At 60.9% G+C, this 57,671-nt stretch carries 52 protein-coding genes and 1 tRNA gene (2 of these 53 running past the window's edge); 39 read left to right on the forward strand and 14 right to left on the reverse strand.

What is annotated here, in order from left to right:
* The 4 genes from BM338_RS16655 to BM338_RS16670 form a co-directional block, all read left to right on the forward strand.
* On the forward strand, positions 1-2,036 hold the 3' portion of the coding sequence (locus tag BM338_RS16655; protein ID WP_090452798.1) for a TonB-dependent receptor. It extends 235 nt beyond the left edge of the window; 2,036 of the gene's 2,271 nt are visible here — the last part of the coding sequence; the start codon falls outside the window, past its left edge; it ends in the stop codon at positions 2,034-2,036.
* Between the two features lie 116 nt (positions 2,037-2,152).
* Complete coding sequence (locus BM338_RS16660; protein WP_090453486.1) at positions 2,153-2,890, forward strand: lysoplasmalogenase; 738 nt, start codon at positions 2,153-2,155, stop codon at positions 2,888-2,890.
* A 2-nt stretch (positions 2,891-2,892) separates the two neighbouring features.
* Positions 2,893-4,164 carry a sterol desaturase family protein gene (locus BM338_RS16665; RefSeq protein ID WP_090452800.1) on the forward strand — a complete coding sequence of 424 codons (1,272 nt, stop codon included), beginning with the start codon at positions 2,893-2,895 and terminating at the stop codon, positions 4,162-4,164.
* 143 nt (positions 4,165-4,307) lie between these two features.
* Positions 4,308-5,744: an amino acid permease gene (locus BM338_RS16670; RefSeq protein ID WP_090453488.1), complete on the forward strand. Its 1,437-nt coding sequence runs from the start codon at positions 4,308-4,310 to the stop codon at positions 5,742-5,744.
* A gap of 480 nt (positions 5,745-6,224) precedes the next feature.
* On the opposite strand, the gene BM338_RS16675 is transcribed toward BM338_RS16670, so the two are convergent.
* Positions 6,225-6,815 (reverse strand): outer membrane beta-barrel protein, encoded by a 591-nt coding sequence (locus BM338_RS16675; RefSeq protein WP_177229392.1) that lies wholly within the window; start codon positions 6,813-6,815, stop codon positions 6,225-6,227.
* A gap of 323 nt (positions 6,816-7,138) precedes the next feature.
* Between BM338_RS16675 and BM338_RS16680 the strand changes: the two genes are divergently transcribed.
* The 3 genes from BM338_RS16680 to BM338_RS16690 all read left to right on the forward strand — a co-directional run bounded on the left by BM338_RS16680 (position 7,139) and on the right by BM338_RS16690 (position 9,724).
* Positions 7,139-9,037, forward strand: coding sequence for a M61 family metallopeptidase (locus tag BM338_RS16680; RefSeq protein WP_090452804.1), 1,899 nt, complete (start codon positions 7,139-7,141; stop codon positions 9,035-9,037).
* Positions 9,038-9,228: 191 nt separating this feature from the next.
* Positions 9,229-9,305, forward strand: a tRNA-Arg gene (locus tag BM338_RS16685).
* Between the two features lie 65 nt (positions 9,306-9,370).
* Positions 9,371-9,724, forward strand: coding sequence for a hypothetical protein (locus BM338_RS16690; RefSeq protein ID WP_090452806.1), 354 nt, complete (start codon positions 9,371-9,373; stop codon positions 9,722-9,724).
* A 54-nt stretch (positions 9,725-9,778) separates the two neighbouring features.
* Here BM338_RS16690 and tsaA read toward each other — a convergent pair whose 3' ends face one another.
* From tsaA to BM338_RS16720, 6 genes are all read right to left on the reverse strand, one after another.
* Entirely contained in the window at positions 9,779-10,192 is a 414-nt protein-coding gene (gene tsaA, locus BM338_RS16695) for a tRNA (N6-threonylcarbamoyladenosine(37)-N6)-methyltransferase TrmO (RefSeq protein ID WP_090452808.1), read from the reverse strand.
* A gap of 50 nt (positions 10,193-10,242) precedes the next feature.
* On the reverse strand, positions 10,243-12,039 hold the full coding sequence (locus tag BM338_RS16700) for a GGDEF domain-containing protein (protein ID WP_177229394.1): 1,797 nt from the start codon (positions 12,037-12,039) through the stop codon (positions 10,243-10,245).
* 25 nt (positions 12,040-12,064) lie between these two features.
* Positions 12,065-12,376 (reverse strand): hypothetical protein, encoded by a 312-nt coding sequence (locus tag BM338_RS16705; RefSeq protein ID WP_090452812.1) that lies wholly within the window; start codon positions 12,374-12,376, stop codon positions 12,065-12,067.
* A 373-nt stretch (positions 12,377-12,749) separates the two neighbouring features.
* Positions 12,750-12,965, reverse strand: coding sequence for a hypothetical protein (locus BM338_RS16710; RefSeq protein ID WP_090452814.1), 216 nt, complete (start codon positions 12,963-12,965; stop codon positions 12,750-12,752).
* A 152-nt stretch (positions 12,966-13,117) separates the two neighbouring features.
* Positions 13,118-13,933 (reverse strand): SAM-dependent methyltransferase, encoded by an 816-nt coding sequence (locus tag BM338_RS16715; protein ID WP_090452816.1) that lies wholly within the window; start codon positions 13,931-13,933, stop codon positions 13,118-13,120.
* Positions 13,934-14,078: 145 nt separating this feature from the next.
* Complete coding sequence (locus tag BM338_RS16720) at positions 14,079-15,173, reverse strand: hypothetical protein (RefSeq protein ID WP_255367344.1); 1,095 nt, start codon at positions 15,171-15,173, stop codon at positions 14,079-14,081.
* 1,073 nt (positions 15,174-16,246) lie between these two features.
* Between BM338_RS16720 and BM338_RS16725 the strand changes: the two genes are divergently transcribed.
* The 18 genes from BM338_RS16725 to BM338_RS16820 all read left to right on the forward strand — a co-directional run bounded on the left by BM338_RS16725 (position 16,247) and on the right by BM338_RS16820 (position 35,718).
* Complete coding sequence (locus BM338_RS16725) at positions 16,247-16,867, forward strand: XrtA/PEP-CTERM system exopolysaccharide export protein (RefSeq protein WP_090452820.1); 621 nt, start codon at positions 16,247-16,249, stop codon at positions 16,865-16,867.
* Positions 16,868-16,900: 33 nt separating this feature from the next.
* Positions 16,901-18,439 carry an XrtA system polysaccharide chain length determinant gene (locus BM338_RS16730; protein WP_090452822.1) on the forward strand — a complete coding sequence of 513 codons (1,539 nt, stop codon included), beginning with the start codon at positions 16,901-16,903 and terminating at the stop codon, positions 18,437-18,439.
* A gap of 3 nt (positions 18,440-18,442) precedes the next feature.
* Complete coding sequence (locus tag BM338_RS16735) at positions 18,443-19,228, forward strand: P-loop NTPase family protein (RefSeq protein WP_090452824.1); 786 nt, start codon at positions 18,443-18,445, stop codon at positions 19,226-19,228.
* A 2-nt stretch (positions 19,229-19,230) separates the two neighbouring features.
* Entirely contained in the window at positions 19,231-20,574 is a 1,344-nt protein-coding gene (locus BM338_RS16740; RefSeq protein WP_090452826.1) for an outer membrane beta-barrel protein, read from the forward strand.
* A complete protein-coding gene (locus BM338_RS16745; RefSeq protein WP_090452828.1) occupies positions 20,571-21,353 on the forward strand; it encodes an alpha/beta fold hydrolase in 783 nt (260 codons plus the stop codon). The genes BM338_RS16740 and BM338_RS16745 overlap by 4 nt, the downstream gene beginning before the upstream one ends.
* Positions 21,353-22,210, forward strand: a complete 858-nt coding sequence (locus BM338_RS16750; protein WP_090452830.1) for an alpha/beta hydrolase family protein — start codon at positions 21,353-21,355, stop codon at positions 22,208-22,210. The genes BM338_RS16745 and BM338_RS16750 overlap by 1 nt, the downstream gene beginning before the upstream one ends.
* On the forward strand, positions 22,207-23,199 hold the full coding sequence (gene galE / locus BM338_RS16755; RefSeq protein WP_090452832.1) for a UDP-glucose 4-epimerase GalE: 993 nt from the start codon (positions 22,207-22,209) through the stop codon (positions 23,197-23,199). The genes BM338_RS16750 and galE overlap by 4 nt, the downstream gene beginning before the upstream one ends.
* A gap of 306 nt (positions 23,200-23,505) precedes the next feature.
* Positions 23,506-25,176: a hypothetical protein gene (locus tag BM338_RS16760; RefSeq protein ID WP_255367345.1), complete on the forward strand. Its 1,671-nt coding sequence runs from the start codon at positions 23,506-23,508 to the stop codon at positions 25,174-25,176.
* On the forward strand, positions 25,173-26,720 hold the full coding sequence (locus BM338_RS16765) for an oligosaccharide flippase family protein (protein ID WP_177229396.1): 1,548 nt from the start codon (positions 25,173-25,175) through the stop codon (positions 26,718-26,720). Before BM338_RS16760 ends, BM338_RS16765 begins: the two co-directional genes overlap by 4 nt.
* The gene (locus BM338_RS16770; RefSeq protein WP_090452837.1) at positions 26,717-27,844 is read left to right on the forward strand and encodes a GNAT family N-acetyltransferase; all 1,128 of its coding nucleotides are present in this window, start codon (positions 26,717-26,719) and stop codon (positions 27,842-27,844) included. The genes BM338_RS16765 and BM338_RS16770 overlap by 4 nt, the downstream gene beginning before the upstream one ends.
* Before the next feature lie 309 nt (positions 27,845-28,153).
* Positions 28,154-28,897 carry a hypothetical protein gene (locus BM338_RS16775; RefSeq protein WP_090452839.1) on the forward strand — a complete coding sequence of 248 codons (744 nt, stop codon included), beginning with the start codon at positions 28,154-28,156 and terminating at the stop codon, positions 28,895-28,897.
* 30 nt (positions 28,898-28,927) lie between these two features.
* A complete protein-coding gene (locus tag BM338_RS16780) occupies positions 28,928-30,100 on the forward strand; it encodes a TrbL/VirB6 family protein (RefSeq protein WP_177229397.1) in 1,173 nt (390 codons plus the stop codon).
* 1,124 nt (positions 30,101-31,224) lie between these two features.
* Positions 31,225-31,683 carry a hypothetical protein gene (locus BM338_RS16795; protein WP_090452849.1) on the forward strand — a complete coding sequence of 153 codons (459 nt, stop codon included), beginning with the start codon at positions 31,225-31,227 and terminating at the stop codon, positions 31,681-31,683.
* Positions 31,680-32,279 carry a hypothetical protein gene (locus tag BM338_RS16800; RefSeq protein ID WP_090452851.1) on the forward strand — a complete coding sequence of 200 codons (600 nt, stop codon included), beginning with the start codon at positions 31,680-31,682 and terminating at the stop codon, positions 32,277-32,279. The genes BM338_RS16795 and BM338_RS16800 overlap by 4 nt, the downstream gene beginning before the upstream one ends.
* The gene (locus tag BM338_RS16805) at positions 32,276-33,904 is read left to right on the forward strand and encodes an XVIPCD domain-containing protein (RefSeq protein WP_090452854.1); all 1,629 of its coding nucleotides are present in this window, start codon (positions 32,276-32,278) and stop codon (positions 33,902-33,904) included. Before BM338_RS16800 ends, BM338_RS16805 begins: the two co-directional genes overlap by 4 nt.
* 330 nt (positions 33,905-34,234) lie before the next feature.
* Positions 34,235-34,684: a hypothetical protein gene (locus BM338_RS16810; RefSeq protein WP_090452857.1), complete on the forward strand. Its 450-nt coding sequence runs from the start codon at positions 34,235-34,237 to the stop codon at positions 34,682-34,684.
* A 154-nt stretch (positions 34,685-34,838) separates the two neighbouring features.
* On the forward strand, positions 34,839-35,273 hold the full coding sequence (locus BM338_RS16815) for a DUF6326 family protein (RefSeq protein ID WP_090452859.1): 435 nt from the start codon (positions 34,839-34,841) through the stop codon (positions 35,271-35,273).
* 49 nt (positions 35,274-35,322) lie between these two features.
* A complete protein-coding gene (locus BM338_RS16820; protein WP_090452861.1) occupies positions 35,323-35,718 on the forward strand; it encodes a hypothetical protein in 396 nt (131 codons plus the stop codon).
* 277 nt (positions 35,719-35,995) lie between these two features.
* Here the strand turns inward: BM338_RS16820 and BM338_RS21425 are convergent, their stop codons facing one another.
* From BM338_RS21425 to BM338_RS16835, 3 genes are all read right to left on the reverse strand, one after another.
* Entirely contained in the window at positions 35,996-37,078 is a 1,083-nt protein-coding gene (locus tag BM338_RS21425) for a hypothetical protein (protein ID WP_143109330.1), read from the reverse strand.
* A 224-nt stretch (positions 37,079-37,302) separates the two neighbouring features.
* The gene (locus BM338_RS16830; RefSeq protein WP_090452863.1) at positions 37,303-38,655 is read right to left on the reverse strand and encodes a hypothetical protein; all 1,353 of its coding nucleotides are present in this window, start codon (positions 38,653-38,655) and stop codon (positions 37,303-37,305) included.
* A gap of 335 nt (positions 38,656-38,990) precedes the next feature.
* Positions 38,991-39,359, reverse strand: a complete 369-nt coding sequence (locus BM338_RS16835) for a YciI family protein (protein ID WP_090452865.1) — start codon at positions 39,357-39,359, stop codon at positions 38,991-38,993.
* A gap of 299 nt (positions 39,360-39,658) precedes the next feature.
* Here BM338_RS16835 and BM338_RS16840 point away from each other — a divergent pair, with 299 nt between their 5' ends.
* Positions 39,659-40,510 carry a CPBP family intramembrane glutamic endopeptidase gene (locus tag BM338_RS16840; RefSeq protein ID WP_090452868.1) on the forward strand — a complete coding sequence of 284 codons (852 nt, stop codon included), beginning with the start codon at positions 39,659-39,661 and terminating at the stop codon, positions 40,508-40,510.
* Between the two features lie 307 nt (positions 40,511-40,817).
* Here BM338_RS16840 and BM338_RS16845 read toward each other — a convergent pair whose 3' ends face one another.
* On the reverse strand, positions 40,818-41,618 hold the full coding sequence (locus BM338_RS16845; protein WP_090452871.1) for a transporter: 801 nt from the start codon (positions 41,616-41,618) through the stop codon (positions 40,818-40,820).
* A gap of 459 nt (positions 41,619-42,077) precedes the next feature.
* Here BM338_RS16845 and BM338_RS16850 point away from each other — a divergent pair, with 459 nt between their 5' ends.
* The 7 genes from BM338_RS16850 (at position 42,078) to BM338_RS16890 (ending at position 47,353) form a co-directional block, all read left to right on the forward strand.
* Positions 42,078-42,890: a hypothetical protein gene (locus BM338_RS16850; RefSeq protein ID WP_090452873.1), complete on the forward strand. Its 813-nt coding sequence runs from the start codon at positions 42,078-42,080 to the stop codon at positions 42,888-42,890.
* Positions 42,891-43,616: 726 nt separating this feature from the next.
* Positions 43,617-44,018 carry a VOC family protein gene (locus BM338_RS16860; protein ID WP_090452877.1) on the forward strand — a complete coding sequence of 134 codons (402 nt, stop codon included), beginning with the start codon at positions 43,617-43,619 and terminating at the stop codon, positions 44,016-44,018.
* A 442-nt stretch (positions 44,019-44,460) separates the two neighbouring features.
* Complete coding sequence (locus BM338_RS16870; RefSeq protein ID WP_177229399.1) at positions 44,461-44,991, forward strand: DUF3455 domain-containing protein; 531 nt, start codon at positions 44,461-44,463, stop codon at positions 44,989-44,991.
* 238 nt (positions 44,992-45,229) lie between these two features.
* Positions 45,230-45,445, forward strand: a complete 216-nt coding sequence (locus tag BM338_RS16875) for a DUF3820 family protein (RefSeq protein ID WP_090452883.1) — start codon at positions 45,230-45,232, stop codon at positions 45,443-45,445.
* A 198-nt stretch (positions 45,446-45,643) separates the two neighbouring features.
* Positions 45,644-46,003, forward strand: coding sequence for a hypothetical protein (locus tag BM338_RS16880; protein ID WP_090452886.1), 360 nt, complete (start codon positions 45,644-45,646; stop codon positions 46,001-46,003).
* 41 nt (positions 46,004-46,044) lie between these two features.
* A complete protein-coding gene (locus BM338_RS16885) occupies positions 46,045-46,695 on the forward strand; it encodes a DJ-1/PfpI family protein (protein WP_090452888.1) in 651 nt (216 codons plus the stop codon).
* 88 nt (positions 46,696-46,783) lie between these two features.
* Positions 46,784-47,353 (forward strand): sugar O-acetyltransferase, encoded by a 570-nt coding sequence (locus BM338_RS16890; protein WP_090452890.1) that lies wholly within the window; start codon positions 46,784-46,786, stop codon positions 47,351-47,353.
* A gap of 132 nt (positions 47,354-47,485) precedes the next feature.
* On the opposite strand, the gene BM338_RS16895 is transcribed toward BM338_RS16890, so the two are convergent.
* Positions 47,486-48,319 carry an oxidoreductase gene (locus tag BM338_RS16895; RefSeq protein WP_090452892.1) on the reverse strand — a complete coding sequence of 278 codons (834 nt, stop codon included), beginning with the start codon at positions 48,317-48,319 and terminating at the stop codon, positions 47,486-47,488.
* 24 nt (positions 48,320-48,343) lie between these two features.
* Between BM338_RS16895 and BM338_RS16900 the strand changes: the two genes are divergently transcribed.
* On the forward strand, positions 48,344-49,381 hold the full coding sequence (locus tag BM338_RS16900; protein WP_255367346.1) for an AraC family transcriptional regulator: 1,038 nt from the start codon (positions 48,344-48,346) through the stop codon (positions 49,379-49,381).
* A 124-nt stretch (positions 49,382-49,505) separates the two neighbouring features.
* Here BM338_RS16900 and BM338_RS16905 read toward each other — a convergent pair whose 3' ends face one another.
* Positions 49,506-51,029 (reverse strand): glycosyltransferase family 39 protein, encoded by a 1,524-nt coding sequence (locus BM338_RS16905; protein ID WP_090452894.1) that lies wholly within the window; start codon positions 51,027-51,029, stop codon positions 49,506-49,508.
* Positions 51,030-51,183: 154 nt separating this feature from the next.
* Here BM338_RS16905 and BM338_RS16910 point away from each other — a divergent pair, with 154 nt between their 5' ends.
* Entirely contained in the window at positions 51,184-51,741 is a 558-nt protein-coding gene (locus BM338_RS16910; RefSeq protein WP_090452896.1) for a GNAT family N-acetyltransferase, read from the forward strand.
* 1,082 nt (positions 51,742-52,823) lie between these two features.
* Positions 52,824-53,216: a hypothetical protein gene (locus tag BM338_RS16925; protein WP_090452903.1), complete on the forward strand. Its 393-nt coding sequence runs from the start codon at positions 52,824-52,826 to the stop codon at positions 53,214-53,216.
* Between the two features lie 130 nt (positions 53,217-53,346).
* Here the strand turns inward: BM338_RS16925 and BM338_RS16930 are convergent, their stop codons facing one another.
* Entirely contained in the window at positions 53,347-54,243 is an 897-nt protein-coding gene (locus tag BM338_RS16930; RefSeq protein ID WP_090452905.1) for a LysR family transcriptional regulator, read from the reverse strand.
* A 111-nt stretch (positions 54,244-54,354) separates the two neighbouring features.
* Between BM338_RS16930 and BM338_RS16935 the strand changes: the two genes are divergently transcribed.
* The 3 genes from BM338_RS16935 to BM338_RS16945 form a co-directional block, all read left to right on the forward strand.
* The gene (locus tag BM338_RS16935; protein ID WP_090452907.1) at positions 54,355-55,230 is read left to right on the forward strand and encodes an aldo/keto reductase family oxidoreductase; all 876 of its coding nucleotides are present in this window, start codon (positions 54,355-54,357) and stop codon (positions 55,228-55,230) included.
* Positions 55,231-55,568: 338 nt separating this feature from the next.
* Complete coding sequence (locus tag BM338_RS16940) at positions 55,569-57,068, forward strand: FAD-dependent monooxygenase (protein WP_090452909.1); 1,500 nt, start codon at positions 55,569-55,571, stop codon at positions 57,066-57,068.
* 134 nt (positions 57,069-57,202) lie between these two features.
* Positions 57,203-57,671, forward strand: the beginning of a protein-coding gene (locus tag BM338_RS16945; protein ID WP_255367347.1) for an MASE1 domain-containing protein. Its footprint extends 1,196 nt past the window's final position; only the first 469 of its 1,665 coding nucleotides appear in the window; its start codon is at positions 57,203-57,205; the stop codon falls past the right edge of the window.

Consider the following 57,671-nt stretch of genomic DNA (forward strand, 5'->3'; position numbering starts at 1 on the left):
TGAAGGTGCTGGCGAGCAAGCCGGGCGTGCATTTCGAGTCGTCCGATCCGTTCGGTGCGTACGAGTGGTCCACGCGTTTCAGCCTGCGCGGTTTCAATCAGAGCCGCCTTGGCTTCACGCTCGATGGCATTCCGCTTGGCGACATGAGCTACGGCAATAACAACGGCCTGCATATCAGCCGTGCGCTGATTGCCGAGAATCTCGGCAGTGCGGAACTGGCGGAAGGCATCGGTTCGCTCGGCACGGCATCGACCAGCGACCTGGGCGGCGCGGTGCAGTTCTTTTCCTCCGATCCCACGCCGAACTACGGCTTGACCTTTGCGCAGGGCATCGGCACCGACAGCGTGCGCCGCACCTATGTGCGCCTGGATACGGGCAACAAGGACGGCTTCGCCATGTATCTGTCGGGCGCGTATTCCACCGTGGACAAGTGGAAAGGCGACGGCGCGCAGGAGCAGATGCAGTTCAACGTCAAAGCCACCTACGATTTCGGCGACAGCCGCATCGGTGCGCTGCTGACCACCTCCGACCGCGACGAGACCGACTACCAGGATCTGTCGCTGGACATGCTGCATCGTCTGGGCTGGAACTGGGACAACTACGCGCCGGACTGGAACCGCGCGGTGAATGCGGCCAAGGGTGTTTACACCGGCGGTGTCAACAATCCGGACGACGCGTACTACGCCGGTCGCGGCGTGCGCAAGGACCGTATCGCCAGTGTGTTCGGTGACTTCGCGCTGGCCGAGGGCCTGCGCCTGAAGGCCACCGGTTACTACCACTACGATCGCGGCCAGGGTCACTGGTTCACGCCGTATCAGGCTTCGTTCCCGGGCACGCCGCAGGCTACGCCGATCTCGATCCGCACCACCGAATACGGCATCGACCGCGCCGGCGCCACCGCCGCGCTGAACTGGGACATCGGTGCGCATCATCTGGAAGCGGGCGTGTGGTACGAGGACAGCAACCACAACGTGCAGCGCAACTTCTACTACATCACCGGCCCGGTGGATGACCGCAAGTTCCTCAAGAACCCGGACCTGCGCCTGTTCTACCAGCACTACGAAACCACCACGTACCAGTACTACATCCAGGACAGCATGCATCTGCTGGACGACCGCCTGGCGATCGACGTCGGCTTCAAGGCGCCGGACACCAAGGTCGAAGCGCGCAACATGCCGGGCACGATCAAGACCTACGCCACCGGCGACCTGACCGCCAAGAAGAACTTCCTGCCGCAGGTGGGCGCCAGCTACAAGCTGGGCGACGGTTTCGAAGTGTTCGCCTCGTACGCGAAGAACATCGCCGCGTTCCAGGCCGGTGTGACCGGTCCGCTAGCGACCACCCAGGTGGCGTTCGACACCTTCGGCAAGAAGCTGAAGCCGGAGCAGTCGCGCACCATCGAAGGTGGCCTGCGCAGCGTCACGGATTTCTACGAGGCCTCGCTGGCCCTGTACGACGTGAAGTTCGACAACCGCCTGCTGGTGATCTCGCAGTGCAGCGGCATCGTCGGTTGCCCCAGCGGCTATGCCAACGTCGGTTCGGCCACCAGCCGCGGCGCTGAGCTGGCCTTCAACCTCAAGCTGACCCCGGAACTGCGCTGGAACAACTCGCTGTCGTACAACCGCTCGCGCTACGACGACAACTATATGGACGGCAGCACGCTGGTGCCGACCAAGGGCAAGACCGTAGTCGACAGCCCCAAGCAGCTGTTCTTCAGCGAGCTGGCCTGGGTCCATGGCCCGTGGGATCTGCGCGTGTCGGCCAACTACACCGGCAAGCGCTACTACACCTATACCAATGACGCCTCGGTGCCGTCGTACTGGCTGTTCAACCTGGGCGCCGGCTACGACGTGGGCAAGGTCGGCGTGGTGCAGGACCTGAAGTTCGCGCTCAACGTGACCAACCTGGCCGACAAGAAGTACTTCGGCTCCATCGGCACCAACGGCTTTATCGCCAACGACCCGCAGGGCCAGTTCGCCACCCTGCAGGTGGGTGCCCCGCGTGCCGCGATGCTTACGGCAACCTTGCGTTTCTGAGCGAAAGAGGCCGCCTTTCGGGTTCTGTGAACCCGGAAGGCGGCTGTTTGCACGCCACTGCAGCCATGCGGTGGCGGCTTGGCTATGATCCGCCGGACCACCTACCGGTTGCATGCATGGCCGTCCTATCTACCGCTGTACCGTCGTACGCAACATCGCGCTGGCTCAGTTTCGCCACCCTTTGCCTTGTCCTCGGCGCCATCGCCGGCGGACTGCTGGCGGAGGACACCTCGGACTGGTTGTGGCTGCATTGGGTGTGCAAACCCCTGGCCACCGCCATGGTGTTCTGGATCGCCTGGCGCACGCCGGCTCCCATCTCTCCGCGCTATCGCCAGTGGGTGCTCGGCGGCATCGGCCTGTCGCTGGTGGGCGACGTGTTGCTGATGCTCCCGCAAGATTTGTTCGTGGAAGGCCTGGTGGCTTTCCTGTTCGCGCATCTGTGCTTTCTGGTGGCACTGAGTACCGATGCGCGTTTTGGCGTGCGCCCGCTCGCCCTGCTGGGCAGCCTTGCCTACGGCGCGCTCACGCTCTGGTCGCTGTGGCCGTCGGTGCCGGAAGCATTGCAACTGCCGGTGGTGGTCTACACCGTGGTGCTGGCCACCATGGGTGGGCAGGCCATGGGGCGCGCCTGGCAACACGCCTTGCAGCGCGATGTGCTGGCGAACCCGGCATGGCTCGCCGCCTGCGGCGCCGTGCTGTTCATGGCCAGCGACACGTTGCTGGCGTGGAATCGCTTCCGCATCAACCTGCCCTGGGCAGTGTTGTGGGTGCTGGCGGCCTACTATGGTGCGTTGTGGCTGCTGGCGCGCTCCGTCGCCAGCGCCGAACCGGATGAGTTGAGCCCGCCTCTTTGAACATGCCGAGTTCGAGCACTCAGGAAGTCATCATCACCTGGGCGACGCCCGTGTTCTTCGCCTTGATCGCGCTGGAACTGCTGGTGGCGCGCTGGCGCGGCCGCCGTGTGTATCACGCCGGCGATGCGATCAACAGCCTCGGTTTGGGCGTGATCTCGCAGATTGCGGCGGTGTTTTCCAAATTGCTGACCCTGGGCATCTACGCCTGGTGCGTGGAACATCTGGCGCTATTCGCGTTGCCCGCCGATGCGTGGTGGGTGTGGGTGAGCGCGCTGGTGCTGTACGACTTCTTCTACTACTGGCTGCACCGCGCCGGGCATGAGGTGAACATCCTGTGGGCCGCGCATGTGGTGCATCACCAGAGCGAGGACTACAACCTGAGCACCGCGTTGCGCCAGACCGGCAGTGGCGTGTTGCTCAGCTGGATATTCTACCTGCCGATGGCGCTGCTGGGTTATCCGTTGCAGGTGTTCGTGGTGGTGGCGCTGATCGATCTGCTTTATCAGTTCTGGGTGCATACCGAACTGGTGGGGCGGCTGGGCTGGTTCGATCGTGTGTTCTGCTCACCCTCCAATCATCGCGCGCATCATGCGGTGAATGATCGTTACCTCGACAGGAACTACGGCGGCATCCTGATTTTGTGGGATCGCCTGTTCGGCAGCTTTGTGGAAGAGAGCGACGACGATCCGCCGATCTACGGCACACGTGCGCCGCTGCGTAGCTGGAATCCGCTATGGGCTAACGCCGAGGTGTATTGGGCAACGCTGAAGGATGCGTGGCACGCGCGGCGCTGGCGCGACAAGTTACTGGTGTGGATCAAGCCGCCGGGCTGGCGTCCGGTCGATGTGGCGGCGCGCTTTCCCAAGCCCGCCTTCGATATCCGGCGCGAGCGCTACCACCCGCCGCTGCCTGCCGCCCTCGTTATCTATGGTGTGGTGCAGTTCGCCTTGCTGCTGGGGATGGGTGTGCATTTCCTGGATCTGGCCAAGCGGTTGCCGGCGTCGGGGTTGCTGGCATACGCGGGATTTCTGCTGTTGAGCCTGGGTGCGCTGGGTGTGTTGCTGGAAGGGCGGCGCGCTGGGTTCTGGCTTGAGCTGCTGCGCCTGTTGGTGACGGCGATAGTGGCGCTGGCGATGGGTGGCTGGTTTGCCGTGGCGCAGCCGGGGGTTGGTTTTGCGATTGCGGCGGTTTATCTGCTGAGTGGGGTCGCGCTGGTGGGGTTGGCCCGGTGGCCCATGTCGCGTACATCAAATGAGATGCCGCGGGCGCTCTAGCTCGTCATTGACCAGCTTCACAACAGCGAAGCTGGTCAATGACGGAGTAGGGAGGTCGTCAAACACCACGTCCGCGCACCCGCAGCATGGCGCCAGTGGACGCATTCGCTATGATCGCCGCTTCGTTGTCCGGGATCTTTGCGATGAGCGTTGCTAGCAAGCTGTTGCGTCACAAGTCGGTCGAACAACTCCAGGCGGATGTCGGCAAGCGCGGGGATTTCCGCCGCGTGCTGGGCTTGTGGCAGCTCACCGCGATCGGTATCGGCGGCATCATCGGCGTCGGCGTGTTCGTGCTGGCCGGTCAGCAGGCGGCTTTGAACGCCGGTCCGGCAGTGGCCCTCTCGTTCCTGATCGCCGGCATTGCCAGCGCGGCAGCAGCGTTGTGTTACGCCGAATTCGCCGGACTGATCCCGGTCACCGGCAGCGCCTACACCTACGGTTATGCGGTGCTTGGCGAGTTGCCGGCGTGGCTGATCGGTTGGGATCTGTTGCTGGAATACGCACTGATCGTGGCGGTGGTGGCGATCGGTTGGTCGGGCTATGTGCAATCCGCGCTAAGCAGCATCGGCGTCGATCTGCCGGTATGGGCCAAAGGGGCCATCGGCACTGGCGAAGGCCATGTATTCAACGTGATCGCTGCACTGGTGACGCTGGGGGTATCGGCGTTGCTGATCTTTCGCACGGAGTGGGGCGCGCGCTTCAATACGCTGGTGGTGGCGATCAAGGTCGCTGCGGTGATATTGGTGATCGGTATCGGTGCTTTTTACGTCAACCCGTCCAACTGGGTGCCGTTTATCCCAGAGCGCGTCGTCGGTGCTGATGGCGTCGGCCATTTCGGCTTTCAAGGCGTGGCCTCTGCCGCCGCGGTCGTGTTCTTCGCGGTCTTCGGCTACGACACGCTCACCACGGCTGCCGAGGAATCCAAGAATCCCCAGCGCGATTTGCCGCGAGCGGTGTTGTTGTCGCTTGGCATTTCCATGGCGATGTATCTGGCGGTGTCGCTGATCCTCACCGGCATCGCCCACTACAGCACGCTCAAGACCGACGCGCCGGTGGCTGATGCTTTCAAGGGTCTGGGCCTGCATTGGGTGGCGCTGACTGTTTCAGTGTCGGCTGTATTCGGACTGATAAGCGTGCTGTTCGCCTTCATGCTTGGCGCGACGCGCATCTGGTTCGCGCTTGCGCGCGATGGCCTGTTGCCGGGCTGGTTCGCGAAGGTGCACCCGCGCTATGGCACGCCGCACCGGCCGACCATTGTGCTGGGCGTGTTCACTTCGTTGGTGGCGGGCCTTTTGCCGATTGAGGAAGTGGCGAAGCTGGTGAATATCGGTGTGCTCTCTGCTTTCATCGTGATCTGTTCGTCGGTGATGCTGCTGCGCAAGCGCAAGCCGGATTTGCATCGCTCGTTCCGCACGCCGTTGGTGCCGTTGATTCCGCTGGTCGGTATCGGGTTTTCGATCTGGTTGTTGGCGGAGTTGCCGTTGATCACCTGGAAGGTGTTTTTGATCTGGGTGAGCTTGGGGCTGGTTGTTTACTTTGCCTATGGCATCCGCCACAGCAAGTTGGAGAAGGGCGCGTAATCACGCGCACTTTGCACCCTCTCCCTTGGGGAGAGGGTGCGGCACTTGTGATATCCCCTTCTACTTCGTCATTCCGGCGAAGGCCGGAATCCAGTGCCTTATCGCCCGGGTTTAGCGTCTGCGTGCGCGGGCTCGCCTGCCGCGGGCTTTCGAACCGCTGCCGCGGTCCGAGTCACTTTCTCTTTGCTGGCCCAAAGAGAAAGTAACCAAAGAGAAATGGCCTGAGAGCAGGCGGTGCGCTCTGTAGCTGCGCCTTTTCCAGTGTCAGACGTCGGGAAAGGTTTTTCCTTGGCCTGATCGTCTATCCGTCTCGAAGCGCCACATCTCCCTCTCCCCTCCGGGGAGAGGGTTGGGGTGAGGGGTGGGTGCTCGGGATCGCGTTGCTACTTGGTAGTGCGCAAAAAAAGAGGGCGCCGCTAGGCGCCCTCTCTGTCTTGCTTCTCACCACTCACTGCTAGCGCAGCGAGTTGCTTTCCGCTCTTAGAAGCGGTACTCGACGGAGGCCGAGTAAGCAGCCACGTTGGCGTTGGTCTGCGACTGGTTGCTGCCGCCGCGGCCGTACTTGACGTGGTAGTTGTCGTAGTTGATGGCGAGCGCGACGTTCTGGGTCACGTTGTAGCCCACACCCACGCCGCCGTACCAGCCGTTGTTCCAGCTGCGCTCGGTCGTGCGGGTGTCGCCGACGGTGACGCTGCCGACGCTGCGCGAACGCAGGTAGCCGGCGTGGCCGCTGACGAACCACGGGCCGTAGAAGTCGTACTTGGCGTTCACGCCGAGCAGGACGGCCTTCGGCTGCACGCCGATGGTGGCGTTGCCGATCTTGTCCTTGGCCTGGCCGAGCGAGGTGAAGCCGGCTTCGGCGCCGACGATGTTGTTCCAGCGCCAGCCGAAGCGGACGCTCTGGAACACGTCGCTCTTGTCGGAGATACCGCCGACGCGGTAGTTGCTCTGACCCAGGTTGCCGGTCACGAAGAAGTTGTTGAGCTGGTTGCTGCTGGCGTCATCGGCCTGGGCAGCAAACGGGGACAGGGCAGCGACGGCCAGCACGGCCGAAAGCAGAGTCTTGTTCATGGAGAACTCCATCTTCTTTTTTGTGGTTGCCCGGCGCGACGCATAGGGGGAGTCGTCGCGGCGGCCCGCGCGGGGTTCGCGGGGACCGGAAGGATAAGGGCGTTTTTACATTTCAAAACCCCTGAGGGGGTTCCGAGATAGGCGAGGTTCAGTCTTGTGAATCCTGCCTCCAGACCCGCATGACCCGCGCTACAAGGGCTAAAGCGAGGCCTTTCATGACCTCTGGCATGGGGTGCGGCATGCCGTCGCGGTCTAGCATCGGACAGTCATATGCCGTTCAACGTCCGGTCACGGACGTGCGGGTTTTGCCACAGGAGACCGTTTTGAAAGCTTCGCGCCTTGCTTCCGCCATCCTCGCCACGGGCCTCGGCCTGGGCAGTTTCGCCGCCCTTGCCGACGTTCCCGCACCGCAGGACGTTCCGTTCAACGGCACCTTGAAGATCAATGTCGACGCCACCGACCTGGCGCACCGCGTGTTCCGCGTGCACGAAGTGGTGCCGGCGCAGGCGGGTCCGCTGACCCTGCTGTATCCGCAGTGGCTGCCGGGCAACCACGCGCCGAACGGTCCGATCGACAAGCTGGCCGGCCTCAAGGTGACGGCCAACGGCAAGGCGCTGAAGTGGACGCGCGATCCGCTCAATGTGTACGCCTTCCACGTCGACGTGCCGGACGGCGCGAGCAGCGTGGAGGTGGAGTTCCAATACCTCTCGCCGCAGGACACCCGCCAGGGTCGTGTGGTGATGACGCCGGAAATGCTCAATCTGCAGTGGAACGCGGTGACCATGTACCCGGCCGGCTATTTCGCCAGCCGCATCAAGGCCGAAGCCAGCGTGAAATTCCCTGCTGGCTGGAAGTACGGCAGCGCGCTTGAGCTGGCCTCGCGCGATGGCGACACCGTGAACTTCAAGCCGCTCGACTACGACGACCTGGTTGATTCGCCGATCTACGCCGGCAAGTACTTCAAGCGTGTGGATCTCGATCCGGGCTCGAAGACTCCGGTGTTCCTCAACATCGTGGCTGACGATCCGAAGTATCTGGAGATCAAGCCCGAGCAGTTGAAGGTGCATCAGAACCTGGTGCAGCAGATGTACAAGATGTACGGCGCGCACCACTACGACCACTACGATTTCCTGTTCTCGCTCAGCGACAAGATGAGCGGCAACGGCCTGGAGCATCACCGCTCCAGCGAAAACGGCATGCCGCCGGGCTACTTCACCGAGTGGGACAAGAGCATGCTTGGCCGCGATCTGCTGCCGCATGAGTTCAACCACTCGTGGGACGGCAAGTACCGTCGCGGTGCGGATCTGGCCACACCGAACTTCAACGTGCCGATGCAGGACAGCCTGCTGTGGGTGTACGAAGGCCAGACCCAGTTCTGGGGCTATGTGATGGCCGCGCGCTCGGGTCTGTGGAAGGAAGACGAAGCGCGCGACATGCTCGCGATGGTCGCCGCCAATTACGACAAGGGCCGTCCGGGCCTGCAGCAGTGGCGCAACATCCAGGACACCACCAACGACCCGATCATCGCCCAGCGTCGTCCGCTGCCGTATCGCAACTATCAGATGAGCGAGGATTACTACTCGGGCGGCCAGATGATCTGGCTCGAGGTGGACAGTAAGCTGCGCGAGCTGTCGGGCAACAAAAAGTCCATCGACGATTTCGGCAAGGCGTTCTTCGGTATGAAGAACGGCGAATGGGACGTCAACCCCTACACCTTCGACGAAGTGGTGAAGACGCTCAATACCATCCAGCCGTTCGACTGGGCGCCGTATCTGCGTGAGCGTCTGGACGGTCACGGTCCGATCACCGGCGGCATCGAAGCCAGCGGCTGGAAGGTGGTCTACAACGACAAGCCGTCGGGTGCCGCCAAGGCTGCCGAGGCGCGTTTCGGCGGTGCCAACCTCACCTATTCGCTCGGCCTTTCGCTGGGTAAGAGCGGCGAGATCTCCGACGTGCTGTGGGATGGTCCCGCGTTCAAGGCTGGCCTGTCTCCGGGCATGAAGCTGGTGGCCGTGAACGGCAAAGAGGTCTCCAGTGATGTACTGAAGGATGCGGTCACCGCCGCGGCGAAGGACAAGAACCAGCCGATCGAATTGCTGGTGAAGAACTTCGACATCTACCAGACCCTGCGCATCGACTATCACGATGGCCTGAAGTATCCGCACCTGGAGCGCATCGCCGGCAAGCCGGATCGCCTGGCGGAACTGCTCAAGGCGCGTTGATCCACACGGGCGCCTTCTCCGCAATGGAAGGCGCCCACGTGTCCCGGCCCGCTGCATCGGCAGCGGGCTTTTCTTTTGGTGACGGCCACTTGGGTGGTCGGCGCGGCCCGTCCCATCGGCCCGCCCAAGTCCGCTATACTTCGCGTCCACCGCGCAATGGCTCACGCATTGCAGCGGTCCTGCCGCATCACGCGCCCGTAGCTCAGCCGGATAGAGTAGTGGCTTCCGAAGCCATTGGTCGGGGGTTCGAATCCCTCCGGGCGCGCCATTTCCTTTGTTCCGATGATGCTTCGAGCGGTCCGTTCGGATCGCCAATTCGCGCAAGGACGACGCATGGCTACGGAAGGCAATACCGCAATCAACCCGCCGGTCGCTTCAAGACCACATCGCTTCAAATCGTTCATGGCAGGCATGGGCCTCGGCCTGCTGGGCTGGGTGTTGTGCCTGGGAACGATATTGCTCGTCGTGATACTCCAGGAAGAAAAAGATATCGACATGGAGCGGACGGCGGATCGCTTCCTCATCGCGCTGCTGTGGTTGCCGGGCGTTTCCTGGATTCTCTGGCGGCTAGTCAAGCAGCGCACGCAGGGCCTGGGCTATGTGATTACTGGCATGCTCGCGGGGCTCGCGGTTCCCTTGCTGCTCGTCCTCGCCTTCATACTGATCTTCGGCATTCCGCACGCATAAAGAGCCTGCTCGACGCAGCAGGTGAGGTAGGCGATTCGCCCGATCGCCTGCCACTTAGCGCCGGCCGATCTCCTCGCTCAGCACAGGCTTGATGTCGACGATGGGGGTGCCGTCGAGTGCTTCCATGTGACTCACCCGCATTCTTGCGCCGTCGATGGCGATCACCGAGGTCTGATGCAGGCCGATGGGATTGGGGCGATGCGGTGCGCGTGTGCTGAAGACACCTTCGGCGGTGCGGGTCAGGTCTCCACGCGGATGCACGCTCAACACATCACGGCGTGCGCGGTCGAGCCAGGTGATGACGATGATGGTGTCGCCGGGCCGGATATTGCGAAGGCCCTCGAGTACCTCGGGTTCGAATACCAGCCAGGCCTCGGGAGCGTCCTCGTCGGGCTGGCGCGGGGCCGATCCAGGGTCGGTGAGGGGCGATTCAATAGTGCCGATAGGCTTCAGCTCGAAACGCGGCATGCGGCTCTCCTGGCTTGTTGCCGGAAAGCATAGAACACGCGATCACGCGATCAGCTGCCAGCACTCGCCCGTTGCGCTGTTCCGTGCGTAAAGCGTCCGGCTGCATCGTCCATGCGCACTGACACCACGCGATTGCGACCGTCGCTCTTCGCGCGGTAGAGCGCGTGGTCGGCGTTGATCAGCAGGTCGCGCACTTCGTAGCCGCAGCGATGGGTGGTGGCCACGCCCAGGCTGGCGGAGATCACGACGTCGCTCTCTTCGTCGATCAGCGGAGTGGCCGCTATCGCGGCGCGGATCAGCTCGGCGCGCGCCAGCGCCTGGTCGGCGCCACAGTCGTGCAACAGCACGGCGAATTCTTCGCCGCCGAGCCGGCCGAAAATATCGCGCGGGCGCAGGTGCGGTTGGCAAGCCGCCACGGCGCGCTTCAGTACCTGGTCGCCCACGGCGTGGCCGTAGGTATCGTTGACCAGTTTGAAATGATCGAGGTCGATGATGATCAGTGCCGCGTTCTGTCCGCCCTTCTGTGCCTGGCGCAGAGCGTGCTCGGCTTCCTCGAGGAAATGTTTGCGGTTGCAGATGCCAGTGAGGCTGTCCAGTCGCGACAGCCACATGAAGCGTAGCTGCGACCGCTTCAGGCGGTAGATCCACAACGCGATGAAAGCCAGCACGGTCAGCAGCAGGATGATGTAGAGCCGGCTGTTCTCCACCGCCTTGCGGTCGAGCGCCTGCTCCAGATGCAGGATCTGGTTCTGCTTGTTGAGCGCGTCGAACTGCAACTTGCTCGCCTGCACCTGCTGCTTGACCACTTGATAGGCCAATGCTTCGGCGCTGACGTTGTTCAAGTAGCCCTTGTCGGCGGCCAGGTATTTCTCGTGGTAGGCGAGGGCGGCGCGGTAGTTGCCCTGCTGATTTTCGATCTGGTAAAGCAGGTCGTAGGCGACACTCAGTGGCTCGGTGTACTCGCCCTTGATGGAACTGTCGATCGCCGCCAGCGCGAAATTGCGCGACTGCGAAGGCTCGCCTACCTGCCAGTAAGCCTGCGCCAGCAGAGCCTCGAACTGAGAGATCAGGCTCGGATACTGGTCGCGCTTGACCGCGGGATAATTGCTCTGCAGCAGGGCGATGGCGTGCGCCGTCTGGCCATGCTGCATTTCGAAGCTGGCTATATCGGCGCGAATGGCATTGGCGAACAGGATCTCGCCGGTGTTGATGCACAGCTCCACGCCTTCCTGGAACGATCTGTCCAGTGTCTGCATGCCGCCGCGGCGGAACTGTGCGTGAAGCTTGTACGAGGTCGCCTTGCACGCGCTGTCGCCGGGCGGAATATCGCCGAGCATCTGCTCGGCGTACGTGGAGGCCAGCTCGTACTGCCCCGCCGTGATCAGCAATTGCGCGGCTTCGCCCAGTCCCTGGAAACGGGCGCGCTTGTCGGTGATCTTTGGCAACTGATCGATCAGCTGGCTGAGCCGGATAAAGGCTTCTTCGTAGCGATGCCCGATGCCGAGGATGTTGATCAGCGTGGCGGTCGCGCGAAAGCGCAGGGTCGGATCGGTCGAGTTCTTGATGATGGCGTTGAGCTGCAGCCCGGCACCTTCGTAACTGCCCTCATAGGCCACCTGCCACGCATCGAGATAGCGCAGGTACCAGCGCTGTTCGGACGGCAGGTTCGCCGCGCGGCCATCCAATTGCTTCAGCAGCGCCTGAAATTCGACATGGTTGGAGGTCTTGATGCTGTCCGCCCGACGCAGTATCTCCAGCGCATCGTTGGCTTCGGGCACGGCGGCAGCCGCCGTACCCATAAGCAGGCCAACGAGCAGGACAAGTCCCGCGAAAGCCGTTCGATGCATGCCGAGGGCCATCGGTCGCCAGGCGTTACGGCGCGACGGTCGCGAGACGCGAGTTGGCCAGCCGCACGTCCTGCGAGGGAGCATCCTCCTCTTCCTTGCCGGGCTCTTCTTCCCTGCTGGGCGCTTCTTCTTCCTCGCCGGGTTCCATCTGGGTGGCGAACATGGGCTGCAGCTGGAGCAGGTCGTACAGAGCCGAGATGTCCCGGGCAAGGATGGCCGAACTCAGCGGCGCGTCGATCTGTGCATCGTCCAGCGCGAGCTCCATGTCTTCGGACGAGGCGTGGCGCAGTTGCGCGTCACGGCCCATCTTTTCCAGAAACTCAATGACGTCCGACATATTTTTCCCCTAATTGATTGGTCGTTCTCGGAACCATTCCGACAATGGCGATGCACGGTTTCCCCCTCGGAAACCGCCTGTCGCAAGTGTCCCTGTTTTATCCCAGCGATGGCGTTGGCGCATGGCTGGGCGTTCGCGGGCAGAGACCCAGGAATGCTTCATCCGCCGAACCTACTCGCCCCTTTGCAACGACTCAATCTATCGGCCGGCTGACGCCAAGGACTATGTCGAAACGGATACCGTGGCTTGCATGCTGCCTATTCTCCGAAAAAAACCGCGCCAGAAAGAAATATCACAGCGGGATGGAGCACAGCGGTTTTCCAGCGTCTGCGTGACGCGCGGATTCCGCCGCGCTCCCTTCCGGAGTTTTGTTCTACGACTCGATGGCGCCCGGCATCATCAGTGTGGCGAAAAGCGGCTCGTGGCCGAGCAGAGCGCGCAATCGCTCCGGATCGCTCGCGAGCACCGCTGAGCGCTGCTGCGGCTCGATCTGGGCATCTGCCAAGGCCGTCCCGATCGTGTCCTGCGATGCATAACGCAGTTCCGCGTCCTGGCCCATCCTTTCGAGAAAATTGATGACATCCGACATGGGATTTCCCTCCCGGGCTGGTTGTTTCGCCGAAGTATCCGGTCGTCCGCAGCGCCCGCCTTGCAGAGGCACGGCGTCGCGACCGGGATCATAGCCCCCTTTTTCCCGCCAAATCCCGCTGTGACAGAGGGAAAAGGCTTCAATAATGCAGCTCACGTGCCAACAGGATCGGCCCGGGCCAGGTCCAGCGCAGCGAGCCGAGCTCGCATCTCTGGGTCGGGTTCCATCGGCGCGGCGGGTGGAATAGCCAATGTGTCCGCTGCATCGAGCGCCAGATGCGGCATCCGGGCGAGGCTTGTGCGCTCGATCCGCGGTAGATGGATCGGCAGCGTCGCCGCCCGGTAGACAATCACCTCATGCTCCAGCGGGTAGTCGCGAGCCAGCACATCGACCAGCACCTGCAGATAAGCCGCATTGGTAGCGAAGCGGTTCTTTCCATGGTCGCCGGTGATGCCAATCTGCCACAGCACCAGCCACGCGCTGGGGTCGAGGCGGCGGCGGTAATACATCAACTGGCTCGCCTCAAAGTGCAGGCAGCCGCGCGTGCCCGGGTCGATGCCCAGGTCCGCATAAAGACAGTCTTCCGCCGAAATGCCTGGTTCCATATGCGCGCGATACCCCTCCGCGCGCGCCGTTTCGATGGCCTTGTGCGGTGCCCAGGCAAAGACGCCGGGGTGGCCGTAGAACACGCCGCACACACGCTTGCCCGCGCGCACTTCGGTGAGCATGGCCTCCACCATCTGCCGATAGGTCTGCATACGCGGTTTGCCCGTCTGATAGAACGGCTGCAGGCTGCGCACGTCCGGATGCATGCGTTGCACCCATTGCTCTACCAGGCCGTCGGAAACGGCGACAAAAACCATGTCCGCCGTTTCGATATGGCTACGCGCGAGCGGACTGATATGCGAGCCGAGCGTGATGCCGATGCCGACGCACACCAGACTGCCCGCGGAGGGTTGGGTATTCATGCGGACTCTCTCGGCCAGTCGGATGTTGTGGCCGTCGAGTATCGAACCGGCCTTGGCGTGCGGCAACCGCGCATAACGAAAACGGGGCCGCTCGCGCGGCCCCGTTCCGTTTGCACGGTTCCGGGCCGAGGCCCGGTTCCGCAGGTCAGTGCACGATCGGATGCGCGATGTCGCAACGATTGGTGTCGTTCGACCAGGTGCTCTGCATCGCGAAGCTGCCATTGCCCATCACCACATTGGCGCTGGCGCCCTGGCCGCTGCTGAGCCATGCGCATTCGTCGCCGTTCTCCTGGCCTGCGTAGGAGGAACGGGTGTGGTTGGTCCAGCCGCCGGCCGGGTTCTGGTCGGTGACGGTTTCGGCGTACTCATGGCCTTCCACGATGGAGAAGCCGTCGAGGTTGCCGGCAGTGCCGCTGTTGACGAAGTTCTGTCCGCAGCTGGTGCCCATGTCCTTCACATACGGCATGTTGGTGAAGGCGATATCGCCGTAAGGCGAACTCACACCCGCATCCTTGTTGTAGTCATGCCACGCGCAGAACTGGCCGCTGGACGTATTGAACCCGTCCGGATGCGTGCCGGTGGGCGACAGGATCACGTACTGCACATAGCGGTTCGACGCGGCCGTGGTGTTGCCGAAATGCGCCGCGGCCTTGATGGCTTCCTGGGCAAGCTGGGCGGCAGTGGCATTCGAAGGCGAGGCCACCGAGTTGTCGTACCAGATGCCAGCGAATGGGCCGTTAGTGGGGTAGCCGATATGGGTCGCGCCGCTGGTGGGGCACGCCTTGGCGCCCTTGGCCACGCTTGCGCCATCGCAGTACTGCGTCATGACGCCCGACCACAGCTCACCACCGGTGCCCAGGCCCTTGAACATCTTCTGCAGGTAAGGCACGGCGCCGAAAGCATCGCCCGAAAGCGTCATGTTGCCGTTGGCATCGGTGCCCGAGGTGCCCCACTGGCTGCCATACACCACGATGTACACCTTGGGCGTGCCGCTGGTGACGCCGATACCGTCGATGCCGCCGCCGTAGCTGAGTGTCCGGGTACTGGTGGTGGCACGCATGGTCGCGTACTGCTTCATCCGCGCATGCGCCTCGCGTGACGGCACCGCGCCGTGGCGATACGAATGCCCGTAAGACGGTGCATATGGATTTTCACCAGTGTCACTCGCTGCAATAGCGGCACCTACACTGAGACCCATAACGGCCAGGACAACAACAGCACTAGTAAGACGAGATTTCATGCATTAACTCCCCGTGAGTTATTCCAAGGCGCACGAACCCAATGCGGCGCGTGGCCCCATGCAAAGAAACCGCACTCGCGTGCGGCGCTCGGTTCAATGACAAGTAATGCGGGCTCCCACCAACCCTGCGCGTCGAACGTCCGCGACTTTCCCTGTCAGGCCGCGCGGATCAAGAAAAGGGCGATGCATCCTCCCCAGCACACATCGCCCCCGGAACCGTCCGTCTCGCCCCCCGGTCAACGGACCGCGCCGACCCTAGGCACTTTCAATTCGCCGGTCAACTGGAAAAAACCCGATTTAGGACACGGAAAATAAAAATAGGAAATTTAAATCGATCAAACGCAAATTGGTGCGGAAATTCGCAAGAAATAAATTCAAATAAAAGCTAATGAGAATCGATTTTCAATGGGATTTAGTTGAATGAAGCTGACGTGTAACTTTCGTATTTATTCTGGGCAATGAAAACGGTTTGTGATGCGACTGCCGGACCGTGGGCCAGCTGTCCGTTTGGCCATCAGGTAGCAAGGCCGTTCCGAGCACCTACTCCTCACCCCGAGGGGAGAGGGAGCACGGCTCTAAAAGGCGATGCGCAAGCGAGGTGCCTTATCTTTTGGTTACTTTTCTCTAGGCCCCCTGGGGGGTTGGGCAAGCAAAGAAAAGTAACTCGGCCTCCGGCAGGAAGACGAAAGCCCGCGGCAGGCGAGCCAGAACACGCAAGCGTGACAACCGAAGCGCACCACTCTGGGTCCCTGCCTACGCAGGGACGACGAAGTAGTTGAGCGCAACGCGAGGGCCGAACCCTTCTCTCCACAAGGAATACCTTCGGGCCGCCAAAGGAAGAGGGGGAAGTCCACCAACTCCCCGTCGGCCATCCGTCTAACACCAATGGCCGCGTACATCCCTCACAACAACACACTCAACAACCACTCATTTCCCAGCGCCACCACAAGCATTCAGAGCAAAAAAACCAACGAGCTGTACCGCTCGATATAGACCTTATGGTCTCGTCAGCCGCGAAAGCCCCCGGTGTATTGTGATTTCGCTCACATTTTCCACGCACCGGACATCCATCCATGAAGATCCACCGCCATCTTCTCGTGTTGTGTTCCGTCCTGTGGCTGACGGCATGCGCCACCGGCGGCGGCGTCTCCACGCCGCCCTCGATCAACCCACAGGCGCAAGCAGTCAACACCTATCGCATCGGTGTCGACGACCAGCTGCAGATCACCGTATGGCAGAACCCGGACCTTAGCGTCAGCGTGCCAGTGCGGCCCGACGGCAAGATCACCGTGCCGCTGATCGGCGACGTGATCGCCGGCGGCAAGACGCCGGAGGAAGTGGCCAGCGACATCAAGGGCAAGCTCGTCACCTACGTGCGCGATCCGCAGGTGGCGGTGATCCTCACCGCACTGCGCAGCCATGAATACCTGTCGCGCGTGCGCGTAACCGGTGCGGTGCGCACGCCAGTATCGATTCCATATCGCCAGGGCATGACCGTGCTCGACGCGGTGCTCGCTGCTGGCGGTACCACTGAATTCGCCGCGCCCGATCGCACCGAGCTGTACCGCGCGGATGGAGGCGTTACCACGCCTTACGCCATCCGCCTGGACAAGGTGTTGCAGCAGGGCGACCTGGCGACCAACTACCCGGTGCAGCCGGGCGACGTGATCACGGTGCCGTTGCGCGTGTTCTGACGCAGCAGCACAGGAGAAGGGGGAAAGGACGTCATGAATGGGGAACTCACACCTTTAGGCAGCCTGCTGCCTGCACTGACCAGCGAAGCACGCCGTCGTCGGCTGACGATGGGCCTGGTGTTCGCTGCCATCGCACTGGCCGCGCTGGTCACCGGCATGTTGTGGCCGAAGAAGTACGAGGCCTCGACCACCATCCTTGCGCAGGAAAGCATCATCACGCCGCTGATGGAGGGCGTGGCTTCGCCTACCGGCAACAAGAACCGCGCCGGCATCGCGCGCGATGTAATCTTCGGCCGCAAAGTGATGGGCGAGATCCTGGAGGCGGGTGGATGGATGGCCAAACATCCCACACCGCTGGAGCAGGATCGCATCGTCGAAGGCATCAAGAGCCGTACCACGGTCAAGACCGCGCACGACAACTTGATCACCATCAGCTATTTCGATTCCGATCCGCATCGCGCCTACAACGTCACGCGCCAGTTCGCTCAGCTATTTATCAGCGAGAGTCTGAGTTCCAAGCAGCGCGAGAGCCGCGAGGCCTACGAGTTCATCAATAGCCAGGTCGAGGCTTACCGCAAGAAGCTCACCGACGCCGAGTCGAAGCTCAAGGTGTATCGCGACAGCAATGCCGACGCGCGTCCTGGCAGCGAGACCGACACCAACGCGCGCATCAGCCAGTTGCGCACGCAGATTGAAACCGCGCGCATGGACATGATGGACCGCCGCTCGCAGGCCGCGTCGCTGGCCTCGCAGCTGTCCGGCGAATCCGAAGTCAATGCGGTGCAGACCGCCGACGGTATCTACCAGACTCAGTTGGCCGAACTGCAGTCGCGCCTCGACAAGCTGTTGCTTAGTTACACCGAGGATTACCCCGACGTCGTCCGCACCCGCCACCAGATGCAGGATCTGAAGCAGCAGCTGGCGCAGTCCGAGCAGCGCAAGCTGGAAGCGCGCTCGGCCGGCACGCCGGCGACGGAAAGTGTGGTGAGCTTCAATCCGGTCTATCAGCAAATGAGGACCCAGCTCGCCACCGTGCGCGGCGATTCCGCCGCCGCCTCCGCGCGGCTGGGTGCCAGCGAATCGATGTTGCAGGCCGAGCTGGAACGCAGCAAGCGTATCGCCAATTCGGAGAACGTCACTGCCGAGCTGACCCGCGATTACAACGTCAATCGCGACGTCTATCAGGATCTGCTCAAGCGCCGCGAGAACGCGCGTGTGTCGATGAACCTCGACGCCGAGCAGCGCGGCCTGACCTTCCTGATCCAGAACCCCGCGGTGCTGCCGCTCACGCCGTCGGGTCTGCGCTTTTTGCACTTCGGCCTGGCCGGCTTGACGCTCGCCGTGGCGATACCGCTCGGGTTGCTGTTCGCGCTGGTCCGGTTCGATCCACGCGTGCGTTCGGTGCAGCGGCTCGAGCACGACACCGGGCTCGCGGTGCTGGCGACCATTCCGTTCTATCCCACGCCGCGCGATCGCCGGCGTGATCGGCTGCACAACAGCATGCTGGCGCTGACCATCGCCGGTGTGGCGGTGGTGTACCTGGCGATGCTCTGGCTGCGCCTGAAGGGGTAAGCGATGAACGCGCACAACAACGAAAAATTGCTGCCCGATAGTGTCGAAGATGTGCTCGAGGCAGCGGCCCGCACCCTGGAAAAGCGGCCCTCCGCCAGCCACGCAATGATCGCGCGCATGCACGATCACGCCGGCATGCTGGCGCCGCTGCAACTGGAACAGAAGCGGCTGATCCATCGCGACGAATCGGTGCGCCGTCAGTCCGATGCGTTTCGCGAAATCCGCACGCGCCTGCTAGGTATGGGTGGGCAGCAGAATTTCGTGACCCTGGTGGTATCGGTGAGTCCGCGCTCGGGCAGCAGTTTCGTTGCGCGCAACCTGGCCGCGGCGTTCGCCTTCGATGAGGCCAAGACCAGCCTGCTGATCGACTGCAACCTACGATATCCGGATCAGCATCGCGCGCTGGGCGTGGATCCAGTCACCGGCGGACTGATCGATCTGCTGGAGCATCCGGCGCTCGGCATCGAGCGCATCCTGTATCCCACCGGCATTCCGCGCATGCGCCTGATCCCGGCCGGCCGCTCACACGAAAATATCGGCGAGTACTACTCCTCGTACCGCATGAGCGCCGTGCTCGATTCGCTGCGCAACCGCTATCCGGATCGCTACCTGTTCCTCGACGGCCCGGCGATCAAGGGCTCGCCGGATGCACGCATCCTGTCTGACCTGGCCGATTTCGTGGTGGTGGTCGCCGGCTACGGCCGTGACACACCCGCGGCGATCAGCCAGGCGGTGACGAATTTCGATCCGGCGAAGCTGGCCGGCGTCGTCTTCAACCAGGTGCCCTAGTCATGAGCGCCTACCGGAACGGAAGCAGGCCGGCGCATTCGACACTCGCTCGCGCGATCGCCTTGGCGCTGCTGGTCACCACGGGCGCCGCTTCGGCCGCGCAATTCGATTACGCGCTGTACGCCGGCATTGAGCACAGCGACAACATCACGCTGAGCACGAACAACCCGGTAAGCCAGAACGTATTCATCCCGGGCCTTAACTTCACTTACTCGCAGCTGGGTTCCGCGGTGCAGGCCAAGGCCGCTGGCAGCCTGGAGTACCGCGACTACCTCGGCAAAACCTTCGACAACCAGGTCCAGGGCCAGCTCGCCGGCCAGGTGAATTGGGCGGTGCTGCCGCAGCGCCTGGATCTGTATGCCGAAGATTACGCCGGCATCCAGCCGGTGGATTCGCTCGCCAGTAACGCGCCGAACAACCAGCAGCAGACCAATGTGCTGGCGCTGGGGCCGATCCTGCATTTCCGTGTAGGCGACGCCATGCGCGGGCAGGCCGAGCTGCGCTACGTGAACAGCTATGCGTCGAAGGTCAAAGACTTCAACTCCTCACGCGGCGTCGCAGCGTTTCGGTTATTCCGCGATCTCAGTCCGACTGCCCAGGTTTCGGCCAACGTCGAGTACCAGCACGTCGATTTCAACCAGAGCCTCAGCGGTCCCAACTACGACCGCTCCGAAGCTTATGCGCGCTACACCAGCAAGCTTGCGCACTTCACCACCGATGTTTCGCTGGGCTGGTCGCAGATCAAATTCAAGCGCGCGGGCAGCGATTCCGCGCCGATGGCGCGGCTGGCGCTGGGCTGGCAGCCGAACCTGCGCAATGAAGTGATCCTGTCGGGCTCCTATCAATATGCCGACGCGGCGCAGGACATCGCGCAGCAGCCGTATCAGCCGTTCCTCGACCAGAACCAACCGGTGACGGCGACCCTGCAGGGCGTGAGCGTGGGCAACGTGGTGGTGAGCTCGCAGGTGTACCTGGAGCGCCGCCTGGATCTCAGCTACGCGTTCCGCGCGGATCGCTGGACGGCGGCGGTGACGCCCGGCTATCGCCGGCTCGGCTACATCAACGACCGTACCTTGAACCAGGCCGGCCGCAGTCTTGGCATCAACGGTGAGTACCGGTTGCGGCCGACGCTGACCCTGTCCGGCTTTGTCTACGGCGAGAAGCTGGACTACAGCACGCTCAAGCGCACCGACAAAACCTATCGCTACGGCCTCGATCTGGCGCATCAATGGACCCAGCATTGGAGCTGGCATGCCTCGGTGACGCATCAGCGCCGCGACAGTAACGCGGTGAACCAGACCTACCATGAGACCGCGTTCTTCGTCAGCGTGGTGTACCGGCGATGAGCGCGCGCATGGATAGCGACCATCCCTTCTTCTTCGGACCGGGCGGCGAATTGTTCGGGCTGTACCATCCGGCGCCCAGTCGTGCGAACAAGGCGGCGCTGTTATGTCCGCCGTTGGGGCAGGATCAGATTCGCTGTCACCGCCTGTACCGGCAGCTGGCCAACGCACTGGCCGCCGAAGGCTGCGCGGTACTGCGTTTCGATTACTACGGCACTGGCGATTCCGCCGGTAGCAGCGCGGAAGTGGACTGGGACCGCTGCATCGCCGACACCTGCGCCGCCGCCGATGAGTTGCGCGCGCGCAGTGGCGTCGAGCACGTTGTCGCCTTCGGTGCGCGGCTGGGTGGCAGCATCGCCTTGGCCGCGACAAAACGTGCGCGACTCGCTGACGTCGTGGTGTGGGACCCAGTGGTGGATGGTTGCGCGTACATCCAGCAACTCGATGCAATGCAGGCCGCCCTGCGCCAGGATCCGCACCGCTTTGTGGCACCGCGTGCAGTAGAGGGCGCGGCAGCGCAATGGCTTGGCTTCGCGATCAGTCAGCGCCTGCGCCATCAATTGGCCGATCTGCGGCCCGATACCGCGGGCTCGCCGTCATTGGTACTCGATTCGCTGCCGCCGACACCGGCACATCGCTGGAAAGGCCTGATCGCCGCGCATGCCAAGGTGAAAGAGCTGCATCCCTTTACGCCGTGGGACGACTTGCGCCGGCTCGAGCAGGCGATCCTCTCGCACCCCTTGATTCAGACCGTCACCAGTCATTGGCAGGGAGGCCACTGATGCAGGAGCAAGCTTTTCGTTTCGGACGCGCGCGGCACTTGGTCGGCATTGCCGGCCTGCCGCCAGCAGCGCAGGGTACGGTCGGCGTGATCGTGCTCAATGCCGGGCTGGTGCATCGCGTCGGTCCGTTCCGCTTGCACGTGGACCTGACCCGGCGCCTCAACGCCTGCGGCTATCCCACCCTGCGTTTCGATTTCTCCACGGTGGGCGACAGCGGCGCCAGCGGCGAATCGCAATCGCGCGAGCAGCAGATCCTCGCTGATACCAACGACGCCATGACGCTGTTGCGCAGGCAAGCCGGTTGCACACGTTTTGTACTGGTCGGCCTTTGCTCCGGCGCGCAGAACGCACACACCGTGGCCTGTGCCGACGACAAAGTGGCCGGCGCGGTTTTTCTCGACGGCTATGCCTATCGCACCTTCGGTTATCGCCTGCGTCACTACCTACCCAGGCTAATCGATCCGGCGCGCTGGCGCCGCCTGCTGAGTCCGCATCGCAAGTCGGTGGAAAAAATCCGCGGCGAACCCGTCTTCAGCACCGTGCCTTCGCCGCAGACCGTGGTGCGCGCCGACCTGGCCGGCATGGTCGAGCGCGGCATGCACCTGTGCCTGATCTATAGCGGCGGTATCAACATGTTCTTCAACCATGCCCGCCAGTTTCGCGAATGCTTCGGCCGGGTCATGACACATCCCAGGGTCAGCACCTGCTTCGTGCGCGAAACCGATCACACCTATGTGCTGGTCGACGATCGCAAGCGGCTGATCGACCAGATCGAAGGCTGGCTACGGAATAACTTTCCCATTGCACCAACCGCCGCTGCGCCTCTCCGGCGCGCCGAGCTGGAGGCGTCGCCATGAACGCAGTGCTCGTTACCGGCGGCGCCGGCTATATCGGCAGCCACGTGGTCCAGCAACTCGCTGCACGCGGCGAGCACGTGGTGGTGATCGACAACCTCTCCACCGGCTTTCGCGAATCGGTGCAGGGCGCCGAACTGGTGGTGGGCAATGTGGGCGACCCGGCGCTGGTCTCGCGGGTGCTGGCCAAGCATCGGGTCGGCGCCGTGCTGCACTTCGCTGCGCATACAGTGGTACCCGAATCGGTACGCGATCCACTCAAGTACTACGGCAACAACACCTGCAGCACCGAGAATCTGCTCGCCTGCTGCGCAGACGCGGGCGTGGACAAGTTCATCTTCTCCTCCACCGCCGCGGTCTACGGCATGACCGACAGCGGCGTGGCCGACGAAGAGACACCGACGCACCCGATCAATCCCTACGGCACCTCCAAGCTGATGTCGGAGACCATGCTGCGTGATTACTGCGCCACCGGCGCCATGCGGCATGTGATCCTGCGTTACTTCAACGTGGCCGGCTGCGATCCCGAGGGGCGCATCGGCCATTCCACACCGCACGCCACGTTGCTGATCAAAGTGGCCTGCGAGCATGCAGTAGGCAAGCATCCCAGCCTATCCATCTACGGCACCGACTACGACACGCCCGATGGCACCGGTATCCGCGACTACATTCACGTGGAAGACCTGGCTGCCGCCCATCTGCGCGCACTGGATCATCTGCGCGACGACGGCGAATCGCTCACCCTCAACTGCGGCTACGGCCACGGCTATAGCGTGCGCCAGGTGATTGATTCGGTAACGCGCGTCAGCGGCCGCTGCCTCAACGTGATCGAGCAGCCACGTCGCGCCGGCGACACCCCGATGCTGATCGCACGCTGCGGACGTTTGCAGCATGCGCTCGGCTGGCAGCCGCGCTACGACGATCTGGACTTCATCGTGCGCACCGCGTTCCTGTGGGAGCAAAAACTGGCGCAACGCGCCGAGCATGTCTGAGGGTGTGTCGATGACTCGCCCTCAACAGCAACCTGCTCCTCCCCCTGCATGCGGGGGAGGGAATATGGTGTTGCGACCTCTGGCTCCTCCCCCTGTTTGCAGGGAGAGGTTGGGAGGGGGTGACGCTCTTGCGATCGCCCCACCCGCAGCGCTTTCTCAAGTACTCACCCCTCCCCAACCCTCCCCTGCGTGCAGGGAAGGGAGCAGGTTGTTGCGAGCTTTAGCTCCTCCCTCGCAGACAGGGAAGGGAGCCAAGATGCCTGCATCATGAAGGGTGTGCGCACACTTCGGCTCATGTGCCATGCGATGTTGTGGTTCGCCCTGGCCATGGCGCCGCCGCTGGTATCGGCAGCGAAGCATCGCGCCAAGAGTCCTGGCATAACGCCGGTGCTATCGACAGACCTTGTACCCGACCAACGCATTGTGGTGCACCGGAACGCAGGCACCAGCAACGACGTCGTCGTCTCCGTCGGCATTCCGCTGCCTCCAGGCACGTTGCGCGATTCACGCCAGCTGCGCGTGCTCGACGAACACGACAACGAAGTGCCGGCAGCCGTGCAGACCCTGCTGCGCTGGCATTTCAAGGACGGCAGCGTGCGTGCCGTGCGCGTACAGTTCCGCACGGCGTTGAGTGGCGATACGCAGACTTACTATTTCGCACTAGGCAAGCCACGCCAGCGCGATCTGCCCGGCTGGCCGTACACATCGGGTTTGGTCGATGGTGAACAAGGCTTACGCGTGCCGGCCGCACTGGCGACCTTGAGTGCAGCGTGGCTGTGCGCATCACTGATCGCCGGGCCGCAGCAACCAGCCGCGCCCGGCGAGCCCTATGCCGACTACGTCGCCGCGCAATTCCAGTGGGCGCGCACATTGCCGGTAGACGATGCCTCGGCCTGGTTGTTCGACCGGCCGTCTACGCTGTTCAAGGCGTATGTGCGCACTGGCCGTTTCGATTACCTGCAAGCGGCCGACCTGAGTTACCGCTTCTATATGAAATACATCCGTCGCGATGGGTTCCCGATCAGCCCCTCCTGCGCCGGCGGCTGGCTGCGCGGCGACAAGCCCTGCGACGTGAAGTACGTCTACGTGGAACCGATCCTGCTCGCGGTAGCACTCACCGGCAACGACGGCGACCACGACCAGGCCACCGTGCGCAACATGATGACCCTGTGGGGCAACGGCGGCTGGAACACACGACCCGGTCCCTATACCAAACCCTCGCAATACTTCACCGAGCGCCTCGCCGGTCTGGGCCTGCTGGAAACTGTGAGCGCCTATGAACTCACTGGTGATCCGGATGATCTGGCGCGCATCAAGGAGCGCATCGGCTGGCTGGACGAGCACCAGCGCAACAACCCCGACCAGCTCGGCAATGACGGCTCCTGGCGCAATAGCTGGAACCTGCACGAAAACGACTCGTGGAATCCCGAAACCGATGTGCGCGGCAGCTCGCCATGGATGAGCGAAAACATCGTGGATGGCCTGTGGCACGCGTGGCTCGTTACCGGTGACGCGCGCATTCCGCCGATGCTCACCGCGTTCGGACGCTACCTGGAACGCTACGGCTGGATCGATGCCGACCTGCTGGTGCCGCCGCACGACTGGCGCAATTCGTGTTCGGGCCCCGACGGGCAGATCGCCTGGTACTGGTCGTCGTCGCACGCCAGCACCAAAGCGCTGAGCACGATCCAGGAATCGGAAGGTTGGTATAGCGACGCGCACAACGTCGAACTGACCTTGCCGGTGGCCGCCGCTTGGTACTTCGAGCGCGATCCTCAGCAGAGCGCCGCCTTGAAGCGGCGCCTGCAGAAACTCACCAGTTCCTACAGCGTCGCCTGCGCTACCGTCAACGACACGCTGCGCCGTTTCAACTGGAACAATCGCGGCAGCGGCGTGGTGCAATGGCTGATTCGCCAGCCGGCCGGCAGCGGCCTGCTGCACACACCCTCGCAACTGGCCGCGCAGGGCACGCCATGAACCGCCGTCTCGCCGTACTGCGTAGCGTCACCATCGTCTCGGTCTCGAGCTATATCGAGTACGCGCTGGGCCTCGTCGTCAGCATCTGGATCGCGCGCGCTTTGGGGCCAGCGGACTTCGGCCGCTATGCCTTCACTGTGTGGCTGTGCAGCTGGCTGATTACCTGCAGCAATCATGCGCTGACTACGTCATCCACCAAGTTCATCGCCGAAGCCGATGGCGCGGGCACGCCCACGGTGGCATCGCATATCGCGCAACATCTCAACCGCGTACAGCACCTCAGCTCGCTTATCGTCATCGTGCTGTTTCTGCTGGGCATAGCTATCCTGCGGCCCGGCGAATGGCGAGACTATCTGCTGCCGGTAACCGCGCTGGTGTTGGTCGCCACGGTGGCCAAGGCCAACTACGGCATGCTGGTGGCGATTGAGAAAGGTCAGGAACATTTCGAGCCCGAAGCCATCGCCACGGTGCTGGCCGGCGCCGTCGGCATCCTGCTGGTGATCGGCGCGACGCTGCTGCATGCGGGGCTGCTCGCCTTTGTTGCAATCTTTGCGGTATCGCAGCTGCTGCTCAATCTGCTCAACCGCCTGGCCTATCGCCGCTACTGCCAGCCGTTCGTGGCTGGCACGATTCCCATTGATATCCGCGCGCGCCTGAATCGCCATCTGCGCTTCACCGCCGTGCTGGTCCTGCTCGGTGCGTTCAAGGCGGGCACCTTCGAGGTGTTTCTGCTCAACACCTTCGCCACTTCTACCGCAGTGGGTTTCTTCGCCATCGCAGTCACTCTCACGCGTGGCGCGGTGCAGCTGTTCTCGGTGGGGCTCACCAGCACCCTGCTGCCATACATGGCGAAGTCCTTCGGCGAGCGTGGGCAGGAACACACCGCGCACTTCCTCGGCGAAGCGACGCGCTTCTACTGGGCGGTGGGCCTGATGATCGCCGGACTCGGCCTGGTCACCACGCCGCAGATCGTCGCGCTGCTCTATGGCGACCGCTACACCGCCGCCATTCCCGCGATCGAAGCCTTCCTGGTATTGGCCGGTCTGCTATTGATCGTCAACGGCATCGTTGCTTTCCAGACCGTGGTCGATCGCCAGGACGACCGTGTGCGCATCAGCGTCACCGCTTTGGTCGCCAACGCCGCGCTCGGTCTGCTGCTGGTTCCCACGCTGGGTCTGACCGGCGCTGTGCTCGCCTATGCCGGCACGCGACTGACCGAGCTTGCACTCGCCGTGTTCTACCTGCGTCGCGCTACTCGGCATGGTCTTCCGATCGGATCGATGGCGCGCCTGTTCGGTGTGGCTGTGGCTGCCACCGCGCTGGCGTGGTTGGTGACTGCATTGCTGCAAAGTCGCTACGGCTTCATCGCCGGAAGCGCCGTGTTCGTCGCGGTGTTTATGCCCGCGAGCGTGTGGGTGCGTTACTGGAGTGGCGACGATTACCGCCTGATGGGCAGCATCGCCAACCGCCTCGGCCCACCAGGGCGTGTGCTGATGCGCGGCCTGAATCTGTTGCATCGCCCGAGCGCGGGGAGTTTGTCATGACCCTGCCGCGACCAGCCTGCGTGATACTCGACCACGCCGATGCCGTGCGTCATCTGCGCGACGAACTCGCGCGCCTCGCCGAACGGCCGGGTGCCGCATCCAGCATCGTGCAGCATCCCGACTGGCTGTTGTTCGAACTGGAAAGTCGTGAAGGCGCAGCGACCCCATACGTCGTCGTCGCCAGTGGCGACAACGGCAAACCCATTGGCTACGCGCCGTTCGTCGTCGAATACCACCATGCGCGCATCGCCGTCGGCGATCGTCGCGTGCCGATATATCAAGGTCGCACCCTGCGCCTGCTCGGTGCCGGCGTCGTGGCATCACCCCATGACCGGCCCGCCGCTGAAGCCTCCATTGCCGAAGCACTCAAGCGCGACCGCAGCATTCATGTGCTGCGCATCCGCGAAACCGAACTGCCCAACACGCTGGCCAATGCCGTATCGATGGGCAGGGCGCACTTCACCACCGTGCAGGCGAACTTGCTCGACCAGATCAACTGGACCATCGAGCCACAGGAATCGCTAGACGCCTATCTCGCCGGTCTCGGCTCCAAACGTCGCAACGACCTCACCCGTCGCCTGCGCAACGTCTACAAGAAACTCGGCGAGCAAGCCCAGCTACGCGTCGTCGACACACCGGAGCAAGTCGACGAGTACTGCACACTGATGAACCAGGTCTACGCGCGCAGCTGGCATGCGGAAGCCGTAGCAATAGATTGGACACTCCCCGCGCGCCGCGCACTGTTCCGCCAGCTCGCCAGCGAACGCTGCCTGATCGGCCACCTGCTGATGCTCGGCGACCAGCCCATCGCCTACGTCCACGGCTACCGTCTCGCCGGCCGCTACCTGCTCGACGACACCGGCTACGACGAGGCTTTCGCCGCGCACGGCGTGGGCTCGGCACTGGTATTCCAGGCTGTGCAGGATCTGTTAGCGCGCTACCCGGGTGAAGTCATCGACTTTGGCTATGGCGATAACCAGTACAAGCGCGTGCTGGCGAACCGGCAGGTGTCGTGTGGGGCTTTATATATGGTGCGCGGGGTAGAGGCGCGAGCGCGGTTCGGGATGATTGCGCCGTTGCGATGGGTGTATCGCGGGATGCGGCGGGTGATGCGCCGCGAGTAGATCGCTCTGTGAGGATTCAGTCGTTTTGCGGCCGCCAGAATTTCCCATTTACAGACAGCGGCCAAGGAACATTCGCGGATCATTGCTCCATGGTAGGAGCCCACCCTGTGGGCGACCGGAATAGCACCGCTTCCCCACCGCCTTCAAGCATCCCCTAGCCTTTGTGCGCATGCGCTGACATGGATTGTCAGTAACAGCTGAAATTCGACGGCCCGTCCTTCCACGGGCTTTTTTCTGATTTTTCGCCGTATCTCCGTGGGCTCGAGCATGTTCCCATCCGTCTTCCGATGACCTTAGGAGAGGGTATTCATGCGTCTACATCACGAGGCCCGCCACAGCATTTTCCGTACTACGCGGCGTACCGTCATCAGTTTGTTAGCTCCACTGCTTCTTGGCCTTCTCTCCAGCAACACCTACGCGCAATGGCAGGTGGCCGACCGCGAACATATCCAGGCCGACGCTGAGGCCTGGGTCAAGCAATGGGCGCAGTGGAAGCAGCAGTTCGATCAGTGGGAGCAGCAGTACTTCACCATGCTCAACGTGGTGCAGGCCGGACCTGCATTTATAGACACCGGCCAGTTGGAGCGGCGGGGGCCGGACGATGGCATGGCGCAGCAATGTCCCGAGCCTGGCGCGCTCGCCGGCAAGATCGTGCAACAGCAGAACGCGTTCTGTCGGATGCTGCTTCAGGTGAACAACAACCGCTACAACGTGCTGGTCGATCTCAACCAGCAGATCGACCGGCGCAATCAAGAGATGCGAGCAATCCTGGCCAAGCGCATCACCGACGTATCGTCCAAGGACTTGGGCGGCCTCAAGTCGTTCGGCACCGAGATGCAGACCTTCCAGGCCAATGTCGAGCACGACATGAACAACGCCGAGGCAGCGCTCAAGCGATACGCGAGCCTCGCCGAGACGATCAAGCAGCAGCAGGCGCAGTTGACCGAACAGGCGTTCAAGAGCGCGCCATCCGGCAGTGGTTCGGGATTGCTCGGCGGGCTCGTCCAGGGCGCCACCCTCAAGGGTGCGCTAGAAACCGCCAAGCACTGGTAACCCCATCGAGCGTCATCACGGATGATCATCATGTTCAACGCAGCTTTTGCCAGCGCTCCCGGCCTCGGCGACCTGAGCAATTTCTTCTTTTACACCGCCATCAGGGATTTTTTGCTCGGCAGCGACGGCCTGATCACCCAATGGACTGCCGGCCTGTCCGAGCGTCTTGGCTCGTTGCTGGGAGTGGCGGTGCTGCCGCTGATCACGTTGTGGATCCTGCTGGCCGGCTATCGCATTGTCACCGGCCAGTCGCGCGAGTCGATGATGGTGCTGGTGGTCAATGCCACGCGCGCGTCGCTGATCGTGTTCATCGCCATCGGGGTCGGCATGGGCAATCCGTGGATTGCCGACAAGCTTCACGAGCTCGATCAGGTGATCAGCGAGGTGGTGACCGGCAGTACAGGTATGGCCGGCCAGATGCAGGAGAGCCTGGGCTGGATACAGTTCGCGCTGTCGAGCATCGACGCGTTGCCTACCGGCGGCGAGGCCGCGCTTGCCACGTCCAAGGAGCGGGCACTGTTGTTCACCGGCATTGGCACAGCAGGGCCGGGCATCGTCGGTGGCGTCATGCTGATGACGTTCGAGATCGCGATGAAGTTTCTGGTGGCGGTTGGACCGCTGGCGATGCTTTGCCTGCTGTTCAAGGCCACCGCGCCGGTTTTCAGGCGCTGGCTGGAAGCGTGCATCGCCACGTTGTTCGCCCTCGCCGTGGCCGAGGTGATGACCACCATCGCGTTGAAGATGGTGTGCGCGGTGGCGGCGGCGTTCTGGGGCGACCGGCTGATCAACGCGGCGGTGCAGAGCCTTCCCGGCGGCGTGGATCTTCAGATGGCCGAAGGCATCACCAGCATGGCGATGCAGCAGGGAGCACTGGGGCTGATCATGACCATGCTGATCGTCACGGTGACGGCCAAGACATCCCGCCTCTTCGGGGACATGTTGGGCAACTTCAGTCATTACTCGATGTTCGGGGCACCGGGTGGGATGTCGGCACAGCTAGGGCCGCAAGGGCAGCCGGTGGGGGCTTATCAGGCACCGGTGCAGAGGGAGACAACGTCTCATCCCAGCAATGCGGGAGTTATGCCTACAAATCACCCCGTATCAGGTTCTCACACCACGCCAGCATCAAGTAATCAAGATGTAGTGAAGACAAATGCTGAGTCTCAGCAAGGTAAGGCGAATCGTCCGATAGATCGCACATAACACTACGCACGGGGCAAGCCGCGATCTAAGTGTGCGATGCATCACGCGACTTGCGCCAGCCGCCGTACTTCTTGACGCATTCAAAACAGTTATATGAGCTCCATATGAAAATATTTTTGCGGATACTCGGATCAATGCTGTTGCTATGCGGTTTATCGCATGCGCAACAGTCTTGCGAATGGCGACAAGAAGGGCCGATGGGGCCTGCGTGGTACCAACCCGGGAGTTGGAGTGCCTGCGGAGTCTCGCAGCAACAAGTTCAGCCAGGAGTTCGTTGGGCAACACGCTGGGGGAGCATCGCGTACAGTTCAAAAACGGGAAGTCTTGGCACAACTTTTAACCAAGAAAGCAAGCGTGAAGCGGAGCTCGCTGCCATGAAGCGCTGCGGCTCTTCAAGAGACATAACGGACTGCAAAATAATCAGTACGTACTTCAATCAGTGTGCTGCGGTGGCCTGGGGAGGAGGTGTCGAGGGCTCGGGCACCGGCCCTACCATCGCTGAGGCATCCAAAGCCTCTCTGCGGTCCTGCCAGGATGGAGGAACCGACTGCAAAGTTATTTTTTCCGAATGCAGCCTTCCCGAGCGCATCCAATGACACATCTCAATGTGATGCACATGAGAGCAAGGTGGTTCGGCCTTGCTGGAATGATGTTGTTGTCTTTGAGTTTCATGGCACATGCACAACAACAATGCGGATGGCGCCAAGAAGGAGTGATCGGTCGGGGCTGGTATGACGGGGGAGGTGGTTCGTGCAATAGCGCACAGCAGAAACAAACAGCGCCGGCCATCCGATGGGTCTCAAGATGGGGGGCAATTGCAATCTGTCACAGACTGGGTCACTCGGGATCAACTGTGAACCAGAAGAGTAAGCGTGACGCAAAGCGCGTAGCTCTGCAGAACTGCAATACGGATGGGGCAACGGACTGTGAAGTCGCGCTCGCATACCACGATCAATGCGCAGCCCTCGCGTGGGGCGGTGGATTCTCAGTAGCAGCTGGTGCGGCCACGATAGAGGAAGCTGCAGCGTTAGCCATGCGGTCGTGCGATACGCAAGGATGCGAAATTGTCTACTCCGAATGCAGCCTCCCCGAACGCATTCAATGACACCTATGGAGGGGTCGCCATGAAAGAATTCGACGCCATTACCACCAACCATCCATCCCATCCAGCGTTGGCGCGGATCACCGCGGGCCAACGTCAACAGCGCATCCAGCTTTATGCCCTGGGCCTGTGGTTCATGGGCGGCATACTGGACGTCATTTACTCCACCACCTTCTTTGGCCCGGGGTGGCTCCGCGAACTGATGAATCCTGCAGGCCTCGTTTTCATGGGTAGTCTGGTTCTGGCCTATCGATGGCTTCTCATCGACAGCATGGAGCGACGCCGTTCGTATTCATTCTCCGACCATCTGCTGAACGTGGCTTTCAGTGCCGGGTATCTGTACCAGACCCGCGACCATGGAGAGCGGGTCAGTGCCATGGCGGCCTATATCGCCCTGTGCGCGAGTTGCGCCATGGCAAGTTTTGTGGGCGGCTACCTCGCCATTGGCGCGTTCATCAAGTTCAAGGTGACGAGTTCATGAAGCGCGTTCTTTTGATGATTCCGATGCTTGCCATGGCCTTCCTTCTCTACCGCTGCGGAGCTTTTGTGGGCACGCTAGATATCAAGCAGAACCCGCATCCGAAGATGCGCTACGACATCACCATAACCATCGAAGGTGCGCCGGGTCCGTTCGACGCGGTGGGTGGATTCATGCAGTACGAAGTTGCCAACAAGCAATGCGTACCACTGACGGGTGGGCCCATGAATCCGATGCGGATTCCACCGTTGGCGCATCCACCCATCGACTTCAAACGGGTCTCTGACAATGTCTACACGGGTACGGTGTATGCGGATTATTTTCTGGATGAGGACTATTTCGGCGAAGGTATGTGCCATTGGTCACTGATGAGTGCCACTGCAAGGTTGAAGGTCATGAATCGAACTTTCGCTCCATATCTTCTTCCAGACGAGCTGTTTTCACAGAAGCCGGTTACTGCCTATTTCACGCGAGACGAGTACTTGCACAACAACGTGGGATACAGCTCGACGGGGGAGCGCGATCGGTCTGTTTTTCCGTCTGATCAGCAGCAAGGCCTCTTCTCCATCACCTTGGTTGCTAAGGAGCACTTGCCATGACTATCACTAGGAAGGACTACGCTTTGCTTGACAAGGATTCATACGTCCCTCACGAGAAAGACGATTCAGTGATTTTTGGCGGAGTGGGCTACACCATCTTCGATACCTATAGTGATCCCATCACCGGCTACCACGGAACCGCCTATAGACGCACCGATACTCATGAAATCGTCATCGCTCATCGCGGCACTGAGAAAAGCTGGGGCGTGATTCAAGATGGTCCGACCGACCTTGGCATGGTGGTCACCGGCTTCAACGCGCAATTACCCGATGCGCGTGCCTTCACTAAGCGTGTGATGGAGAATGCAGAAGCATTTGCAGCTAACAAGCACGTTGCCATTCCGCCCATCACCACCACCGGCCATTCCCTAGGCGGCACGCTCGCCCAAATCACCGCCTACGAAAACCACCTTCAAGGCGTCACCTTCAACGCCTACGGCGCCGTGGATCTGCAGCACGACATTCCTGAGGGTGGAAGTCGGGTCACCAACTACGTCCGCGCCACCGATGTAGTGAGCGCGGCCAGCCGTCACTACGGAACGGTGCATGTGCTGGCGACCGCGCAGGATGTCCATGACCTTTCCCATGCGGGCTATGACGATCGGGTTACAGCTACCAGCCTTCGCAATCCATTGAGTGCCATCAGCGTTGCGGCACACAGCATCGACAACTTTGCCCCAGATAGTCCTGGCCTTGCATCGTCCGATCTGTCACCCGAGAACGAAGTCCGTGCCCGCCTGAATGCCCAAGCCATCGGCCTGTATCGGGCTGATGTGCAGGCGCTTCGTTCCAACACTCTGTCCCATGCATGGGAAATGGCACACAAAGCCGGCACCGCGCGGGAACTGCTGACGTCAGCCAGTCGTTCAGTGATGCATGGCGAATTCGCCCAAGCCGGCCACGCGCTGGACATGGCCGGTCATCGCACAGTCGAAAACCTCGCCCACCAGCGCGACACCGTGATCAACACCGCCAAACTCGCCGGCTACGCCGTTGAGGAGATGGGTCACCAAGCAGCCCACTCCGTAAGCGATGTTTATGACGCCACGCGCGATGGCATGACTCAAGGCGTCCAGATGCTCAAGCAACAGACACACCTCGTCACCGAGGTCATGAGCGATGGCATGTCGCGCGCCGCCGGTACGTTGAGCCACCCGGGCCAGTGGTTTGAATCCAGATCCGCAACACCCGACGCACCCGCGTTACTGAATCACCCCACACATCCAGGCCACGCCATGTTTCAGCAAGGTCTTCATGGTGTGCAGCGTCTCAATGCCAAACACGGCGTAGCTCCTTCGGAGCGCGATGCTAACTTCGCGGGCGCGCTTGCTTCAGCCGCGGCAGAGCAGGGCCTTACCCGCATCGACCATGTCGTGTTGAGCGATGACGCCAGCCGCGCCTTTGCCGTGCAGGGGCGCCTTCATGGTGGCATCGCGGGGCTGGATCAAAAGTATGTCTACGTGGAAACCGTGACGGCGCTGCATACGCCTCTGGCGCAGAGCAGTGCGCAGTGGGAGCTGGTCATGCAGCAGAATCAGGCCGATTTGACTTACTCACAGACGGAACAGGTGGCGCGGCAGCAGATTTCGCCGCAGGAGTCGCGCCACGTTGAGCGGTCGATGTAACCCGAGCGAGTCGTCTCCATTGCCGTGGATCGCGGCATCACACACCGACGCGCGTACTTGAGAACTGGCAAGCATCGTGCGGGGTTTTGTATGCGTTAGGCGGGCAGGGCAAGGGTGCAGTTAGGAATGAATGTGCCGTTGAGGTAGGTGTGTCGCGGGGTGTGGAGGTGATGCCTTGCTCGATTTTTTTCTGTATTGCTTCTGTCGAACCTGCTGTCTGATCCGGTGCCGGCTGGTTTCCAGCGGACAGAGGGTTGCGCGACGGCTCCCACGAGCAACAAGATGTACAGAAGGACGGCAAGGTGCCGCTTTGTCATCGAAGGGAGTGCTATGCAACTCGACCGTACTTCGGCTGCGGAAATCTCGGCGCTTCTTGAGCAGGCGAGCGCGTTGTGCGACCAATCTCTCCGAACGGTGAAGGTTCATGAGAGCCTCGGCTATATCCATGTCTATGGCCGACTGGTCGGCCACTTTCTGGGGCACAGCTACACCAACATCCTTGCTCCCCTATGGCAGGCATACCCGGATCTCGAGCCGCCCCAGATGAAAGAGGGCTATTCGCAACCCGTGGCGAGCTTAAGCGCCGAGTCGCAAGCTGCTATTGGTGCGTTCATCGAGCACGTATCCAAAGCGCTTCCGCGAATCAAGGAGCTGCTTGAGTTTCAAGAAGGGTCAATGCCGTTGCCTTTCGGCGGGTTTCCGGAGGTCGAGAATTCAGGTGCTCAGATTCGAGAGTTTCTGGCCAAACCCCGGTTCCGGGATGAGAAGCCTCCTTTGTAAGCTGTGTTGTCATCACGGGACGGCAGTGCATCGGTTTTGCTGTCGCCGCTGTCTTTCGTGTGGCACGGTGTTTCGCTTTGAATCGCTCGGCATGAGTCTGTGACGGTAGGTGCCTCTTTCTGCTTGTTCCATCCATCCAAGGCAAGGAATCTTTATGAGCTCGAAGAGGACCGCTTCGCCCGCCCTGGAAGACATTAGGGTCCCCGTAAAACTGAAGCTCTCTGCGCTGTGGGCCAGCCTGATGTTTTGCTACATCTACGGCGATTACTTCGGGCTCTTTCAGCCCGGTAACCTGCAAAGCATGCTGCAGGGCCAGATGGGTCCGCTCGGGCCGACCACTCAGGGCGCGCTGTTGGGAACGGCGGCGCTGCTGGCGGTGCCCGGCGTCATGATCTTTCTGTCGCTGGTGCTGAGGCCTGCCGTGAATCGCGTGGTGAACATCGTGCTCGGCTTGTTCTATACCGGCATCATGCTGATCTCCATGCCGGGCGCCTGGGCCTTCTATATCTTCCTTGGCGTTATCGAGATCGTGCTGTCGCTGCTGATTGTCTGGTACGCGGTGAAGTGGCCAAGGCAGGTAGTGCCGTAGCGGGGTAGTATCCCGAGCCACGTCGGCTCACCTCAACCTGGACTCGCCCATGAAGCGTTCCATAGTGCTGATCGCGCTGCTCGCACCCTCCGCCGCGTTCACCACGCCATGCGACCCGGTGAGCCGGACGTTGACCGATGTGCAAAAGACCGCATGGTCGGCATCCATCGCCAGGCAGCTTGGTGTCAAACCCGTCACGGTGCGGCAGGCCTTCGTTTTTCAGGGTTGGCGGATTGTCTACGTCGAGACCGCGGTGACCGATCCGGCCTTTCTTTTCTTTGAAGGCGATCCGGTCAAGGTGAAATACACCACGATGTGGAGCGGTGCGGCTGAGGCGAATGAAGAAAACAGCATCCTTGCCTGGACCACCGGTCATGCGCATGGCATTCCGTCTACGTTGGCTAAGTGCTTTGCATGGCATGTGACGCAGGGGCGCGGTCAGTAGGTCAGTGCAGCAATATCAGATGGATTCCGAAAGCAAGCTTGATCTTTCCGGTTTGCGTACGGTGTGATTTTGCAGGTGGATATCAACTACGCCTCATCATCGTCATTCCGGCGAAGGCCGGAGGAGCTTTTCAACAGCGAAGCTGGTCATCCAGTCGAATGAGTTGTGCGTAGCACTCAACATAGAATTCGTGTGCTTAACTGGATTCCGGCCTTCGCCGGAATGACGCCAACGTGGCGTAGTCGAGATTTGATATCAATCAAGCTATGCCCCGGCACTACTGACTCCGCCGCGTCGACTCATTGATCCAGTTCGTCTCCCAGGTCTTCCCACCGTCGGTAGAGAACGCCTGCTCATCGCGATTCGAAGCCTGGCCGATATTGAGGAAGGAGAAACGCACCAGGATGGATTTGCCCTTGAACGGCTCCTGGTCATAGAAGTCCCCGCGCCCATGCGCGAACTCGCCAATCATGGGCGTGCTCATCACGCCGCTATTGCTGCTCACGAAGTTGAGGCTCCACTGGCGTGTTTCAGGATTGAAGAGGCGGAGCGACAGAAACTCTAAATGACCGGAGGGACCCTTGGTGTCGATTACCGCCAGATTGGCGCGACCGTTCCATAGCTTCCGGACATGGACGGTGCCATCCAGGCGTGTCCACGCATCCGCGCCGGTCAGCGGTCGCTCCAGGCGCTTCATGCGGATGTCCCAGCTTCCAAGCTGCCAGTCGAAATCATGTTGTCCCGGCTCGTCGCCGAGAGGCTTCGCTTCCGTCACCGGTTCGCCCGGCTTCGTGCGCGTCAGGTCCGCTACGAAATTGGCTTCCCAGGTCTTGCCGCCATCGTCCGAATACGCTTGTTCGAAGCGATGCGTGTCCGGCGTGATATCCGACCATAGCCCGCGTACCAGGATGGTCCTGCCCTGATAGGACTCCTGGTCGTAAAACTCGCCACGCCCGTTCTTGAACTCACCCACGGATGGCGTGTCCAGCGTGCCCTGGCCGCTGCTGGAGAAGTACTGAGCCCATTGGTGCGCGGCGGGGTTGTAGAGGAACAGCGTCATCCCTTCAAAGCGCCCGGCAGGCCCATCGGCTTCGATCTCTTCGACTTGCGCTTTGCCATTCCAGATCGTCTGCACGGTCACCGTGCCATGCAGCTCGACCCAGTCGCTGGCTCCGGAGAGCGGATGCTGCAGGCGGCGGATATGTGTGTGCCATACGCCCACATTGAAGTCGAAATCATGCTGCCCATCCCGTAGTGAGGTTGCCGGGTGACTGTCAGCCGCGTGGTGGGCAAACGCAGGTACAAAGGCTGTGCCAAGAAGCATCAGCGAACAGATCAGCATCTTTCCCAGTGCTTGCATGACGTGCCTCGAAGGTTAGCGACGTAGCAGAGACGCTACGGCTGTGCAGAGGCTGCTTGAATAGCCACTTTCGCCTTATGCATATGACCACTTGGGCGAGTGGATGGCGCTGGCTTCCGTGTCGGTGTTCACCAATAGCCGCGGCGATGCGACATCGCTCAGTCACTCATGCTGGTGTCCCGTGAGCCGTACGGACGGGGTGGTTCCCCGCCCGTACGCATCGATCAGTGCAGTTCTTCCAGCGATGGGTCGCGAAGCACCTTGAAGATCTGCGCTGGCGGTGTACTCGACTTCATCAGCTTCAGCCTCAGGTTCTTAGCCTGCTGGCAGGCATTGGGGCTGTCGAGGAACACGCCGCCCTGTTCGCACTTCCACTCGTAGAAGTTGGCGATGCCGCCAGCGAGTTGCAGGCTGTAGTCCGTGCTCTGTGCGCCCGGGCTGAACGGCACGCCGGCCTCTTCATTCTGGAACCAGCGCATCCATTCCTTCGAACCCACCGGCGGCACCTTGTCGGGCGCCTGGAAGGTGGGGTTCATCGGTGCCAGTTGCGGGCTTTCCGAGGTCATGTGACAGCTCATGCAGGCACTGATGGGGTTATCCACCGGGCCGTCCAGGCGTCCGTTCCAGCCCAGATGGGTGGGCGGCAACTCCTTGGTGTTGGCGTTGATGGCCGTCTGCTTGAGATCGGGGTTGATCTTGGTGACAGTGGGCTGCTTGTTGGTATAGCTGTCGCCGGTATCTTCCGGATCGTTGCCCCATTGCACGCCTACCGGCACCAGGTTGTCCCAGCCCGGTTTGCCGGTGACGGCGCCGTTGTACTGGAAGGTGCCGAAAACCCAGCCGGTACCCGGAACACGCGAGTCACGCACCGCGAAATCCATTTGGATCAACGCTACGTTCTTGATCGTACGGTTGGCGGAGGCGAAGGTGTCGGTGATGTATCCCTGCCACAACACCGGATTCACCAGAAACGGCACCTGCTTGAGATCGACGTCGGCGAACAGCGGTTTGCAGACCACCGTGCCGTCATGAAAGCTGTTGGGCTTGGAGGTGAAAGAGGGATCCGGGTCCTGCGGATTTTTCCAGACCTCACCGAAGGTAAAACCGCCCACGTCGTTGTAGATGCCAACGGCATAAGTCTGGCCCGTGCTGGTCTGCGTCGGCGCCAGCTGCTTGACCTGAATCTGCGCTTCCTTGGTAAGGCCGTGAATGCCTTCGCGACCTAACGGCCCATAGTGTTGCCAGGGCGCGTGATACCAGTGGCGAACGGTGTTCTTCTGCACCACCCAATCATTCTCGACGTTGCCTTCCAGGCAGTATTTCTTCGCGGCATCAGTGTAGGGACGCCATTTTTCGAAGTCGTTGGTGAGCGGGCTCGGCAACAGCTTGAAGAAGGCCGGTACCGGCGCCTTGGGCAGTTGCTTCGGATAGTCCTGGCTAAGGTGAAATAGCGCACCTTTGTAGCTGGACGACGGCGGCGCGTAGCCGAAATCCGGAAACGTGCCCGCGCTGGCCGCGCCAGTGAACAGCATGAGCACCGCAACGGTGCCCACGGTCTTCCCTCGTAAGAAACGCATGATCAACCCCCTGTTGAATACGTTGATTCCTTCACGCTGGCACGGTGCCAACGTGTAACGTGCCGTCTGCAGATGCCCCCTGGGCCAACCGCGCGCTAATCAACCAGCGACGTATGTCACCAGTATGGTTGGCTGATTGACTCGGCTTGCCCCCTTGGTTGCCACTGACGCGGCCGCGGTAAAGTCTCGCGGAGTCCGTGCATGGAGTGTGACGGGAACGCGAAATGGGAGCTTCACGATATCCCCGCCAGCTCTGTTGGAAATAATGACGTGGTGGTTCGATACCGGCAGTCACCATGGCGGCGCGGGTTTCGCGCGCGTCCGGCGTCAGATTTTCATGACCAATCAGCCATCTCGTAGAGCGGCCGGATTTCGATCTCGCTCGGTCCCGGCATGGGATTGGGGCAGCGTTTTACCCAGGCCACCGCCTCATCCATATCCTTGACTTCCCACAGCCAGAAGCCGGCGACCAACTCCTTGGTCTCGGCGAAAGGCCCGTCGATGACCATACGGCCGGGGCCGTCGAACGCGACTCGCTTGGCCTGCGAGGTGGGCTTAAGGCCGTCGGCCATGCGCAGGATGCCGGCATCGCGCAGCTCGTCATTGAATCGGCCCATCGCCTCCATCATCTCGGTTGTCCAGGGCGTCGGAAGAAAGCCCTTTTCGCAGTCGTCGGTAGCCTTTACTAACACCATCACGCGCATCGTCTGTCTCCTTATTTGGGTCGGCCCGGTTAGCCTGGCATTGAAGCGACGAATGGGGCTTTCGGAAATCGACATCATCCTGCATTTTTTCAACGGTTGAAGCGCAGGGTGCGAATGGCTGCACGTCTGGAGATCGTTTCCATGTGCCCGGACGTCCGGGGTTCCGTCCGCGGACGGTGAGATGCGCGCGTAACGCGACGTACAAGTTACCGAAGTGACTTGATTCAGCGAAGTCTCCACTCCCGGCACGTGCCTTGCTTCAACGAGATAAATTTCTTCTACGTTGCCGAGGGCTCACGATGCGGAACATCTTCTTCAACGATAGACAGCTACGCGCCGGCTGGGGCATTGCCCTGTTCCTTCTTATCGTCGTCTCGCTGCGTTTCGCCCAATACTTTGCCTTTACCCGTCACTTGCCGGCACATGTGTTGACAACGCCAACAGGGCTGCTTGCAGAAGAAGCCATCCGTGTTGGCATAGTGATTTTTGCTACATGGGTGCTTGCACGCGTTGAGGGGCGCCAATGGTTCGCTTACGGTCTTGGCGGATCGTCGAGGATCAAGTTATTGGTCTCGGGATCGGTCCTGGGCTTTGTGACGCTCTCTGTCCTGGTTGCCGTGCTTTTCCTTGGTGGCTACGCCACGTTTTCCCGAGAACACGAACCGGTTCTGCAACTCATGCTGTCTGGCATCGTGTGGCTGTTGGCCTTCTTTGCCGTGGCTTTCTTCGAAGAGCTTCTTCTGCGCGGCTACCTTCAATACACGCTGGGCAAGCGCATAGGTTTCTGGTGGGCAGCGTTGATATGGAGTGTGATCTTCGGCTGGATGCATTGGGGCAACGAAGGCGAGAGCTTGCTCGGGCTGCTGCAGGCCGGCTGGATGGCGTTGTTCTTTTGCCTGAATCTGCGCCTGACGGGTTCGCTCTGGTGGGCGATCGGTTTTCATGCGTTGTGGGACTGGGCCGAAACCTTCGTCTACGGAACGCCCAATAGCGGGCAGCAATTCAGTCATCGACTGTTGACCGAATCCTCACAAGGTGATGCTCTGTGGAGTGGCGGAAGCGTGGGGCCCGAAGGGAGCATCGTCGCTCTCTTCATCCTGGCGCTCCCCGCGCTATGGCTCGCGCTGGTATCACGTAAGCGACGCACATGAGCGATCTGAAGTGACTGTTCTCGGCCGGTGAATAGTCAGGTCTCACTTGGAGAGCGGGCGAACTTGATTGGCACCGAGGAAAAGCTGATCGCTTGCACGGATGCGATGAAGCTCACGAGGATCAGGATCACGCGCCCCCAATCCCACATCGCCCAGCGCTGCGCCAGTTGTCGGCAGGACATACGCCTCACACATCACGAAGTGCATCCGCTGACGTATGCACCGAGTAATAACCGGTCGCGCAGCTGGCCGGAGCGAGGCAACATGTCTTCGCGTGGCGTGCGCATGGTGGACGAGCGCGCGGACATCAGAACCGGTGTGACAGGCCAAGATAAACCTGGCTGTCCGGCGTACGGCGGTTGAGGCCAAAGTTGGCACCTACATCCAGCTGCAGTGTCGGGTTAACCAGATAGATCAACGCAACGTCGGCTGATCGCTGGCGGATAGTGCCGGACGGGTCGTGGTTGTCCTGCGTCCAGAGCTCCACGGCGAGAGTCAGCCGTCTGCTGAGCGCGTGCGAAACGTTGACCAGGTTGGTGATCGCGACATGATGGCCATGGCCGTCGATGTCAGCCAGCATGTCAATCTCCGGGCCCAAAGTAAGCGAGAACCCTTGAGGCAAGGTCACACCGATCGGTGCGATCAGGCCGCCTTCCCATCGGTCGTTGCCCAATCCGTGTGCGGCCGTGGGTGCCTTGACGAAGGGGATGAGCGACATGCTCACGGTCTCGCCACTGAACAACCGCGATTTGAATCGCAGGTACAAGTCACCAGCGCCAGAGGTGGTGTGTGTTTGGCCGCCCTCCTTGGTACGCACGCGGATGGCCGGCGCCCAACTGATTTCGATGTCCTGGTGATCGTTGAGACCGTATTTGAGGTAAGGATTGATGTAGTAAGAAGTTTTGGTGGCAACGCCGTCCTGGCGATCCTGGGTGGTGTGCCCGACGTCGGTTTCCAGTTGCCAATTGCCCTGCGGCACCGTGCATGTGGAATTGGACTTGGTGGGTCTGTCGGTGCAGATGGGAGTAGGTCCTGCGCTTTGGGCGATGGCGAATAGAGGGCTATAACCGGCTAGTGCGACCGAGAGAAGGAGGAGCTTTTTTTTCACGGACTATCCAGTGATGTCGTCGGTGCACCTCAGCGAAGTGACCGATCGGACCAGGTGTTGAAGGGGTTTCAAAATTATTCTGAAGGCCCGTAAATAGTCCGCATTTTCTTGCGATCCTTTCCGTAAAAAGTCCGTAACTCGAATGCGTTCGCTTCGTGGCTGGTGAGTTCAACGCCGGTGGATCTGGCATGGCGGTCGACCGCTACTAAGCGCTTGCAGAGATGGACGAAGCCGCTACGCTCGCGATTCCGAGTGGAGCAGTGCTTCGCTTTTTTATGCTGGCCGGGACGTTGCTCGCCCGATAGTTGCGCATGAATCACCCACGTCCTATGTCGCGGATGTTGGCGATGTTTGGATGCCGGGCTGACAAGGCTTGTGGGCGTCCGCTTCGAACCAGAAGCAGACAGGCAAAGGCGATCTCCAACCGTCTGAATCGATGGCCTTAAGGGGGAGTAGGGAATGACGGAGAACGATATGCGTGCGCGCCCGTGGGTCGATGCATGGACCCTTGTGGGGCTGGTGTTGCTGCTGTTGCCCTTGCTCACGATGGCGCATGAGCTGCTTGGGCATGCACTTACTTGTGTCGCTGTCGGCTATCGACCCAGTGAGCTGGGCGCGTATTACGTGGAATGCCCTCTTGTCAGCGGGTGGACGGCCCGCATCGTGGCTATGGCGGGTACGGGCATGGACGTCTTGCTGGCCGTGCTGGCGTATCTCGCCTGGCGCAAAGTGGAGCGGCCGCTGCCGCGATTGACGCTATGGATCGTGTTTGCCGTGAAAGGAATGGTCGCGGCCGGCTACTGGATGTTCTCGGGCGCAACCAATCTCGGTGACTGGGGGCCGGACGTAGGCGGCGGTATCGGCCCACTGCCCTGGCCGTGGCTATGGCGAGGTGGACTGTTCGTCATCGGCCTGTACGCCTATACAAAGGTGGTCCGCACAGCTATCCGCATGTTGATCGCGATGCTGGGCGGCGGCGACCAGGCCCGCCACGTCCAGCGGCAGATCGCCATGACGGTATACATAGTCGGCGGCATCAGCGCGCTGGTGGTCAGCCTTTTCAATCCGCACGGCATGGTAATCACCCTGACGTCGGCGATCGCCTCATCGTTCGGTGGTCTGGCCGGCTTGTTCAATGTCGCGTATTCCCGGCGTTTCGATGTGCCAGCGCAGGACTTCTACATCGGCCGCCTCTGGGCCCTGGTTGCGGTGGGCGTACTGGTGACACTTACATTTGCGGCCGCGCTGGGGCCGACCATCTATTTGCATTGAGTGGTGCTGCCATCGAGGGCATGCTGTCGGATCGGGGAGGTCCGCTTTCGACCCGAAGCAGACATCGTCTAAATTAGGGATTGTTGCCTTTAAGGGGAGAGGGAACTTGTTTCCATTGCAATCTAAGAATCTGCGTCGACTTGCTCAGATTCGCTCGATTCTTTACCTCGTAATGATGGTCGTGGGTTTCGTGCTATTGGGCATCAGTATGCTCAGGAAGCACTGAGCTAAGCGCGCGCCGATAGGCGACTTAAGATGCCCGCTTCCGGCCCATTGCGGACTTCACGTCTTCGAGTGCCGAGGAGGCAGCATGGAAAAGCATTCGGGTTCTACGAGGTGCTGGAACCAAATGGCAACGGCGCACGCACCATTCGGGTGCAGGCAAGAGTCCGTATGCTGGGCACCGATGAAGGTGGTCGGAAGCATCCTGTGACGAGCCGATACAGGCCAAACCACTACTTTGGCGGGGCCGGTGACCTGACGTTCTACATAGGTCAATTTGAGGTTCCTGGGGATCGCTGGATCGAGCCCGGGGAAACCACGGAACTCGTTGTGGAATTCCTAGACGTGATCGGAATAGCGGACCTAGTGCAGGTTGGACGGCATTGGCGAATTCAGGAGAGCGGGAAGCTGGTTCGCGGGGCTGAGGTGCTTGCTGTAATTTGAAAGGATGTCCGCTTCCGACCTAAGGCAGTCACCAGAGCCGTCCCGATCCGGAGAATATGCATGACTATTCCTGCCACCGTAGGTGCCTTTGCTATCGTTCCGAGCAACGATCTGCATGCCGCGCTCCCCTTCTGGGAGCGCCTCGGTTTTATCCGCACGGGCGGTGACGCCAACTACTTCATCATGACCGGCTGGGAGTGCGAGGTGCATCTGACCCAGGCAGGAACTGGTCCCTGGGCTGTTCCAGAAACGCACAATCCCTTCGGTATCTTCATCCGCACTCCGGACGTGGACGCAATCGCCGCGCGCGTGGACGACCTTGTCATTCGCCCTGGCGGAGTCCTGCGGCATCGCGAATGGGGCCTATATGAAGTGGGGATATGCGGGCCAGATGGTCTACTTGTACGTATTGGCTGGCCATCTCGTCTCATGCAAGGCGGCGAGACAGAGAAGCAAGCTTGATGAGCGACGCTCTTATATCCGCCTCCGACCCGGAGCGGACATAGTCAACACAGCTCGACCGGGTCTCGATTGCTCAGGCTGACCAATCATCAGGAGGGGATATGGAAGGGATTTGGGTGACTGTAGTCGTCTTGGGTCTGCTCGCTTTGGCGCTCACGCAGCTAACGGCTGCATTACTTTGCTTTAGCTTGAGCCCTGGGAAAGGGCTGGCGTCCCTTGTCGTTCCGGGCTATCTGTTCGTTGGAATCAAGCAGCATCAGTATTACCGACCGGTAATTGGACTATGGATTGCCGGCTTGATCGCTATCACGGTCGGGACCATTGCGCTGACTTAGTGTCGCGGTGGCGCTGGTCTGCGATCGGCATCGACATGTCTGCTTCCGACCCGAAGCGGACATGATGAATACACCGAAGAATGCTTAATTTCAGCCAGGACATGTCCATGATCGAAAGAACCACAATCGCATGGGTGGCAGCCGTTGTACTGTTCGTTGCTGGTACGCAAATGTCGCAAGCAGAAGAAGCGGTGCCGGCCACGCTGCAGCCACCCGCCGGCTATACCGTTGCGTTCACGGCAAAGGCAACGGGAGTTCAAATCTATACGAGCACGGCTGAGGCTGGGGCAGCACCGAAATGGACTTTCGAGGCGCCGTTGGCTGAGTTGAATGGTGGTGGGGAGGTGATTCATCACTATGCAGGCCCGTCGTGGGAGGCTGCCGATGGCAGCAAAATCACTCGTGATATCGGTACATCGATGACAACGGTGCCCGCGAAGCAGGCTGCTACCGACATTCCTTGGCTGCTCATCAAAGTGACTGCCGACTCTTCGCCCGGACTCTTGAGCAAAGTGGCCTACGTTCAACGGATCTCAACGGTAGGTGGCGTAGCGCCCGCTATGCCACCCACTCGGGCCGGCACGAAAGTGGGGGTTCCCTATACGGCAACCTATGTGTTCTACGCGAAGTCAAACTGACGTGTCGCAATAGATTGATATTCTGGAATCGAGCGCTGACGCCATCAGAGTCCTTGAGCGATCCAAGGCGCGGGCTCACCGGAGCGAAAATCGTTCACGCTGTCTGCTTTGACGGAATATCCGCTTCCCACCCGAGGTGGACACACGCGGCTATAGATTTGAATGCTGGAGATTGCACTGTGAAAGTCACGAAGCAGGAGTTCACGAGTCATGCTGATCGTTCGCGGCGGTTCGCCAAGTGAAGCCTGAAGACCTGCAACGGCTGGTCACCATGACCATGCCCTATGGTAAGTACCAGGGCCGCCTCATCGCCGACCTGCCCGGCGCTTACTTGGCATGGTATGCGCGCAAAGGCTTCCCACCCGGCGATCTCGGAAACCTGCTCGCGTTGGCGCTTGAGCTGGATCACAACGGCTTGAAGCGGCTGCTCGACCCACTGAGAAGGCGTCAGTAGATGGAGTAGTGCATGCGGACTGGGGTTTTCTGTGGGTAACTAAAGCGCGGTTACGTACGCTTCCGACCCGAAGCGGACACTTTCTCGCCTTGGTTAAGCCACTCACGCGGCAGAAGCTTGGTCTAGATTGGATCAACTAGATCCATGGCTGGCTATGCGCCAGCGACCCTAACGAAGCGCTTGTTTCAGGAGATGGCAATGAAGGGAAGGCTTTGTACGGCATCCGTCGTTCCGGTGTTTCTCCTCGCTGCACTCTGGCCCTTCTCCGCCAGCATCGCTAGCGAAGACTTGGGAACCGATCATGGATTGCTTGCGTTCGTGCTGCACAACGACACGGTGTTGGTGCGAGTCCTGGGGACATGCCGGGATGTCTCCATAGTCAGGTCAGGTGGCAAAGGGCGTGTGGATTTCAACGTCACGGCCGAATGCACCATCAAGGACAATCGCGAAGAGAACATGGACTGTCCCGCGTATAAAGTGGATGCCTCCGGCACCGTTGATAGTCCAACGCAAGCCACCGTGCGCAAGATGACTCTGAATCTTTTGTGCTCGGCCTAGGTGCACGAGGCGTCGTAACACGTTCAAGGACATCGCCACCCATGCACATCGCCATTCTTACGTTCCAGGGATTCAACGAACTTGACTCACTGATTGCCTGCGGAGTCTTGAATCGGATCAAGAGGCCGGACTGGCGAGTCACGATTTCTTGTCCTGAGCCCGAGGTTACGTCCATGAACGGCGTGACGATACGCGCTCAGTCCACCCTTGAGGATGCCGCCTCAGCTGATGCAGTTATTGTCGGTAGCGGGGTCCTGACGCGGCAGATCGCCAGTTACCCCGAGTTGATGGGCCGGATCAAGCTACAGCCCGATCGCCAACTTATTGCCTCTCAATGCTCAGGCACGCTGATCTTGGCCAAACTTGGGCTATTGGGTGATGTTCCGGCGTGTACGGACCTCACTACGAAGCCTTGGGTACAAGAAGCTGGAGTGGAGGTTCTCAATCAACCGTTCTTTGCTCGGGGCAACGTGGCTACCGCGGGCGGCTGCTTTGCGTCTGCTTACCTGGCTGGCTGGATCATTGCGCGAAGCGTTGGACTGGAAGCCGCGGCAGAAGCGCTCCACTACGTCGCTCCCGTTGGGGAGAAAGAGGCCTTTGTTGCCAATGCGCTCAAGAACATCGAGCCCTATCTCGCTGCCGTGACATCCGAGCCATCATTCAAGCCGATATGGGTTAGCGGCACGGCCTAGTTCAGGCGTTCAATGTCCGCTTCTGACTCTAAGCGGACATTGCGAAATCAATCTAAATCTCTGACTCGCATGGATACGGAAATACCGAATGACGAATGACGATCGGACCAAGATAGTCCAGGGGAGAACACCCGAATCCGCAAAGATGGTGGCCAATGTCAAACGAGCGGGAGCGATCACCGCTGCACTCAATCGTTTGACGTTCAACGATGCAGACGAAATTCGCGCCTTGTTCGGCGAACTCATCAGTCAACTGGTAGACAAGAGCTTTATGCTGATCCCGCCCTTCTACACCGCCGGCGGTGACGAAATTCGCGTAGGGCGAAATGTCTTCATCAATCAGAACTGCACCTTCTACGACCTTGGTGGCCTGCACATCGGGGACGACGTGATGGTCGGGCCGAACGTAAGTCTCATCACGACTAGCCATCCCCTGGATCCATCGCAGCGCCGATCAGTCACCATCGGAAAGCGTATCGTGATTGGGCGAAACGTCTGGATCGCTGCCGGCGTAACCATCATTGGAGGTGTGACGGTGGGTGAGAACTCAGTGGTCGCTGCTGGCTCGGTAGTCACCAAGGACGTCCCCCCGAATAGCTTGGTTGGAGGAAATCCGGCGCGGTTCATTCGTTCGATCGAAGCCGGGAAGCCGAGGTGAAGCCGGGGTCGGAGTCGACTTCTTCGGGTAATGACATTCGTAAGCCCTAGGAACGTTATAGAAATTGCACTCTGACCCTAGTTTCGGAGACGGGCATGGCTCTAGCGCTCAAAGGCGGTTCGACCTGCTTCATCAACCATCCGTCGAGCGCGTGACGGCCTCCCACCGGTCGATCTCCTCGGCCAGTAAAGACAACTTCTGTCGTACCAGGTCGATCGCGTCGCTTCCGAGCAACAGATGTGCTGGTGGCGAGTCGCTGGCGATCAAATCGAGCATTGCCCGCGCTGCTTTTGCGGGATCGCCAAGTTGCCTTCCGCTCTTTTGCCGGCGTGCCTCCCGGATAGGATCGAACAGTCCGTTGTAATCAGGAATGGAACGAGGCGCTCGGACCATCGAGCGTCCCGCCCAGTCCGTTCGGAACGAGCCGGGGGCCACCGCCGTTACGGCAATACCGAGCGGGTTCACTTCCCTGCCGACTGCTTCGGAGATGCCTTCCAGGGCAAACTTGCTGCCGCAGTAGTAGGAAATGCCAGGCAACGTGATAAAGCCGCCCATCGACGTGATGTTGATGATGTGCCCCCTGCGTCGACTTCGCATGTAGGGCAGCACGGCTTTCATCATGGCCACGGCACCAAAGACGTTCACGTCGAACTGTTGCCGCATATCCGTCAGTGGCGACTCCTCCAGAATGCCTTCGTGGCCATATCCGGCGTTGTTGACCAGCACGTTCACTGGTCCAACGGTCTTCTCGATGTCAGCAACAACGCCATCGATCGCGTCGAAGTGAGTGACATCGAGAATGCGGGCTATGGCATCTCCGGTAGCAAGCGCTTCAAACTCGTGACGCGCTTGCTCACTTCGCACGGTTCCAACCACGCGATGGCCCATGGCCAGAGCTTCCTGTGCCAAGGCCCTGCCGAAGCCGCTGCTGACCCCGGTAATTAGCAACGTTTGGATTGCCGACATGGCGATTGCTCCTCTGGCTCACGAATGTGGCTTGCACAATATCCGTTGATAGAGTCATCTTTTACGCCGGATATTCTGGACTTCTTGCCCATTCCTATGAGCCGCCGTGCCCCCGTGAAGGATCTTGAGCTGGCAGACGAAAGCCGGCGCATGGCGGACCTTGCCCGGCTGCTGGCGCCGCAGGAGGGATATAACCTCACGGCGCTACCTGGCGTACGCATCCTGCGTTCGGATCGCGCGCTTTCCCGGACGCCGGTCTTGTACGACCCCGGCATCGTGATCGTCTGCCAGGGACGCAAGCGCGGATATTTTGGCGACCAGGTTTATGTTTACGACGAGCAGCATTACCTGGCAGTTGCCGTGCCGGTTCCGTTCACCATGGAATCCGATGGCTCGCCCGCACATCCGCTGTTAGCCATCTATATGCACCTCGACTTTCAGATGGCCGCTGATCTGATGATCCAGATCGACCGCCATCACTCGCCTGTTGCCCGGGAGGCGCCGCTCAGCATGATGTCTAGTCCCATGGACTCAGCTCTGCGGACGTCTGTTCAGCGCTTTCTGGAGGTAATGAACCAACCATTGGAAGCGGCGGTGCTTGGGCCAGGTCTCCTGCGTGAACTCTACTTCCGCGTACTCGTCGGATCTCAGGGAACGGCACTGCGTTCAGCGCTGGGAATGCAGGGGCAATTCGGCAAGATAGCGAAGGCACTTCGCCACATCCACATTGCATATGCCCAACCGATCAACCTGGCGAAATTGGCTAGAGAGGCTGACATGAGCGTGCCCACGTTCCATAGCCACTTCAGGGCAGTCACCCGAACCTCGCCGATGCAGTACGTAAAGTCGACTCGACTACACCAGGCCCGTCTGTTGATGGTTCGCCAGGGGATGACTGCGGAGGCAGCTGGCTACGCCGTGGGGTATGCAAGCGCGTCGCAGTTCAATCGAGAGTTCAGACGTCTCTTCGGACTGCCACCTGTTGCGGAAGTGAGGCGCATGAGAAAGGACTTTGCGGTACCTCCCGCGCGAGCGGCGTCGGATTTCGTTTCATCGCACTGAAGCGATGCGGCACGGTCTCTGGGTGCGGGATGGTGGCCATATCGCGAACTGTCCGCTTCCGACCGAGATGGACATTGCCAGCAGCGCGCATCCCTTCAGGTGTCTGCACAGATTGTGCGACAACTCACCCAAACTCCGGCCCGTGCTTCCAAAGCTCGCTCAATGGCTTGCGGGTAGGGCCGCACACAAAGATATCGGGGTGCTCCCCGCTTTCCTCATTGGTCACGCCCAAGGTGTTGGCCGTGTGGCCAGCAAGGCGGCAATCGATGAAAAGCTCATCGGCGCGCTCGTGTGAACTTCCCAACACAATAAATGTGGTAGGTGGCGTCTGCGGATAGCCGCGCAGCCATCCGGTATTGACCGCGGTGATCGGCATGGGCAGGTGATAGTGCTGGCCCAGTAGGGCAATGGCGCCGTACTCGCCATAGTTGCCCACGACAATGCCCAGGTTGGCTTGCTGTTCGGCAGGTAAGGCATCACGAATAGCGGCCACTCGCGCGACGATTTCGTCCCAGCCGATTTCTTCGCGGAGGTCGCCGTTGTTTTGGAGCGCAAAGTCTCGCAACGGACCGCTTGATGCGATGGGCACGATGCGAAGCGTCGCATAGATGCCGATGGCGAAGACGCCGGCAAATACCAATGTGGTAACCCCAACACGCCATGCGGGACGCAGGGCGCGCAACCATTGCTCGCCCACAACGGATCCCATGGCCAGAAGCATGGGGTAAGCGCCGCAGGTGTAATAGAAGCGCCCCTGCGCAAACAGGAACAGCAGCAGCGGCACCACATACATCCAGGCAAGCATGCGATAGCGGCGGTTGTTGAAGTAGGCGAACAAACCCGCCAGCCAGACAGGCGCGGCGAACAGGTTTGCATTCATCAGGAACTGATCGCGCAGGAAGCCTTCCGCGCGCCCCTGATGTACGTCGCGCGCATGGATGCCTTGCAGAAAATGGTAGGAAATGAAGTCGTGCCGTATGAGCCAGACAAAGTTGGGCGCAAATATAAGTAGCGCGATGGCGCCTCCGGCCCAGAACCAGCCATTCGTGACATATCGCCGTGCGTCGGTGAGCAGGACCCCCGCCAGCACGCCAGCGAGTTCGAATGCGATCGAATACTTTGTCTGCAGGCCAAGGCCGGCGAGTATGCCAATCGCCACCCACCAGCGTGGCTCATCGTCACGCCTCAGACGAATCACGCACCAGGCGATAAGCACCCACCACAGCAGGTCGAATGAGGAATACTGAAATTCCGTTGCCTCGAACATCGGCAATGGCGATAGCGCTACCGCGGTGGCCGTAAAGATCTGCGCTAGCCGCCCGCCCCCCAGATCGCGAGCCATAAGACCGCTGGCGAGAACCACCAGGACTTGCGCGAGCACCGAAAACAGTCGAAGGCCCACGAGTGACAGGCCAAACATCTTGAGGCCCAGGTGCTCCAGTGCAGCGGTCAGAGGCGGGTAAGGCACGAAGCCCCAATCCAGATGCTGTGCGTCGCTTAGGAATTGCCATTCGTCCCGGTGAAAACCGTACTGCCCGTTGGTCAACATGTGGGCTGCGCCGGAGAGCACGGCTATGACGAGTACCGGTGTGACACCTCCCCGGTAGCCCGGCGTTACGCTCTGAACTGGAGTGCCAGTCACGGTCATGGACGCATCCTTGAGGTGGATCGACTGTTCGCCCGATGCCTATTCGGACACCGGGCGGCGATTCTTGCACTTCCCTAAGATAGCCAATGTCCGCTTCCGACCCATAGCGGACATTCCCGTTTGACCGTTCTGCAGTACACATCGAGGGCGACGGATGCCGGTTCAAAAATTCACATGTGAAGACCTGAGTTGCTCAATATCGACTATTGCGACAAAGCAGCTCTTCCTGCGCGAGCCGGTACTGGAAGATGTGGATGCAGTTTGGTCCATATTTGGCGATCCGCGTACAAGCCAATTCAGTCCTTCGGGTCCGCTGCCGGATCGCTATGCTGCCCGGGATCGCCTTGCTACCTGGCTCCTGCATTGGCATGAGCGCCGCTTCGGCTATTGGGCGGTCACCGAGAAGGGCGCGCCCGAGGAGATAGTTGGGTTTGGCGGACTGCTGTGGCGTAGCTTGCCAGGCTATCCGGACAGCCTCCACTTAGGTTACCGCCTAGCTCACAGGGCATGGGGCAAAGGTCTGGCGACAGAACTGGGTCGGGCGGCGCTGACGTTGGCGAACCAGCTGGGCTTCTCCGACGTGTTGGCTGTGGTCGCGCCAGATAACGGAGCTTCGATTCGTGTGATCGAAAAACTCGGCATGCATCCTATTGGCGACGTAGACGACGTGATAGGGCATCCGCCAAGCTTGGTGTTTAGAGCGGGAGTCTAATGCGAATTGCCTATCGTTGCCGGAACAGTGATGGTCACACCTGAGAGGGCAACGGCAGGTCTGCCGCCCACCGAGAACTGTCTGCTTCCGACCCGGACCGGACATAAGCCCGGCAGCCCGGGGACACTAATTGGGGCGACACTTCGGTCTGGTCAGCAGGGGGATCGCATGGAGCACCGGATTGGATATCTGCCCGCCGTTGGAGCTGTGCTTATCGCGGGGGCTGCAAGCTTCTATCTGGGGATGTCGCAATGCGGCGGTCCCGGATATCCCCGTGATCTTGCATTCGCAATCGCAGTGCTATGTACGCTGGTTCTAGGCATGTTCGTGCTCTATGCCACGCGCTCAAAGAAGAAGGCAACACTGGTGATCGGAAGCGGAATTCTGGGGTATTACGTTGGTGGTGCTCTGGGGTGGGTCCATTACATTGCACCCGTGACAATCTCAGAGGCCTTTGAAGAGTTCCTATATGGAATCGCCGGTGGTTGCTGACAAAGGGGTATTTTGGCAAGGTCCACTTCCGACCCATAGCGGACATCAGGAAGTCACTAGATCCAACGGAGACTGAGATTGACGCTGAGAAGACCAACTATGGTGATTCTCCTCTGCGCTTTTGTGGCCGCATGCTCAAGTAGCGGCCATTCCGCGGAGCACTTTGATGCTCAGACCATGCGCCTCAGGGCCACGCTTTCGTCTTTGAATCTAAAGGATCCTGGCGCAGACGCTAGGGCGCATGTGGCACAGGGTGACTTACGGCCCGTTGGGATATACGGGTTCACTTGCAGCATCCCGGGCCCCGAAAGCAACTTGCCGCCACCCAAGGTCGGCGTTCGATGTCTTGATGGAACGAGTGACGCCCTTGAAAGTGGCGAGCACCGGCGCTTAATCGAAGCAGCAGAAGTCTATGCCTTGGCTTACGACCAGGAGCTTAAAAAGATAACGGCCAAATGAGGATGTCCGCTTCCGACCCGAAGCGGACCTAACTAACGCCGGAGCCGGAGCTTCATAGGTATCCTCTCTCTCAGTTCTTAGGTCCAAGCCATGCGAATGGAAGCAAGTCGCGAAACCAAGGAGGAACGCATATGAGAAATTTCATTTTCGCAGTTTTGGTCTTGGCAGCAGCAAGTGCTTCTGCGGCAGATTCGTTTGAGCACCGCGTGGCCGTCGCTAAGAAGCTGGAGGACGCACCTGATGGTCAGGCATATGACCGCGTTCTCTACGGAGCTATCGGCAATTACATCCAAAAGGCGATGGTCGAATGTTTTCCGGATGGCGTGACCCGGGACACAAGCAGCTTTACGCTTGTGGCAGACATCCTGGCCAATGGCACGGCGACTCGGATTGAGGTCCGTCCAGAGACCAAGATGGCGGCGTGCTTCGGGGACAAATTCGCAGGTGCACCGTTTCCGGCTTTGCCGACCTATGCCGGCGCCGATGGGTTACCGATTTTCATCGATATGAAGATCACAAATTAGTCGGATACTGGATCGCTTTTCGATGCGGTCAAGGGGTTTGTTCGCTTTACTTATATGAGTGTCCGCTTCCGACCCGAAGCGGACACAGAAAGTCAGTCCCAGCGATAAACCCCAACCACCCCAGACCGCATCACCGCTCCCTGATGAAATCAACAAACGCTCGCAGCGGCGCAGGCAGATGGCGTCGGCCGGAGTAATAGAGGAACGGGCCGGTAAATGATTGCCACCACGGCTCCAGCACCGGTTCGAGTGCGCCGCTGTCGAGGTGGGGACGTAACCATTCCTCGAACAGATGGATCACGCCCAGGCCACCCACGGCAGCTTCAATCTTCAGATCCACCGCGGCGCCCAGGCGAACCATCAGCGGGCCGGAGGGATCGATGCGCACGATCTCGCCGTCGCGTTCGAACTCCCAGGTGGGAATCGCGCCACTGGCGAACTGCCCGCGCAGGCAAGCGTGATTAAGCAGATCGCGCGGGTGTTCGGGCCGCCCTCTTGCGCTGAGATACTCCGGTGACGCCGCGGTCGCGAAGCGCTGAAAGCGCGGGCCGATAGGCACGGCGATCATGTCCTGCTCGAGTCGCTCGTCGTAGCGGATGCCGGCGTCGCAGCCTGCCGCGAGCATGTCGACGAAGCTGTCCTCCACGATCACTTCCAGCCGAATCTCGGGATAGGTCTTGAGGAACGGTGTAATGATCGAAGGAAGCACGAGGCGCGCGACGCTGGCGGGCACGTTGAGCCGGAGCGTTCCTGTTGGGCGGTCACGGAAGCTGTTGACGACGTCCAGCGCGGCTTCCACTTCACCGAGCGCGGGCACCAATCGTTCGGCCAGTCGCGCGCCGGCTTCGGTCGGCAAGACGCTGCGAGTGGTGCGGTTGAGCAGACGCACGCCAAGCCGCGTTTCCAGGCGCCGCACCGCCTCGCTCAGGCTGGAGGCGGAAGCGCCGCTGATGCGCGCGCCTTCGCGGAAGCCGCCCGCTTGCACCACAGCCAGAAAGGCAAAGAGATCCTGAAGGTCGGTCGCCATTGTTCGGTACCTCGCACAACCTGTGCTGATTTCTCCGGATTATCGCGCAACCGCTCGACGCCTATAGTCGCCGCCGTACCCACATTCCGACCGCACTTTTCTGGAGACACTATGAGCAACGTGAAGAAATCGGGGACGTTTTCGCTGGGCGACCGCAAGGTCACCCGACTGGGCTACGGCGCTATGCAGCTGGCAGGCCCCGGCGTGTTCGGGCCGCCGAAAGACCGCGATGCCGCGCTTGCGGTGCTGCGCGAGGCGGTGGCTTCCGGTGTGGATCACATCGACACCAGCGATTTCTACGGGCCGCACATCACCAATCAGCTGATTCGCGAAGCGCTGCATCCTTATGCGCAAAATTTGGTGATCGTGACCAAGGTAGGCGCAACGCGCGGTGCCGACGCGTCATGGAATGCGGCGCAGAGCCCTGCGGAGCTGACGCGTGCCGTGCATGACAATCTCCGCAACCTTGGTCTCGATGTGCTGGATGTCGTGAACCTGCGAATCATGGGCAATGTTCACGAGCCCAGCGAAGGATCGATCGAGGAGCAGTTCACGGCGCTGGCGGAGCTGCAGCGGCAGGGACTGATACGCCATCTTGGCGTAAGTAACGCAACCTCCGCGCAGGTGGCGCAGGCGCAGGGCATTGCGCCGGTGGTTTGCGTACAGAACCACTACAACCTTGTGCATCGCCATGACGACGCGCTCATCGATGAGCTCGGCCAGAAGGGCATTGCCTATGTACCGTTCTTTCCGCTCGGAGGCTTTACGCCGCTCCAGTCCGAGACCTTGTCCGCTGTCGCTCAGCGACTCAGTGCAACGCCGATGCAGGTGGCGCTCGCATGGCTGCTCGCACGCGCGCCCAACATGCTGCTTATCCCGGGCACGTCGTCAACGAAACATTTGAAGGAAAATCTGGCGGCCGCCGATCTGGTGCTTGCGGACGACGTGCGCGCCGAGCTGGAAGCCATCGGACAGAAGCGCGGTTAAGACCCAGGCTGCCGAGCATCGTCCCTAGGCTCACGGAGAGACATGCTGGGCCTACGGTATTGCGGTACGCGGCGCTCCGCGGCTTCGCGGCTTCGCGAGAAGGTTGTCCGTCCAGAGCGGACGAAAACCGGAAAGAGAAAAACCGTTCTTCCCCGTTTCAATATCTTAGCGGATAGGGGGCTTGCCGCAAGCGCCCCGTCGTGCTGCTTAATCGCCAACCGAAGCGTCAGAACCAACGCGATCGGGAGCGGTGAAATGAGCGTGCTGTTATCGAAGTATGAGTCGTGCATGGACATCGAGTCGACGGTGAGTGCCGCGGTGTCGGCGGGGCCACGGCTATGACGGGGCATACGGTGGTGATCGCCGGAGCCGGTCCGACTGGGCTGATGTTGGCGGGCGAGCTGGCGTTGGCGGGCGTCGACGTCGCCATCGTCGAACGGCGCACGAATCAGGACCTTGCCGGCTCACGTGCAGGTGGCCTGCACTCACGCACCATCGAGGTTCTCGATCAGCGTGGCATCGCCGATCGGTTCTTGTCGGAGGGTCAGATGGCGCAAGTGGCGGGGTTCGCTGGGGTCTCTTTAGACATCAGCGACTTTCCCACTCGGCATAACTACGGACTCGGGCTGTGGCAGAAGCACATCGAGCGCATTCTGGCCGGCTGGGTCGACGAGCTGGCGGTAACGATCTATCGCGGACGCGAGGTGACCGGTATCGCGCAGGACGACACCGGCGTGGATGTGGAGCTGTCCGATGGCGAGTCGCTGCGGGCGGCATACCTCGTCGGGTGCGATGGGGGGCGAAGTCTGGTCCGCAAGGCTGCCGGTATCGACTTTCCCGGGTGGGATCCGACGATGAGCGCCTTGATCGCCCAAGTCGAGATGGCCGAGAAGCCAGCATGGGGCATCCACCGTAACGCCTTCGGCATCCATTCCTTCGGCAGGACGGAGTACGAGATCCGAGATGGCGAGATCATCTACATGGATAAGGGCCCGATAGGAGTCATGGTGACTGAAGAGCATGTCGGACCTGCGACCGAACCCACCCTGCAAGATCTCAGCGAGGCGCTGATCGCTGCATGCGGGACCGATTACGGCGTGCACAGCCCTACCTCGATCTCCAGGTTCACCGATATGACACGGCAGGCCGCAGCCTATCGAAAGAGACGGGTGCTGCTCGCCGGCGACGCCGCCCACGTGCATGCTCCGGACGGTGGACAAGGCCTCAACACCGGCGTGCAGGATGCGGTGAATCTGGGATGGAAGCTGGCCCAGGTGGTGAAAGGGATATCCCAGGAAAGCCTCTTGGATACCTACCATGCCGAGCGCCATCCAGTGGCTGCCCTTGTGCTGCGCAACACGATGGCGAGCGTCGCGCTGCGCCGGCCGGACGAACGCATGAAGGCCGTGCGCGACACCGTGGCCGAACTCCTCGATGCGGACGAACCGCGCCAACGGTTCGCCGCGATGATGTCTGGCCTGGGCATTCATTACGACCTGGGTGAGGGACATCCGCTGCTCGGACGCCGCATGCCCGATCTCGATCTGCTCACCGCCAACGGCCCGCTGCGCCTCTTCACGCTGTTACACCATGCCCGGCCGGTGCTACTCAACCTTGGTGAGCCCGGCAGCTTCGACATCACGCCATGGGCGGATCGGGTTCAGTGGATCGACGCCGAATACGCTGGCGAATGGAAGCTTCCGGCACTCGGTGCTGTCGTCGCACCCACCGCTGTAATAATTCGGCCCGATGGCTATGTGGCCTGGGTGGGAGAGGGCACGGAACGGGGGCTCGCTCACGCGCTAACCACCTGGTTCGGACCGCCTGCCGTGGTGTAACGCACCGGTTTCTTAGATAGCCCTGCCAGGGCGTGAAAGCGCCTTCACGCCCTGGTGCACAGTTCGCAGCGGCGCCCCACCCAAGCTTCGCCACTGCGCTAACATGTCAGGTCAAGGTGCGCGCTTCATCGGGGATGGACGCACCATCGGCGATCCACAATCCAAGTTGGTCTGGCGTCAGGGATTCCATGAGGGGTGGAGTGATGCAGAGTAGACCGTGGGCAGAAGCCCTTTTTCGAAACATCGCGATTGCCGTCGCATACGGCGCCGCGTTGATTTTGTTTCGACAATTGTCGATCCCGCACTGGATCATCCTGACGGGCTTTCATCTCAGCGTTCTGCTGCTGACCCGATACAAGTATTGGCCTGCGCTGATCGTTGGCGACATGGCGCGCCTGGCGTACCTGAGCATCACTTGTTATCCGCAGTTCGGGCTGGTCTGGTCGCTGGTCAATCTGATTCCGTCGATCTGCTATTTCATCCCGGTGGTGTGGCTGTTCCGCCAACGCTGGGATCTGTTCCCGAAGAGCAGCGCAGTGAACATGCCGGCGCTATTGCTGTGCTCGCTCATCGTTGCGGGTATCGCCACACTGGTGACCATCG

This window comes from Dyella sp. OK004, from assembly GCF_900114495.1.
Classification (GTDB): domain Bacteria; phylum Pseudomonadota; class Gammaproteobacteria; order Xanthomonadales; family Rhodanobacteraceae; genus Dyella_D.

Bases quoted from the DNA above. Each gene is read 5' to 3' on its own strand.
- BM338_RS16660 (WP_090453486.1), top strand. From the start codon at position 2,153: ATGGCCGTCCTATCTACCGCTGTACCGTCGTACGCAACATCGCGCTGG.
- BM338_RS16665 (WP_090452800.1), top strand. From the start codon at position 2,893: ATGCCGAGTTCGAGCACTCAGGAAGTCATCATCACCTGGGCGACGCCC.
- BM338_RS16670 (WP_090453488.1), top strand. From the start codon at position 4,308: ATGAGCGTTGCTAGCAAGCTGTTGCGTCACAAGTCGGTCGAACAACTC.
- BM338_RS16675 (WP_177229392.1), bottom strand. From the start codon at position 6,815: ATGAACAAGACTCTGCTTTCGGCCGTGCTGGCCGTCGCTGCCCTGTCC.
- BM338_RS16690 (WP_090452806.1), top strand. From the start codon at position 9,371: ATGGCTACGGAAGGCAATACCGCAATCAACCCGCCGGTCGCTTCAAGA.
- tsaA (WP_090452808.1), bottom strand. From the start codon at position 10,192: ATGCCGCGTTTCGAGCTGAAGCCTATCGGCACTATTGAATCGCCCCTC.
- BM338_RS16700 (WP_177229394.1), bottom strand. From the start codon at position 12,039: ATGCATCGAACGGCTTTCGCGGGACTTGTCCTGCTCGTTGGCCTGCTT.
- BM338_RS16705 (WP_090452812.1), bottom strand. From the start codon at position 12,376: ATGTCGGACGTCATTGAGTTTCTGGAAAAGATGGGCCGTGACGCGCAA.
- BM338_RS16710 (WP_090452814.1), bottom strand. From the start codon at position 12,965: ATGTCGGATGTCATCAATTTTCTCGAAAGGATGGGCCAGGACGCGGAA.
- BM338_RS16715 (WP_090452816.1), bottom strand. From the start codon at position 13,933: ATGAATACCCAACCCTCCGCGGGCAGTCTGGTGTGCGTCGGCATCGGC.
- BM338_RS16720 (WP_255367344.1), bottom strand. From the start codon at position 15,173: ATGAAATCTCGTCTTACTAGTGCTGTTGTTGTCCTGGCCGTTATGGGT.
- BM338_RS16725 (WP_090452820.1), top strand. From the start codon at position 16,247: ATGAAGATCCACCGCCATCTTCTCGTGTTGTGTTCCGTCCTGTGGCTG.
- BM338_RS16730 (WP_090452822.1), top strand. From the start codon at position 16,901: ATGAATGGGGAACTCACACCTTTAGGCAGCCTGCTGCCTGCACTGACC.
- BM338_RS16735 (WP_090452824.1), top strand. From the start codon at position 18,443: ATGAACGCGCACAACAACGAAAAATTGCTGCCCGATAGTGTCGAAGAT.
- BM338_RS16740 (WP_090452826.1), top strand. From the start codon at position 19,231: ATGAGCGCCTACCGGAACGGAAGCAGGCCGGCGCATTCGACACTCGCT.
- BM338_RS16745 (WP_090452828.1), top strand. From the start codon at position 20,571: ATGAGCGCGCGCATGGATAGCGACCATCCCTTCTTCTTCGGACCGGGC.
- BM338_RS16750 (WP_090452830.1), top strand. From the start codon at position 21,353: ATGCAGGAGCAAGCTTTTCGTTTCGGACGCGCGCGGCACTTGGTCGGC.
- galE (WP_090452832.1), top strand. From the start codon at position 22,207: ATGAACGCAGTGCTCGTTACCGGCGGCGCCGGCTATATCGGCAGCCAC.
- BM338_RS16760 (WP_255367345.1), top strand. From the start codon at position 23,506: ATGTTGTGGTTCGCCCTGGCCATGGCGCCGCCGCTGGTATCGGCAGCG.
- BM338_RS16765 (WP_177229396.1), top strand. From the start codon at position 25,173: ATGAACCGCCGTCTCGCCGTACTGCGTAGCGTCACCATCGTCTCGGTC.
- BM338_RS16770 (WP_090452837.1), top strand. From the start codon at position 26,717: ATGACCCTGCCGCGACCAGCCTGCGTGATACTCGACCACGCCGATGCC.
- BM338_RS16775 (WP_090452839.1), top strand. From the start codon at position 28,154: ATGCGTCTACATCACGAGGCCCGCCACAGCATTTTCCGTACTACGCGG.
- BM338_RS16780 (WP_177229397.1), top strand. From the start codon at position 28,928: ATGTTCAACGCAGCTTTTGCCAGCGCTCCCGGCCTCGGCGACCTGAGC.
- BM338_RS16795 (WP_090452849.1), top strand. From the start codon at position 31,225: ATGAAAGAATTCGACGCCATTACCACCAACCATCCATCCCATCCAGCG.
- BM338_RS16800 (WP_090452851.1), top strand. From the start codon at position 31,680: ATGAAGCGCGTTCTTTTGATGATTCCGATGCTTGCCATGGCCTTCCTT.
- BM338_RS16805 (WP_090452854.1), top strand. From the start codon at position 32,276: ATGACTATCACTAGGAAGGACTACGCTTTGCTTGACAAGGATTCATAC.
- BM338_RS16810 (WP_090452857.1), top strand. From the start codon at position 34,235: ATGCAACTCGACCGTACTTCGGCTGCGGAAATCTCGGCGCTTCTTGAG.
- BM338_RS16815 (WP_090452859.1), top strand. From the start codon at position 34,839: ATGAGCTCGAAGAGGACCGCTTCGCCCGCCCTGGAAGACATTAGGGTC.
- BM338_RS16820 (WP_090452861.1), top strand. From the start codon at position 35,323: ATGAAGCGTTCCATAGTGCTGATCGCGCTGCTCGCACCCTCCGCCGCG.
- BM338_RS21425 (WP_143109330.1), bottom strand. From the start codon at position 37,078: ATGCAAGCACTGGGAAAGATGCTGATCTGTTCGCTGATGCTTCTTGGC.
- BM338_RS16830 (WP_090452863.1), bottom strand. From the start codon at position 38,655: ATGCGTTTCTTACGAGGGAAGACCGTGGGCACCGTTGCGGTGCTCATG.
- BM338_RS16835 (WP_090452865.1), bottom strand. From the start codon at position 39,359: ATGCGCGTGATGGTGTTAGTAAAGGCTACCGACGACTGCGAAAAGGGC.
- BM338_RS16840 (WP_090452868.1), top strand. From the start codon at position 39,659: ATGCGGAACATCTTCTTCAACGATAGACAGCTACGCGCCGGCTGGGGC.
- BM338_RS16850 (WP_090452873.1), top strand. From the start codon at position 42,078: ATGACGGAGAACGATATGCGTGCGCGCCCGTGGGTCGATGCATGGACC.
- BM338_RS16860 (WP_090452877.1), top strand. From the start codon at position 43,617: ATGACTATTCCTGCCACCGTAGGTGCCTTTGCTATCGTTCCGAGCAAC.
- BM338_RS16870 (WP_177229399.1), top strand. From the start codon at position 44,461: ATGATCGAAAGAACCACAATCGCATGGGTGGCAGCCGTTGTACTGTTC.
- BM338_RS16880 (WP_090452886.1), top strand. From the start codon at position 45,644: ATGAAGGGAAGGCTTTGTACGGCATCCGTCGTTCCGGTGTTTCTCCTC.
- BM338_RS16885 (WP_090452888.1), top strand. From the start codon at position 46,045: ATGCACATCGCCATTCTTACGTTCCAGGGATTCAACGAACTTGACTCA.
- BM338_RS16890 (WP_090452890.1), top strand. From the start codon at position 46,784: ATGACGAATGACGATCGGACCAAGATAGTCCAGGGGAGAACACCCGAA.
- BM338_RS16895 (WP_090452892.1), bottom strand. From the start codon at position 48,319: ATGTCGGCAATCCAAACGTTGCTAATTACCGGGGTCAGCAGCGGCTTC.
- BM338_RS16900 (WP_255367346.1), top strand. From the start codon at position 48,344: ATGTGGCTTGCACAATATCCGTTGATAGAGTCATCTTTTACGCCGGAT.
- BM338_RS16905 (WP_090452894.1), bottom strand. From the start codon at position 51,029: ATGACCGTGACTGGCACTCCAGTTCAGAGCGTAACGCCGGGCTACCGG.
- BM338_RS16910 (WP_090452896.1), top strand. From the start codon at position 51,184: ATGCCGGTTCAAAAATTCACATGTGAAGACCTGAGTTGCTCAATATCG.
- BM338_RS16925 (WP_090452903.1), top strand. From the start codon at position 52,824: ATGAGAAATTTCATTTTCGCAGTTTTGGTCTTGGCAGCAGCAAGTGCT.
- BM338_RS16930 (WP_090452905.1), bottom strand. From the start codon at position 54,243: ATGGCGACCGACCTTCAGGATCTCTTTGCCTTTCTGGCTGTGGTGCAA.
- BM338_RS16935 (WP_090452907.1), top strand. From the start codon at position 54,355: ATGAGCAACGTGAAGAAATCGGGGACGTTTTCGCTGGGCGACCGCAAG.
- BM338_RS16940 (WP_090452909.1), top strand. From the start codon at position 55,569: ATGACGGGGCATACGGTGGTGATCGCCGGAGCCGGTCCGACTGGGCTG.